The 57,671-nt window shown below is 61.0% G+C and carries 49 protein-coding genes (1 of these 49 running past the window's edge); 20 read left to right on the plus strand and 29 right to left on the minus strand.

Annotation, left to right across the window (positions count from 1 at the left end; genetic code table 11):
- On the minus strand, positions 1 to 627 hold a 627-nt coding region (gene elbB, locus PSTU_RS0112035), incomplete at its 3' end, for an isoprenoid biosynthesis glyoxalase ElbB (protein WP_019341280.1).
- Positions 628 to 942: 315 nt separating this feature from the next.
- Here elbB and hemB point away from each other — a divergent pair.
- Together hemB and ppk1 are read left to right on the plus strand one after the other, a co-directional pair.
- Positions 943 to 1,956: a porphobilinogen synthase gene (hemB, locus tag PSTU_RS0112040; RefSeq protein ID WP_019341281.1), complete on the plus strand. Its 1,014-nt coding sequence runs from the start codon at positions 943 to 945 to the stop codon at positions 1,954 to 1,956.
- Positions 1,957 to 1,975: 19 nt separating this feature from the next.
- Positions 1,976 to 4,180: a polyphosphate kinase 1 gene (ppk1, locus tag PSTU_RS0112045; RefSeq protein WP_019341282.1), complete on the plus strand. Its 2,205-nt coding sequence runs from the start codon at positions 1,976 to 1,978 to the stop codon at positions 4,178 to 4,180.
- Between the two features lie 51 nt (positions 4,181 to 4,231).
- Here ppk1 and ppx read toward each other — a convergent pair whose 3' ends face one another.
- Complete coding sequence (gene ppx / locus PSTU_RS0112050) at positions 4,232 to 5,734, minus strand: exopolyphosphatase (RefSeq protein ID WP_019341283.1); 1,503 nt, start codon at positions 5,732 to 5,734, stop codon at positions 4,232 to 4,234.
- 213 nt (positions 5,735 to 5,947) lie between these two features.
- On the opposite strand from ppx, the gene trxA reads away from it, so the two are divergent.
- The 4 genes from trxA (at position 5,948) to PSTU_RS0112070 (ending at position 10,359) form a co-directional block, all read left to right on the plus strand.
- Complete coding sequence (gene trxA, locus PSTU_RS0112055; protein ID WP_019341284.1) at positions 5,948 to 6,274, plus strand: thioredoxin TrxA; 327 nt, start codon at positions 5,948 to 5,950, stop codon at positions 6,272 to 6,274.
- A 229-nt stretch (positions 6,275 to 6,503) separates the two neighbouring features.
- The gene (gene rho, locus PSTU_RS0112060; RefSeq protein WP_019341285.1) at positions 6,504 to 7,763 is read left to right on the plus strand and encodes a transcription termination factor Rho; all 1,260 of its coding nucleotides are present in this window, start codon (positions 6,504 to 6,506) and stop codon (positions 7,761 to 7,763) included.
- Between the two features lie 123 nt (positions 7,764 to 7,886).
- On the plus strand, positions 7,887 to 9,353 hold the full coding sequence (gene ubiD, locus PSTU_RS0112065) for a 4-hydroxy-3-polyprenylbenzoate decarboxylase (RefSeq protein WP_019341286.1): 1,467 nt from the start codon (positions 7,887 to 7,889) through the stop codon (positions 9,351 to 9,353).
- A gap of 34 nt (positions 9,354 to 9,387) precedes the next feature.
- The gene (locus tag PSTU_RS0112070) at positions 9,388 to 10,359 is read left to right on the plus strand and encodes a CDP-6-deoxy-delta-3,4-glucoseen reductase (protein ID WP_019341287.1); all 972 of its coding nucleotides are present in this window, start codon (positions 9,388 to 9,390) and stop codon (positions 10,357 to 10,359) included.
- An 84-nt stretch (positions 10,360 to 10,443) separates the two neighbouring features.
- On the opposite strand, the gene PSTU_RS0112075 is transcribed toward PSTU_RS0112070, so the two are convergent.
- The 3 genes from PSTU_RS0112075 to PSTU_RS0112085 all read right to left on the minus strand — a co-directional run bounded on the left by PSTU_RS0112075 (position 10,444) and on the right by PSTU_RS0112085 (position 15,192).
- Entirely contained in the window at positions 10,444 to 11,109 is a 666-nt protein-coding gene (locus PSTU_RS0112075) for an SPOR domain-containing protein (protein WP_019341288.1), read from the minus strand.
- Complete coding sequence (gene argS, locus PSTU_RS0112080) at positions 11,110 to 12,852, minus strand: arginine--tRNA ligase (protein WP_019341289.1); 1,743 nt, start codon at positions 12,850 to 12,852, stop codon at positions 11,110 to 11,112. It abuts the gene before it with no gap.
- Between the two features lie 117 nt (positions 12,853 to 12,969).
- Entirely contained in the window at positions 12,970 to 15,192 is a 2,223-nt protein-coding gene (locus tag PSTU_RS0112085) for a primosomal protein N' (RefSeq protein WP_019341290.1), read from the minus strand.
- Positions 15,193 to 15,410: 218 nt separating this feature from the next.
- Here PSTU_RS0112085 and rpmE point away from each other — a divergent pair, with 218 nt between their 5' ends.
- The 3 genes from rpmE to PSTU_RS0112100 all read left to right on the plus strand — a co-directional run bounded on the left by rpmE (position 15,411) and on the right by PSTU_RS0112100 (position 17,868).
- Positions 15,411 to 15,623: a 50S ribosomal protein L31 gene (gene rpmE / locus PSTU_RS0112090; protein WP_019341291.1), complete on the plus strand. Its 213-nt coding sequence runs from the start codon at positions 15,411 to 15,413 to the stop codon at positions 15,621 to 15,623.
- A 26-nt stretch (positions 15,624 to 15,649) separates the two neighbouring features.
- On the plus strand, positions 15,650 to 16,441 hold the full coding sequence (locus tag PSTU_RS0112095) for a thermonuclease family protein (protein ID WP_019341292.1): 792 nt from the start codon (positions 15,650 to 15,652) through the stop codon (positions 16,439 to 16,441).
- Positions 16,442 to 16,599: 158 nt separating this feature from the next.
- Complete coding sequence (locus tag PSTU_RS0112100; protein ID WP_019341293.1) at positions 16,600 to 17,868, plus strand: malic enzyme-like NAD(P)-binding protein; 1,269 nt, start codon at positions 16,600 to 16,602, stop codon at positions 17,866 to 17,868.
- A gap of 123 nt (positions 17,869 to 17,991) precedes the next feature.
- Here PSTU_RS0112100 and PSTU_RS0112105 read toward each other — a convergent pair whose 3' ends face one another.
- Complete coding sequence (locus tag PSTU_RS0112105) at positions 17,992 to 20,442, minus strand: penicillin-binding protein 1A (RefSeq protein WP_019341294.1); 2,451 nt, start codon at positions 20,440 to 20,442, stop codon at positions 17,992 to 17,994.
- Between the two features lie 184 nt (positions 20,443 to 20,626).
- On the opposite strand from PSTU_RS0112105, the gene PSTU_RS0112110 reads away from it, so the two are divergent.
- From PSTU_RS0112110 to hemE, 11 genes are all read left to right on the plus strand, one after another.
- On the plus strand, positions 20,627 to 21,691 hold the full coding sequence (locus PSTU_RS0112110) for a pilus assembly protein PilM (protein ID WP_019341295.1): 1,065 nt from the start codon (positions 20,627 to 20,629) through the stop codon (positions 21,689 to 21,691).
- Complete coding sequence (gene pilN / locus PSTU_RS0112115; protein WP_019341296.1) at positions 21,691 to 22,263, plus strand: type 4a pilus biogenesis protein PilN; 573 nt, start codon at positions 21,691 to 21,693, stop codon at positions 22,261 to 22,263. Before PSTU_RS0112110 ends, pilN begins: the two co-directional genes overlap by 1 nt.
- Positions 22,260 to 22,883, plus strand: coding sequence for a type 4a pilus biogenesis protein PilO (pilO, locus tag PSTU_RS0112120; RefSeq protein WP_019341297.1), 624 nt, complete (start codon positions 22,260 to 22,262; stop codon positions 22,881 to 22,883). The genes pilN and pilO overlap by 4 nt, the downstream gene beginning before the upstream one ends.
- Entirely contained in the window at positions 22,880 to 23,407 is a 528-nt protein-coding gene (gene pilP / locus PSTU_RS0112125; RefSeq protein ID WP_019341298.1) for a type 4a pilus biogenesis lipoprotein PilP, read from the plus strand. Before pilO ends, pilP begins: the two co-directional genes overlap by 4 nt.
- Positions 23,408 to 23,458: 51 nt before the next feature.
- Positions 23,459 to 25,570, plus strand: a complete 2,112-nt coding sequence (gene pilQ, locus PSTU_RS0112130; RefSeq protein ID WP_019341299.1) for a type IV pilus secretin PilQ — start codon at positions 23,459 to 23,461, stop codon at positions 25,568 to 25,570.
- Positions 25,571 to 25,575: 5 nt separating this feature from the next.
- On the plus strand, positions 25,576 to 26,121 hold the full coding sequence (aroK, locus tag PSTU_RS0112135) for a shikimate kinase AroK (RefSeq protein ID WP_019341300.1): 546 nt from the start codon (positions 25,576 to 25,578) through the stop codon (positions 26,119 to 26,121).
- A gap of 24 nt (positions 26,122 to 26,145) precedes the next feature.
- Positions 26,146 to 27,237 (plus strand): 3-dehydroquinate synthase, encoded by a 1,092-nt coding sequence (gene aroB, locus PSTU_RS0112140; protein WP_019341301.1) that lies wholly within the window; start codon positions 26,146 to 26,148, stop codon positions 27,235 to 27,237.
- A gap of 20 nt (positions 27,238 to 27,257) precedes the next feature.
- Positions 27,258 to 28,763 (plus strand): SPOR domain-containing protein, encoded by a 1,506-nt coding sequence (locus tag PSTU_RS0112145; protein ID WP_019341302.1) that lies wholly within the window; start codon positions 27,258 to 27,260, stop codon positions 28,761 to 28,763.
- A gap of 173 nt (positions 28,764 to 28,936) precedes the next feature.
- Positions 28,937 to 33,385: a glutamate synthase large subunit gene (gltB, locus tag PSTU_RS0112150; protein WP_019341303.1), complete on the plus strand. Its 4,449-nt coding sequence runs from the start codon at positions 28,937 to 28,939 to the stop codon at positions 33,383 to 33,385.
- Between the two features lie 110 nt (positions 33,386 to 33,495).
- Positions 33,496 to 34,914: an FAD-dependent oxidoreductase gene (locus PSTU_RS0112155; RefSeq protein WP_029404748.1), complete on the plus strand. Its 1,419-nt coding sequence runs from the start codon at positions 33,496 to 33,498 to the stop codon at positions 34,912 to 34,914.
- 163 nt (positions 34,915 to 35,077) lie between these two features.
- Entirely contained in the window at positions 35,078 to 36,142 is a 1,065-nt protein-coding gene (gene hemE, locus PSTU_RS0112160; RefSeq protein ID WP_019341305.1) for a uroporphyrinogen decarboxylase, read from the plus strand.
- Between the two features lie 47 nt (positions 36,143 to 36,189).
- Here the strand turns inward: hemE and PSTU_RS0112165 are convergent, their stop codons facing one another.
- The 23 genes from PSTU_RS0112165 to PSTU_RS0112275 all read right to left on the minus strand — a co-directional run.
- Complete coding sequence (locus PSTU_RS0112165) at positions 36,190 to 36,483, minus strand: hypothetical protein (protein WP_019341306.1); 294 nt, start codon at positions 36,481 to 36,483, stop codon at positions 36,190 to 36,192.
- Between the two features lie 153 nt (positions 36,484 to 36,636).
- Entirely contained in the window at positions 36,637 to 37,077 is a 441-nt protein-coding gene (locus PSTU_RS0112170; protein ID WP_019341307.1) for a hypothetical protein, read from the minus strand.
- A 33-nt stretch (positions 37,078 to 37,110) separates the two neighbouring features.
- Positions 37,111 to 38,337, minus strand: coding sequence for a beta-ketoacyl-ACP synthase (locus PSTU_RS0112175; RefSeq protein ID WP_019341308.1), 1,227 nt, complete (start codon positions 38,335 to 38,337; stop codon positions 37,111 to 37,113).
- Positions 38,337 to 39,065, minus strand: coding sequence for a 3-oxoacyl-ACP reductase FabG (gene fabG / locus PSTU_RS0112180; protein ID WP_019341309.1), 729 nt, complete (start codon positions 39,063 to 39,065; stop codon positions 38,337 to 38,339). The genes PSTU_RS0112175 and fabG overlap by 1 nt, the downstream gene beginning before the upstream one ends.
- Positions 39,062 to 39,514 carry a hotdog family protein gene (locus PSTU_RS0112185; protein WP_019341310.1) on the minus strand — a complete coding sequence of 151 codons (453 nt, stop codon included), beginning with the start codon at positions 39,512 to 39,514 and terminating at the stop codon, positions 39,062 to 39,064. Before PSTU_RS0112185 ends, fabG begins: the two co-directional genes overlap by 4 nt.
- Positions 39,511 to 40,701: a beta-ketoacyl-[acyl-carrier-protein] synthase family protein gene (locus PSTU_RS0112190; protein ID WP_019341311.1), complete on the minus strand. Its 1,191-nt coding sequence runs from the start codon at positions 40,699 to 40,701 to the stop codon at positions 39,511 to 39,513. The genes PSTU_RS0112185 and PSTU_RS0112190 overlap by 4 nt, the downstream gene beginning before the upstream one ends.
- Entirely contained in the window at positions 40,698 to 41,225 is a 528-nt protein-coding gene (locus tag PSTU_RS0112195; protein WP_019341312.1) for a DUF3261 domain-containing protein, read from the minus strand. The genes PSTU_RS0112190 and PSTU_RS0112195 overlap by 4 nt, the downstream gene beginning before the upstream one ends.
- Positions 41,222 to 42,475 carry an NAD(P)/FAD-dependent oxidoreductase gene (locus tag PSTU_RS0112200; RefSeq protein WP_019341313.1) on the minus strand — a complete coding sequence of 418 codons (1,254 nt, stop codon included), beginning with the start codon at positions 42,473 to 42,475 and terminating at the stop codon, positions 41,222 to 41,224. Before PSTU_RS0112200 ends, PSTU_RS0112195 begins: the two co-directional genes overlap by 4 nt.
- A gap of 148 nt (positions 42,476 to 42,623) precedes the next feature.
- Complete coding sequence (locus PSTU_RS0112205; protein ID WP_019341314.1) at positions 42,624 to 44,963, minus strand: MMPL family transporter; 2,340 nt, start codon at positions 44,961 to 44,963, stop codon at positions 42,624 to 42,626.
- On the minus strand, positions 44,947 to 45,564 hold the full coding sequence (locus PSTU_RS0112210; protein ID WP_019341315.1) for an outer membrane lipoprotein carrier protein LolA: 618 nt from the start codon (positions 45,562 to 45,564) through the stop codon (positions 44,947 to 44,949). The genes PSTU_RS0112205 and PSTU_RS0112210 overlap by 17 nt, the downstream gene beginning before the upstream one ends.
- Positions 45,564 to 45,989, minus strand: coding sequence for an acyl-CoA thioesterase (locus PSTU_RS0112215; protein WP_019341316.1), 426 nt, complete (start codon positions 45,987 to 45,989; stop codon positions 45,564 to 45,566). Before PSTU_RS0112215 ends, PSTU_RS0112210 begins: the two co-directional genes overlap by 1 nt.
- Positions 45,982 to 47,661 carry an aromatic amino acid ammonia-lyase gene (locus tag PSTU_RS21080; RefSeq protein WP_019341317.1) on the minus strand — a complete coding sequence of 560 codons (1,680 nt, stop codon included), beginning with the start codon at positions 47,659 to 47,661 and terminating at the stop codon, positions 45,982 to 45,984. The genes PSTU_RS0112215 and PSTU_RS21080 overlap by 8 nt, the downstream gene beginning before the upstream one ends.
- Positions 47,648 to 48,589, minus strand: a complete 942-nt coding sequence (locus PSTU_RS0112225) for a hypothetical protein (protein ID WP_019341318.1) — start codon at positions 48,587 to 48,589, stop codon at positions 47,648 to 47,650. Before PSTU_RS0112225 ends, PSTU_RS21080 begins: the two co-directional genes overlap by 14 nt.
- Positions 48,586 to 49,410, minus strand: a complete 825-nt coding sequence (locus PSTU_RS0112230) for a glycosyltransferase family 2 protein (protein ID WP_019341319.1) — start codon at positions 49,408 to 49,410, stop codon at positions 48,586 to 48,588. The genes PSTU_RS0112225 and PSTU_RS0112230 overlap by 4 nt, the downstream gene beginning before the upstream one ends.
- Positions 49,407 to 51,086, minus strand: coding sequence for an acyl-CoA synthetase family protein (locus PSTU_RS0112235; protein ID WP_019341320.1), 1,680 nt, complete (start codon positions 51,084 to 51,086; stop codon positions 49,407 to 49,409). Before PSTU_RS0112235 ends, PSTU_RS0112230 begins: the two co-directional genes overlap by 4 nt.
- Positions 51,083 to 51,661 (minus strand): hypothetical protein, encoded by a 579-nt coding sequence (locus PSTU_RS0112240; RefSeq protein WP_019341321.1) that lies wholly within the window; start codon positions 51,659 to 51,661, stop codon positions 51,083 to 51,085. Before PSTU_RS0112240 ends, PSTU_RS0112235 begins: the two co-directional genes overlap by 4 nt.
- An 82-nt stretch (positions 51,662 to 51,743) precedes the next feature.
- Complete coding sequence (locus PSTU_RS0112245) at positions 51,744 to 52,001, minus strand: acyl carrier protein (RefSeq protein WP_019341322.1); 258 nt, start codon at positions 51,999 to 52,001, stop codon at positions 51,744 to 51,746.
- 1 nt (position 52,002) lies between these two features.
- Positions 52,003 to 52,275, minus strand: a complete 273-nt coding sequence (locus PSTU_RS0112250; RefSeq protein ID WP_019341323.1) for a phosphopantetheine-binding protein — start codon at positions 52,273 to 52,275, stop codon at positions 52,003 to 52,005.
- Entirely contained in the window at positions 52,256 to 53,065 is an 810-nt protein-coding gene (locus PSTU_RS0112255; protein WP_019341324.1) for a lysophospholipid acyltransferase family protein, read from the minus strand. Before PSTU_RS0112255 ends, PSTU_RS0112250 begins: the two co-directional genes overlap by 20 nt.
- On the minus strand, positions 53,041 to 53,760 hold the full coding sequence (locus PSTU_RS0112260; protein ID WP_019341325.1) for a beta-ketoacyl synthase chain length factor: 720 nt from the start codon (positions 53,758 to 53,760) through the stop codon (positions 53,041 to 53,043). Before PSTU_RS0112260 ends, PSTU_RS0112255 begins: the two co-directional genes overlap by 25 nt.
- A 304-nt stretch (positions 53,761 to 54,064) precedes the next feature.
- A complete protein-coding gene (gene trxC / locus PSTU_RS0112265) occupies positions 54,065 to 54,499 on the minus strand; it encodes a thioredoxin TrxC (RefSeq protein ID WP_019341326.1) in 435 nt (144 codons plus the stop codon).
- Positions 54,500 to 54,572: 73 nt separating this feature from the next.
- Positions 54,573 to 55,850 carry a bifunctional O-acetylhomoserine aminocarboxypropyltransferase/cysteine synthase gene (locus PSTU_RS0112270; protein ID WP_029404753.1) on the minus strand — a complete coding sequence of 426 codons (1,278 nt, stop codon included), beginning with the start codon at positions 55,848 to 55,850 and terminating at the stop codon, positions 54,573 to 54,575.
- Positions 55,851 to 55,941: 91 nt separating this feature from the next.
- Positions 55,942 to 57,671, minus strand: partial view of an SLC13 family permease gene (locus PSTU_RS0112275; RefSeq protein ID WP_019341328.1) — the 3' portion only. 61 nt of this gene lie beyond the right edge of the window; only the last 1,730 of its 1,791 coding nucleotides appear in the window; its start codon lies beyond the right edge, outside the window; it ends in the stop codon at positions 55,942 to 55,944.

A 57,671-nucleotide genomic window follows, 5' to 3' on the forward strand; every position in this document is an offset into this window, starting at 1 on the left:
CTTGTAGATTCCCGATGCCGCCTCGCTGATGGATTGCGCCAGCATGTAGGCGGGGGTTGTCACCAGGTTATGCCTGGAGTCCTCGACGATCTCGGTGACTTCGCACGCCTCATGTTCGATGCCCATCTCCCGCGCTGCGTCTGCCGCGGGATCGTCATCGTTGCCCAGCGTGCAGACCACGCCGCGGCCGAAGATCTGCGCCGCCATGGTCGGCGCGATGCACATCATGCCGACCGGTTTGCCGGCCTCGGCAAACGCCTTGGCCAGTGACAGCACCTCGGGGAGAACGGTACAACCGGCGCCCTGCGTGGCAAAGTCGGACAGGTTTTTTGCCGCGCCGAAGCCGCCCGGCATGATCAACGCATCGAACTCTTCGGCGCTGGCTTCGTGCAATGCCTTGATTTCCCCGCGGGCCAGGCGTGCGGACTCGGTTAGCACGTTGCGGCTTTCCTGCATCTCCTCGCCGGTGAGGTGGTTGATTACGTGCAGTTGCTCGATGTCCGGAGCAAAGCATTGCACCTTGGCGCCACGCTGGTCCAGGCGCAACAGCGTGATCACGCTCTCGTAGATTTCCGAGCCGTCGTATACACCACAGCCGGAAAGAATTACGGCGACTTTTTTGTTCATTGGGGTACTCCTGGTCAGGTTCAGCAGCCTGGCAACTACACCAGGCGAATGCCTTCGATGCTAGCCGTCGGCGCGGCTTAAGGTAAGTCCATCGAGATGATGATTGGATTGCTCATCGCGGCGGGCGTTCCACCGTCGGTGCGTCTGGCTCAGGCGCTGAGCTACGGATATTGACTGTTCAAAGCACTGGCAGAGCCCGCCCGTGGTGGCGACAATGAGGGCAATCGTCGGTCGAGCTGATGGCCTGTCATCAATCTGTCACGCTGTCGGCTTATAAACGTCATATTCGCCCGCCCTGCGGGCCAGGAGTTCGCTGTGAGTTTCGTTCCCGCCAATCGCTTGTTCCCCGCTACCCGGCTGCGTCGTAATCGTCGTGATGATTTTTCGCGCCGCCTGGTGCGCGAGAACCGGCTGAGCGTGGATGACCTGATCCTTCCCGTGTTTGTGCTCGATGGCGAAAATCGCCGAGAGCAGGTGCCATCGATGCCCGGCGTGGAGCGTCTTTCCATCGATCTGTTGCTGGAAGAGGCCGCAGAACTTGTCGCGCTGGGCATTCCGGCACTGGCGCTGTTCCCGGTAACCCCGCTGGAGAAGAAATCCCTCGATGCGGCAGAGGCCTGGAACCCCGACGGTATCGCTCAGCGTGCCACCCGTGCGTTGCGTGAGCGTTTCCCCGAACTCGGCATTATCACTGACGTTGCGCTGGATCCCTTCACCACGCACGGGCAGGACGGCATTCTTGACGAGCACGGCTACGTGCAAAACGACGTCACGGTCGACGCACTGGTCCGCCAGGCCCTATCCCATGCGGAGGCGGGCGCACAGGTCGTGGCGCCATCGGACATGATGGACGGACGCATCCAGGCCATTCGCGAAGCGCTGGAAGTGGCCGATCACCACAACGTACGGATCATGGCCTATTCGGCCAAATATGCCAGTGCCTACTACGGGCCGTTCCGCGATGCGGTGGGTTCGGCGGCGAATTTGGGCAAGGGCAGCAAGAATACCTATCAGATGGACCCTGCCAACGGTGATGAGGCGCTGCACGAAGTCGGCGCGGACCTTTCCGAAGGCGCCGATATGGTCATGGTCAAGCCGGGCATGCCTTATCTGGACATTCTTTGGCGAGTTAAAGATGCCTTTCGCGTGCCGACCTTCGTCTATCAGGTCAGCGGTGAGTATGCGATGCACATGGCGGCGATTCAGAACGGCTGGCTGAGCGAGGCGGTCATCCTCGAGTCGCTGACCGCCTTCAAACGCGCAGGTGCCGATGGCATCCTCACCTATTTCGCCAAACAGGCGGCACAACAATTAAAACAGGGGCAATGAGCCCTGCCGAGGCAAAGCGATGACGAATCAGGGACTCAGCGAAAGCGAATTGCAGGCTGCTGCCGTCGAGGCGCAGCCCCTCGAGGAGTTGGCGCCGCCAGCGCCTGAAGTGGAGAAAACAGAGGAGGCACCAGCGCCACCGGCACCGCCGCCGAATCTGGATGACAACAGCCTCTATATCCACCGTGAGCTGTCACAGCTGCAATTCAATATCCGCGTGCTGGAACAGGCGCTGGACGAGTCCTATCCGCTGCTGGAACGGCTCAAGTTCCTGTTGATCTTTTCCAGCAATCTGGATGAGTTTTTCGAGATTCGCGTCGCCGGGCTGAAGAAGCAGGTGACCTTCGCGCGTGAGCAGGCGGGTGCCGATGGCCTGCAGCCGCACCAGGCGCTGGCGCGTATTTCCGAACTGGTCCATGAGCAGGTCAACCGCCAGTATTCGATCCTCAACGAAGTTCTGCTACCAGAGCTGGCCGAGCATCAGGTGCGCTTCATCCGACGGCGCAACTGGACAACCAAGATCAAGGCCTGGGTACGCCGCTTTTTCCGCGACGAGATCGCGCCAATCGTCACGCCAATCGGTCTGGATCCCACCCACCCATTCCCGTTGCTGGTCAACAAGAGTCTGAACTTCATTGTCGAGCTTGAAGGTATCGATGCCTTCGGCCGCGATTCCGGGCTGGCGATCATTCCGGCGCCGCGGTTGTTGCCGCGGGTGATCCGGGTGCCGGAGGACGTAGGCGGGACGGGTGCCAACTATGTGTTCCTCTCTTCGATGATTCACGCCCATGCTGACGACCTGTTCCATGGGATGAAGGTCAATGGCTGCTACCAGTTCCGCCTGACACGCAATGCCGACCTGTCGGTCGATACCGAAGACGTCGAGGATCTCGCACGCGCATTGCGTGGAGAGCTGATTTCCCGGCGCTATGGCGATGCGGTGCGGCTGGAAGTGGCGGATACCTGCCCGAAGCATCTCGCCGACTTCCTGCTCAAGCAGTTCAGCCTGAGCGAGAGCGAACTGTATCGGGTCAACGGCCCGGTCAACCTGACCCGGCTGTTCGGCATCACTGGTTTGGATAGCCATCCGGAGCTGCAATACACGCCCTTTACGCCTGCGATCCCCAAGCTGTTGCAGAACAGCGAAAACATATTCAGCGTGGTCGGCAAGCAGGACATTCTGTTGCTGCACCCGTACGAATCCTTCACGCCGGTGATCGACCTGCTGCGCGAGGCGGCGAAGGACCCTTGCGTCCTGGCTGTCAAACAGACGCTTTATCGCTCCGGTGCCAATTCGGAGATCGTCGACGCGCTGGTTGAGGCGGCGCGCAATGGCAAGGAAGTCACTGCGGTCATCGAGCTGCGCGCGCGCTTCGATGAAGAATCCAACCTGCAACTGGCCAGCCGGCTGCAGCAGGCCGGTGCAGTGGTGATCTACGGTGTGGTGGGCTACAAGACCCACGCCAAGATGATGCTGATTCTGCGCCGCGAGAACGGTGAGCTGCGGCGCTACGCCCATCTCGGGACCGGTAACTACCACGCCGGTAACGCCCGGCTGTACACCGACTACAGCCTGCTGACCTCGGATGACGCGCTCTGTGAAGACGTGTCCAAACTGTTCAGCCAGCTGATCGGCATGGGCAAGACCATGCGCATGAAAAAGCTGCTGCATGCGCCGTTTACCTTGAAGAAAGCGCTGCTCGACATGATCGCCCAGGAGACGCAGCATGCCAGCGAAGGTAAGCCGGCGCATATCATCCTCAAGATCAATTCGCTGACCGACGCGAAGATGATCCGCGCCCTGTACAAGGCCAGCCAGACCGGCGTGCGTATCGACCTGATCGTGCGCGGCATGTGCTGCCTGCGCCCGGGGATTCTCGGGGTCTCGCACAACATCCAGGTGCGCTCGATCATCGGTCGCTTCCTCGAGCACAGCCGTGTGTTCTATTTCCTCAACGGCGGCGATGAAAAACTCTATCTGTCCAGTGCCGACTGGATGGAGCGCAACCTGGATCGGCGGGTCGAGACCTGTTTCCCGGTCGAGGGCAAGAAGCTGGTGACACGGGTGAAGAAGGAGCTCGAGGGCTTTCTGACCGACAACACCCAGAGCTGGGTACTACAGCCGGACGGCGGCTACTTGCGTAACAGCCCGAGCGGCAACCAGAACCCACGAAACGTACAGAACGCCTTGCTGGAGCGTCTGGGTAGCCCGACTGCGCGATAAGCAGTCGGCTTCTCGAGTGTACCTGGCGAGTTGGCCCGCCGCCCGCTGGACTCAGCGTACGCTGAGGGTGAAGTCGATCCGCTTGAGCCAGTCCGCCTCCAGCGCGAAATCGGCCTGCGTCAGCGGGTTGTTTGCCAGCCAGCCATCAGGAAAGGCTACGTCCAGGCTGTTGTCGCCGGCCTTGAGCTGAAACGCTGGCGCTTGCTGTGGGCCGCGGATGTGGTGGAAAAGGATCGCGAAGCGCAGCAGCACACAGAGCCTGGTCAGCTTCACACCGTCCTCGCTCATTTCTTCGAATTTCTGCCTGGGTATGTTGCGTCGATGGCCGCGAACCAGCAGCGCCAGCATCTGCTGATCTTGGCGCGAGAAGCCGGGCAGGTCGGAGTGCTCGATCAGGTAAGCACCATGCTTGTGGTAGTGGTAGTGGGCGATATCCAGGCCCACCTCATGCACGCGGGCGGCCCAGCCGAGCAGTTCCCGCAGCCATTCCTCGTCCAGGCCCCAGGCCGATGAAACCTGGTCGAACGCCTCCAGCGCCTTGCTTTCAACCCGTGCGGCCTGCTCGGTATCGACGTGGTAGCGTTCCATCAGGAAGCTCAGCGTACGGTCGCGGATATCTTCCTGATGATGCCGGCCGATCAGGTCGTAGAGCACGCCTTCGCGCAAGGCGCCTTCAGAGTGCGCCATGCTGGTCAATCCCAGGGCATCGAAGATCGCTTCGAGAATGGCCAGGCCAGCGGGGAAGATGCCTTTGCGGTCCGGTTTGATGCCGTCCAGATCGAGCTTTTCCACATCGCCCAGCTTGAACAGCTTGCGCTTGAGCCAGCCGATGCCATCAGCTGTGACTTCACCATTGCCAAGCCCGGCGCTCTTGATTGCCAGGCCGACCGCGCGAATGGTTCCGGAGGCGCCAACTGCGTCCTGCCAGCCGAGCCGGCGCAGGCCGTGCTCGATGCTCATCAACTCCAGTCTTGCTGCTGTATATGCCTGCGCGTAACGGGCCGGTGTGATCTTGCCGTCCTGAAAAAACCGCTGCGTGAAACTCACGCAGCCCATCTGCAGGCTCTCACGTAACAGCGAATCGAAACCTTCGCCGATGATGAATTCGGTGCTGCCGCCGCCAATGTCGACCACCAGGCGCTTGCCGCTAGAGGCAGGAAAAGTATGCGAAACGCCCAGGTAGATGAGCCGTGCTTCCTCTCGGCCGGAAATCACCTCGACCTGATGCTGGATGATCGTCTCGGCCTGCCGAATGAATTGCGCCCGGTTACGTGCCTCGCGCAGGGCATTGGTACCTACCACCCGCACCGCCCCTTGGGGGAGATGATTGACCAGCTGAGCGAAGCGGCGAAGGCAGTCCAGGCCGCGCTGCATGGCAGCGTCGTCGAACTGTCTGTTTTCATCGATGCCGGCGGCCAACTGGACCTTTTCGCCGAGCCGCTCGAGAATGCGCATCTCGCCGTTGCTGGTGCGAGCCAGCACCATGTGAAAGCTGTTCGAGCCGAGATCGAGGGCGGCGATCAGCGGAAAGGGTTCGGCGGCTGTTGGGCGCATGGGGCAGTCTCTGTGCAAAACCCCGACATCCTGACATGATCGCCCTCATCCGCCAACGCGCAGCACTGCGTCAGGGTTACCCAGCGGCCGAGCCCAACGGCTGTTCCATGGCCTATCCAATGCCGATTGCCCGAGCGACAGGCTGCGACTTTCGATCCGCACCCAGCCGGGCTATGATGGCCTCACTTTTGATTTTGACCCTGGAGAAACTCCATGAGCGAATACATCAACAACGTCAGCGACAGCAGCTTCGAGCAGGACGTGCTCCAGGCCGATGGCCCTGTTCTGGTCGATTATTGGGCCGAGTGGTGTGGCCCGTGCAAGATGATTGCGCCGGTACTCGATGAGATCGCCAAGGAATACGAAGGCAAGCTCAAAGTCTGCAAATTGAACATCGACGAGAACCAGGAAACCCCGCCAAAGTACGGCGTACGCGGTATTCCGACCCTGATGCTGTTCAAGAACGGCAACGTCGAGGCGACCAAGGTAGGCGCGCTGTCGAAGTCGCAGCTGGCAGCGTTTCTGGATAGCAATATCTGATTCACGGTTGCTGCTTTCAAAAGCCCTCGCAAATGCGGGGGCTTTTTTATAACTGCAGGGTGGACGCTTCGCCTGCACGGTGCTAAATTCGGCCCTGCGACGCTTCTCCGTCGCCCTCTGCATGCCGTCGCCGACGCACTTCAGCCTCATAAAGCACAACGAACCTGTTCGTCTCTTGCTGCGCGGCTTCTCAAGCTAATCGCTTTCTTCACCCCTTCTGACTCTTTCTATGAATCTGACCGAACTTAAGCAAAAGCCCATCACCGAACTGCTGGAAATGGCCGAACAGATGGGCATCGACAACATGGCCCGTTCGCGCAAGCAGGACGTGATTTTCTCTCTGCTGAAAAAGCACGCGAAAAGCGGTGAGGAAATTTCCGGTGATGGCGTGCTGGAGATTCTCCAGGATGGCTTCGGCTTCCTGCGCTCCGCGGATTCTTCCTATCTCGCCGGGCCCGACGACATTTATGTCTCGCCGAGCCAGATTCGCCGCTTCAATCTGCGCACCGGCGACACCATCGTCGGCAAAATTCGTCCGCCGAAAGAAGGCGAGCGCTACTTCGCGCTGCTCAAAGTCGACACGATCAACTTCGATCGGCCGGAGAATGCCAAGAACAAGATTCTTTTCGAGAACCTGACGCCCTTGTTCGCCAATAAGCGTCTGACGATGGAAGCCGGCAACGGCTCTACCGAAGACCTGACTGGCCGGGTGATCGATCTCTGCGCACCAATCGGCAAGGGCCAGCGTGGCCTGATCGTCGCCCCGCCGAAAGCGGGCAAGACCATCATGCTGCAGAACATTGCCAGCAACATCACCCGCAACAACCCCGAGTGCCACCTGATCGTCCTGCTGATCGACGAGCGCCCGGAAGAAGTGACCGAAATGCAGCGCACAGTGCGCGGCGAAGTGGTCGCCTCCACTTTTGACGAGCCACCGACCCGCCACGTGCAGGTCGCCGAAATGGTGATCGAGAAGGCCAAACGTCTGGTCGAGCACAAGAAGGACGTGGTGATCCTGCTGGACTCCATCACCCGTCTGGCGCGTGCTTACAACACGGTGATTCCGAGCTCGGGCAAGGTGTTGACCGGTGGTGTTGATGCCCACGCGCTGGAGAAACCCAAGCGTTTCTTCGGTGCTGCGCGCAACATCGAGGAAGGCGGCAGCCTGACCATTCTCGCCACGGCGCTGGTGGAAACCGGTTCGAAGATGGACGAGGTGATTTACGAGGAATTCAAGGGCACCGGTAACCTCGAGTTGCAGCTCGATCGCCGTATCGCCGAGAAGCGAGTATTCCCGGCGATCAACATCAACCGTTCGGGCACCCGCCGCGAAGAGTTGTTGACCAGCGAGGAAGAGCTGCAGCGCATCTGGATTCTGCGCAAGCTGCTGCACCCAATGGATGAAAGCGCCGCGATCGAGTTCCTGCTCGACAAGCTCAAGGACACCAAGACCAACGAAGAATTCTTCATGTCAATGAAGCGCAAGTAAGCGTCTGGTCATGCCACTGAGGCCGGGGAAACCCGGCCTTTGTCTGTCTGCAGGTTTTGAATCGGCCGGCGCCAAGGCTAAACTCGTCGCCCCGACACCTGCCGGCCCATGCGAGGCTCAAGCATGCAGTATCGCGATCTGCGCGACTTTATCAGCGGCCTAGAACAGCGCGGTGAACTCAAGCGCGTTTCAACCGCCGTATCCCCCGTTCTGGAAATGACCGAGATCTGCGACCGGACGCTGCGCAAGCAAGGCCCGGCGCTGCTGTTCGAGAATCCGACCGGCTTTGATATGCCGGTACTCGGAAACCTCTTCGGCACGCCCAAGCGTGTTGCCCTGGGCATGGGTGCCGAGGACGTGTCCGAACTGCGCGAGATTGGCAAGCTCCTGGCCTTTCTCAAAGAGCCGGAGCCGCCGAAGGGCCTGAAGGATGCCTGGAGCAAGCTGCCGATCTACAAAAAGGTCATCAGCATGGCGCCCAAGGTCCTCAAGGACGCACCCTGTCAGGAAGTGGTCATCGAAGGTGATGATGTCGATCTGTCCAGGTTACCGGTGCAGACCTGCTGGCCAGGCGATGCTGGGCCACTGATCACTTGGGGGCTTACGATTACCAAGGGCCCTAACAAGGAACGGCAGAACCTGGGTATCTATCGTCAGCAGGTGATCGGTCGCAACAAGGTGATCATGCGTTGGCTCAGCCATCGGGGCGGCGCGCTGGACTTTCGTGAATGGTGTGAGAAGTATCCCGACCGACCCTATCCGGTGGCGGTGGCGCTCGGCGCCGATCCAGCCACGATTCTCGGTGCCGTCACGCCCGTTCCCGATTCGCTGTCCGAATATGCCTTTGCTGGCCTGCTGCGCGGCAGCCGTACCGAGCTAGTCAAATGCCGGGGTAGCGATCTGCAGGTGCCAGCCGGGGCTGAAATCGTTCTCGAAGGGTACATTCAGCCTGGCGAGATGGCGGACGAGGGGCCGTACGGTGATCACACCGGCTACTACAACGAAGTCGACCGCTTCCCGGTGTTCACTGTCGAGCGCATCACCAAGCGCCGCGATGCGATCTACCACAGCACCTATACCGGAAGGCCACCGGACGAGCCGGCAATTCTCGGCGTTGCGCTCAATGAGGTGTTCGTGCCGATCCTGCAGAAGCAATTCCCGGAAATTACTGATTTCTACCTACCACCGGAAGGCTGTTCCTATCGCATGGCGGTGGTCACCATGAAGAAACAATACCCCGGCCACGCCAAGCGTGTGATGTTGGGTGTCTGGAGCTTCCTGCGGCAGTTCATGTACACCAAGTTCGTGATCGTCACCGATGACGATATCAATGCCCGCGACTGGAACGATGTCATCTGGGCGATTACCACGCGCATGGACCCCAAGCGCGATACGGTGCTGATCGAGAATACGCCGATCGACTACCTCGACTTTGCCTCGCCGGTATCCGGTCTTGGCAGCAAGATGGGGCTCGATGCGACCCACAAGTGGCCCGGCGAGACCAGCCGTGAATGGGGGCGCGTCATCGTCCAGGATGAAGCCGTCAAACGGAGAGTCGACGAACTCTGGGCCGACCTGGGCATCGACTGATGACCAGTCGCGCATTTATTCAGGTTTTGAATTGATGAAAGTAACCCTGCAACCTTCCGGAGCAGTGCTCGACGTCGAACGTGGTGAGTTGATCCTCGACGCCGCGCGCCGGTTGGGCTACGACTGCCCGCAGGCATGCCGCAACGGTAACTGCCTGATCTGCGCCGCCTTGTTGGTGAACGGCCGGGTGCGCCAGCGCGGTGAAAGCCATGATCATGGCGAAGTCTTCGCCTGCCTGGCTGAGCCCGAAGAAGACTGTGTCCTGCTGTGGGATGGGGTGCTCGCGCCGGGCGAGCTCCCGGTGCGCACGCTCAGTTGCCAGCTCGTCAGCTGTGAAGAGGTAGGCGGCGACGTGTTTCGTCTGCTGCTCCGCGCGCCGGCCGGAAAACCGCCGCGCTATCACGCGGGGCAGTACTTGCTGCTCGAGCGTGAGGATGGCGAATACAGCGCCTTTTCGCTAGCGTCCGCACCAGCGCGCGGGCGTGAGCTCGAGCTTCATGTGCTGGCACGCGAATCGTCAGCCATCGACCTGTTGCAGTTGATCAGGCGCACCGGCACAGCACGCGTGCAGATGCCGTTCGGCGATACCCACCTTGCCGAGCTGCCGGAAGGGCCGCTGGTTCTGATTGCCGCAGGTACCGGGATGGCCCAGATGCACAGCCTGATCGAACATTGCCGAGCCGAGGGCTTCACCTATCCGGTACATCTGTACTGGGGCGTGCGTCGACCGGAGGATTTCTATCAGTTGCCGCATTGGCAGGAATGGCAGCAGATGCCCAATCTGTTTCTGCATCAGGTTGTCAGCGACGTTTGTGAGTGGACGGGGCGGTGCGGCATGCTGCACGAAGCGGTCTGCGAGGACTTCACCGATCTCGAACCGGTCCACGTTTACGCCAGCGGCTCTCCGGCCATGGTCTACGGCACGCTGGATGCGTTGGTGGAGGCGGGGATGGATGCAAAACAGATGCGTGCAGATGTGTTTGCCTATGCGCCACGGGACCGCTAGAGCCGGGTGCCGGGCTGATCCTGCGTGCGGCAGAGAAGCAGCGCCGTCCACGGCGCTGCTTCCAAGGCTTAGTTAGGGCTCGGCTCAGCGACCCTGGCGCTGCTGTAGCAGCAGGTTCTTGTAGCCGCTCGCTGACAGTGCCTTCTGGGCCTGATCAAGTCGCGCTCGGTCGGCAAACGGCCCGACCAGCACCCGATACCAGTCCTCGTCACGCACGGTCACGTTCTCTACCCGGACATCCTGGCCGAGCAGAATGATCTGCGCTCTGACCTTTTCCGCTTCGGGCTTTTTGCGAAACGAGCCGGCCTGCAGGAAGAACTGGGTCACTGGAGCCTTGGCCACTGTCGGCGGAGGCGGTGGGACCTGGCCGTTGAGAGCGGCTTCGGCACGCGCTGCGTCAATCTTCGCGGCCTCCTCCGGTGTAACCGGCTTGGCCGGCTCTGGCTCTGGCTTTGGTGCTTCTGGCGGCAGGATCACCTCAGACTCAGGCAGCAGCGTATAGAAGTCGTACTTCGGTTTCGCTGGCTGGCCCGCAGTAGAGGGCGAACGCTTCGGCTGCTCCTTGGGTTTGGCTGTGTCCTTGGCGCGCTTGATCTCATCGCCGCCAGGTTCGAGGTTCATCAGGAACACGATGAAACCGCCGATGACCAGGCCGCAAACCAGCCAGATCCAGCCGGGGACGGGCTTTTTGGCGGGCGCCTGGTAGCGGCTTGCGCCACGTTTCGGGGCGGGTTTTTTCCTGGCTGCCACTTACATCCGCTCCAGCGTTTCCAGGCCAAGCAGGGAGAGGCCCTGCTTCAGCGTCTTGCCGGTCAGGGCAGCCAGACGCAGACGGCTCTGCTTCACAGTCTCGCTTTCGGCGCCGAGTATCGGGCAGTGCTCGTAGAAGCTGGAGAACAGCCCCGCCAAGTCATATAGATAGCTGCACAGCAGGTGGGGTACGCCCTTTTCCCCCATACCGTTAAGCACTTCGGCGAACTGAGCCAGCTTCGCGCCAAGCGCTTGCTCTTGTTCGGCTTCGAGACTGATCTCGCCGTTGAGTCCGTCCATTCCAGTGCCGAGCTTGCGAAACACGCTGGCCACTCGGGTGTAGGCATAGAGGAGGTAGGGCGCGGTGTTGCCTTCAAAGCTGAGCATCTGCTCGAAGTTGAAGCTGTAATCGCTGGTGCGATGTTTGGACAGGTCTGCGTATTTCACTGCGCCGATACCGACAGCGCGGGCGATCTGCCGCAGCTCCCCTTCGTCCAGGTCCGGATTTTTGCCTTTGACCAGGCTATAGGCACGTTGCTCAGCTTCGTCGAGCAGGTCAACCAGCTTTACGGTGCCGCCATCACGGGTCTTGAAGGGCCTACCGTCCGCACCGTTCATGGTGCCGAAACCCATGTGTTCGAGTTGCATGTCGCTGTGGACGAAGCCGGCGCGCCGTGCCACCTCGAAAGTCATCTGGAAATGCAGCGCCTGGCGCTGATCGACGAAATACAGTGCGCGATCGGCCTTTAGCTGCTGGCTGCGGTAGCGCATGGAGGCCAGGTCGGTAGTCGCATACAGGTAGCCACCGCCCGCTTTCTGCACAATCACCGGAAGCGGGTTGCCTTCGGCGTTCTTGAATTCATCGAGAAAGACGCATTGGGCGCCGTTGCTTTCGCTCAACAGCCCTTTGGCCTTGAGCGATGCGACTATATCGGCAAGTTCCGCGTTGTAGGCACTTTCGCCCTTGACGTCGTCCGGGGTGAGCCGGACGTTGAGGCGGTCATAGACTTTTTGCGCATGGCTGAGTGAGAGCTCGTTGAACTGCTTCCACAGCCGCAGGCATTCGGCGTCGCCGGCCTGAAGCTCGACGACAAGCTGGCGCGCGCGCTCGGCAAACTCAGGCGATTCGTCAAACCGTTGTTTTGCCGCTCGGTAGAAACCTTCCAAATCGGCCAGCTCCGGAGAGTCGAAGCCCTTAGGTTGCTCCATCACGTAAGCCAACAACATGCCGAACTGCGTGCCCCAATCGCCCACGTGGTTCTGCCGGATTACCTCGTCACCGAGGAATTCAAGAACGCGGGCGACGGCATCGCCAATGATGGTCGAGCGCAGGTGGCCGACGTGCATTTCCTTCGCCAGGTTCGGTGAGGACAGGTCTACTACAACGCGCTGTGTGGCGCCTGTTTTGCTTACGCCGAGACGAGGATCGGCAAGGGCAGTGTCCAGGCGTTGAGCCAGCGCTGCGCTGTTCTGGAAGAAATTGAGAAAGCCGGGGCCGGCGACTTCAACCTTGCTGACGCTGGGGTCTGCCGGCAGGGCTTCGATAAGCTTCTGGGCCAGGTCGCGGGGCTTCATTCCGGCGGGCTTGGCCAGCATCATCGCGACATTACTGGCAAAGTCCCCGTGAGTCTTGTCGCGGGTGTTCTCCACCTGGATGGTCGGATTCGACCCCTCCGGCAGCACGCCTTCAGCGGTGAGACGGGCCAGGGCTTGCTGGATCAGATGGCGGATGCTGTCTTTCATTGTTTGCTCGGTCGGCCGTGGGCTTTGGTCGAAAACTGGGCATTATCGGTGCCCCGAGGGCGAACCTTCAAGGCTTAAGGTGCTTAGTTGCGCTGGAGCTTGCGTGATAGCTCGGCATCAGAACAAGTCGATCGGGTCAACATCCAGTGACCAGCGGACGGCCCGGCTGCCGGGCAGTGTCTCCACCCGCGGCAGCCAGGTGTTCATAAGGTTATGTAGAGGCGCGCGGGCGTTGGCTTGTAACAGCAGCTGCGCTCGAAAGCGTCCGGCCCGTCGTTCCATCGGAGCGGGCACCGGCCCGAGCAGTTCGACACCCGTTATGCCGAGCTGCGCCATCAGCTGTTCCGCCTGGCTGCAGGCCTCGTCGAGAAAGTCTTCGGCTTGGCCGGGTTTCGCCGCCTCGGCCCGCAGCAACGCAAGATGGCTGAAAGGCGGCAAGCCAGCAGCGCGACGCTCGCTTAGTGCCTGTTCAGCGAAGGCAAAGTAGCCCTGCTCCGTCAGTTGGACCAGCAGTGGGTGATCAGCCAAATGGGTCTGGATGATGACCTTGCCGGGTTCCTCGGCCCGCCCGGCGCGGCCGGCTACCTGCACGATCAGCTGAGCCATGCGTTCGCTGGCGCGGAAGTCTGCCGAGAACAATCCGCCGTCGGCATCAAGGATGGCGACCAGGGTTACACGGGGGAAATGGTGACCCTTCGCAAGCATCTGGGTGCCCACCAGCACGCACGGCTCGCCGCGGTTGATAGTGCTCAGCAGTTGCTCCATCGAACCCTTGCGAGAAGTGCTGTCACGATCGATGCGCAGCACTGGATAGTCAGGAAAGAGCGTTATGAGTCGCTCTTCGGCGCGCTCGGTGCCTGCGCCGACGGGTCTCAGGTCGAGCTTATTGCAGTCGGGGCAGTTGTGCGGTCGGCGTTCTGTATGGCCACAGTGGTGGCAGCGCAGCTCATTGTGGCGTTGATGCAAAGTCATTCTGGCGTCGCAGCGAGGACACTGGCCGATCCAGCCGCAGTCGTGGCACAGCAGCGAGGGAGCGAAGCCGCGCCGATTGAGGAAGACCAGTACCTGCTGGCCGGCAGCAAGCGTCTGCGCCATGGCCTGCTGCAGCGGGCCGGAAATGCCGGAATCGAGCGGGCGGCTCTTGACGTCTAGTCGGAGGAAGCGTGGCGCCTGTGCGCCGCCGGCGCGCTCGGTCAGCTTCAGCAGTCCGTAGCGTCCGCTATGCGCGTTATGCAGGCTTTCCAGCGACGGCGTTGCCGACCCCAGCAGTATCGGTACGTTTTCCTGGCGCGCCCTGACTACGGCCAGGTCGCGCGCGTGGTAGCGCAGGCCTTCCTGTTGCTTATAGGACGCGTCATGCTCTTCGTCGAGGATGATCAGGCCAGGATTCTTCATCGGGGTGAACAGAGCAGAGCGGGTGCCGATGATGATGTCTGCCTCTCCGTCTCGCGCCGCGAGCCAGGCATCCAGCCGCTCGCGATCGTTGACGTTGGAATGGAGCAGAGCGATGCGGGCATTAAAGCGCTTTTCGAAGCGGGCCAGGGTTTGGGGGCCGAGGTTAATCTCGGGAATCAATACCAACGCCTGCTTGCCCGTCTTCAGCACCTGATGAATCAGCTGCAGGTAGACCTCGGTCTTGCCGCTTCCGGTGACACCGGCGAGCAGGTATGCCTGGAAGCCTTCCAGGCCGGCGCGAATGGCTTCGAAGGCAGCTCGTTGCTGCTGATTCAGCGGTAGCTCCGGTTGCAAAAGCCAGCTGCCCTGGTGTCGCTGACTCTGGTGGCTGCGCCGGGGTTCGACTCGCAGCAAACCTTTCTGCAACAGTAGATCAACGCTGTCCCTGCTCAACTGAAGTTGGGAAAGCAAGGCATGCGCCACACCATGTGGATGCTGGGCGATGGTCTTGAGAGCTTCGCGTTGGCGGGGGGCCCTGCTCAGTCGAGGGTCGTCCGGTCGCGCGCCGTTGGCGGCATGCCAGAACCGCTCCTGCCTCGCCTCGGCGGGTTCGCCCTGACGCAGCAGGACTGGCAGCGCCCAGCTGAAGGTGTCGCCAAGGCTGTGTTGGTAATACTGGGCGGTCCATAGGCATAGCTTGAACAGCGGTGACGGCAGAGGAGGTCGCGCATCGAGCAGCTCCAGAGCCGGTTTGAGCTTCGCCTCGGGAACTTCGCTGTGGCTGACGACTTCCACCAGTATCCCAATGACCTCGCGTCGGCCAAAGGGCACGCGCAGGCGCACTCCAGGCTGCAACCCGGCGTGCGGAATGCCAGCGGGCGGGAGGTAATCGAAGAGTCTGCGCAATGGTGAGGGCAGCGCGAGGCGGAGTATGGATAGCGGCACGCGAAAGTCCTTGGCGGCGAATGCCGATCTTAAACGATCCGGCGGAGCGGCAGGCTCGTCTGTAATCTCGGCCTGTTGGGTTGCCTGCGACCGGATGTGTGCGCATCGGCCCGATCAGCTGCCCTTGCATCACCTCCTTGCTCTGGTATCATTCGCGCCCTTCCGTGCGGTACTCGACATAGGGTCGGGTGGCGGCACAAGTCCTAGAGGATTTTTCCATGAAAGCCGATATCCATCCTAATTACGTAGAAATCGATGCCACTTGCAGCTGCGGCAACGTCATCAAGACTCGCTCCACGCTGGCCAAGAACCTGAGCATCGACGTTTGCTCTGAGTGCCACCCGTTCTATACCGGCAAGCAGAAAGTGCTGGATACCGGCGGCCGTATCGACCGCTTCAAGCAGCGCTTCGGTGTGTTTGGCGCCAAGTAATAAGCTGTCGCCGCTACGGGAGTCCGATGAGATTCTCCGAGCTGAAAAAGGCGTCCCTGGTGGGCGCCTTTTTCGTTTCTGTGCTTTTCAGTTTGCAGGCTGCAGCGCTTTGCTCGGTGAGCGAACCGCTTTCCCGAGTCGAGGTGGCCACGGTCATCGACGGCGATACGTTGCGGCTAGTCGATGGGCGCAGCGTGCGGCTCATTGGCCTGAATGCGACCGAGCTGGGGCGCAATGGGCGCAGCGCCGAGCCGTTCGCCGAGGCTGCGAGGAATCGGCTGCAGTCGTTGGTGAGCGCCAATGATGGTTATGTGGCTATACGCCCTGGCCAGCAGTCCAAAGACCATTACGGCCGTGTGCTTGCTCATGCCTTCGACGAGCACGGTGAGAACCTAGAAACGCTAATGCTTGCCGAGGGCTTGGGCTTCTTTGTCGCTATCGCGCCGAACCTTTCCCTGGCGGAGTGCCAACGGGCTGCAGAACGGCAGGCGCGCTCGGCCGGCAGAGGCGTTTGGCGGCGACCTCCCATAATTGCGGCGGAGCGCGTGCGTCGCGGTGGGTTTGCGATTGTCCGAGCGCATGTCGAGCGCGTGGATACCAACCGGGGTGGTGTCTGGTTGGAACTGGGTGGCTCGCTTGCCGTGCAAATCCCACGTGAAGCCGCTGCGGCGTTCGATGACGCACTGGCCGCCCTGCCTGGTAAGCATATTGAGGCACGGGGGTGGATCATCGACCGCAAGGGGCGAGGCGATTTGTCGCGGCGGGCGCGTTGGCTGCTGAAGATAAGTCACCCATCGATGCTCGCGCTGCTGCCCTGAAGCCGTAGCCGCTCGGACCTAGCGCACCAATTCATCTGCGCTGAAAGTCGTAGGGCCAAGCCTTGACAGTCAGGTTTTCCGTTCCCTTGTGACGGCGCTCGGTCTTGGCGTATGCTCGACCACCTGTCTGTCCCAGTAAAAATAAGCGGAAATGCCCCATGACTGACCTGAAAACTGCCGCTCTCGACTACCATTCCCAACCTCGTCCGGGAAAGTTGAGCGTCGAGCTGACCAAGCCCACGTCCACTGCTCGCGATCTCTCGCTGGCCTACAGTCCTGGCGTGGCGGAGCCGGTCCGGGAAATCGCCCGAGATCCTGAATTGGCCTATCGATACACCGGCAAAGGCAATCTGGTCGCTGTGATTTCCGACGGCACCGCCATTCTTGGTCTCGGAAATCTTGGGCCACTGGCATCCAAGCCGGTCATGGAAGGCAAGGGCGTGCTGTTCAAGCGATTCGCCGGCGTCGATGTATTCGATATCGAAGTCGATGCGGAGAGCCCTCAGGCCTTTATCGATACCGTCAAGCGCATCTCCATCACCTTTGGCGGGATCAATCTGGAAGATATCAAGGCCCCTGAGTGCTTCGAAATCGAGCGGACCTTGATCGAGCAATGCGACATCCCGGTTTTTCATGATGACCAGCACGGCACGGCTATCGTCACCGCAGCCGGTATGCTCAATGCATTGGAAATCGCCGGCAAGACGTTGGAGCAGGCCAAGATCGTCTGCCTCGGTGCCGGTGCCGCGGCGACATCTTGCATGAAGTTGCTGGTTAGCATGGGCGCGAAGATCGAGAACATCTTCATGATCGATCGCAAGGGTGTTATCCATGCGGGTCGTGACGATCTGAATCAGTACAAGGCGGTTTTTGCGCATGAGACGGACAAGCGCACCCTGGAAGACGCGCTAGACGGCGCCGACGTCTTCGTAGGTCTGTCGGGTGCCAATTTGCTGAGTGCCGAAGGCCTCAAGCGCATGGCAGCCAACCCGGTAGTATTTGCCTGTTCCAACCCTGACCCAGAGATCAGTCCCGAGCTGGCGCATGCGACCCGCTCCGATGTGATCATGGCGACCGGTCGTTCCGACTATCCGAACCAGGTCAACAATGTACTGGGCTTCCCGTTCATCTTCCGCGGCGCGCTAGACGTACGGGCCAAGCGCATCAACGAGGAAATGAAAATAGCCGCCGCACTGGCATTGCGTGACCTTGCCAAGCTACCGGTGCCAGCCGAAGTGGCAGCTGCCTATGGTGTTGACAGCCTGGAGTTCGGCCGTGAGTACATCATTCCGAAACCCATGGACCCGCGCCTGATTACGCTGGTTTCCGATGCGGTTGCCAAGGCGGCCATTGAAAGCGGTGTGGCGACCCTGCCATATCCGTCGCACTACCCGCTAACGTCGGTCAACGACGTATTCGGTGCCTGATTAGGCTACGCGTGGCCCCGTCCAGGCGGGGAGCGCATAAAAAAACCGGCCAAGGGCCGGTTTTTTCATTGTTGAGCAGTGCAGAACCTAGCGGAGCTGCATCCCTTAGCTAACAACCGACCTTCAGAACAGATCCATGGGTGCTGTTTCGCTGGCCGGCAGCGGGCTGCCGGGAATGGTCGTGCCTGGAATCAGCTCGTCGTCCATGTTCGGTGGTGAATCTTCGATGCGGAATATTTCGAAGTAAGCATCTGGCGTCCCAGGCGCCGCTGCACGACCACTGTCTGGGTCGATGCGCAAAGTCAGAATGCCTTCGGGTTCGGCCGGGGCATGTTCGGGTTCGCCCTCCAGCACCGTGCTCATGTATTTCATCCAGATGGGGAGGGCCACCGTGCCCCCGTATTCACGGCGACCTAGGCTCTGTGGTTGATCGAATCCGGCCCAGACGGTGGTGACGATGTCGGCGTTATAGCCGGAGAACCAGCTGTCTTTCGACTCGTTGGTGGTCCCGGTTTTCCCCGCGATATCGCCGCGGCCCATCGCCAAAGCTCGTCTGCCTGTGCCTCGCTTGATCACATCCTGCAGCATGCTGGTCATGATGTAAGCAGTTCGTTCATCAATGATCTGCTCGGCATGCTTGGGTGGTTGAGTTGGTTCAGAGCTACTTTCGTCAATGAACGAGCCGCTCTGCGCGTAAGAGATGGCTGTCGCCTCGTTATCTTGTGAAGGAGATGGGGCCGCCATGTCGCGCTTCGGCACGCGCACTGGGTCGGCGCTGAATATGACCTTCCCGTCTCGGTCCTCAATTCGTTCTATCAGATAGGGCTCGATCTTGTAGCCGCCATTAGCGAACGCCGTCCAACCGGTAGCGATTTCCATCGGAGTCAGCGTTGCCGTACCAAGCGCAAGCGACAGGTTCGCTGGCAGGTCTTCGGGCTTGAAGCCAAAGCGCTCGATGTAATTAATAGTTTGCGGAATGCCCAGGGTTTGCAGCAGGCGAATCGACACCAGGTTCCGTGATTTATAAAGCGCCTCACGCAGGCGGATCGGGCCGAGGAAGGTGTTGTTATCGTTCTTGGGTCGCCAGACGCGATCCAGGCCTTCCTCGACAAAAACGATAGGCGAGTCATTGACAAGCGTGGCAGGGGTAAATCCTGCATCCAGCGCAGCGCTATAGACAAAGGGTTTGAAGCTCGAGCCGGGTTGGCGCTTGGCCTGGATGGCACGGTTGTAATTGCTTTGGCCAAAGGAAAACCCTCCGGTCAACGCTTCAATGGATCCGTCAAGCGGATCGAGCGATACCAATGCGCCCTGCGCCTGAGGTATCTGGCTGAACAGCGCTTCGCCTTCTGCGAAACGAACACGAATGACATCTCCCGGCTTTACCACGTCGGAAGGTGCGTTGGGTTTGGGGCCGAGACTGTTGGTATTAATGTATGGGCGAGCCCACTTCATGCTTTCCCAGCTGATGCTGTGTTGACTGCCGTCCCGAAGCAGGGCTTGGACGGAGTCCTTTGACACACGACTGACGACCGCTGGCTGCAGCCCGGACTGGCTGCGATAGTCGCCGAGCTGTTTTAGCCAGTCTGCTGGATCCGTGCCGGTTAGATGGGCTTCCGGACCACGGAAGCCGTGGCGCTGGTCATATTCGATCAGTCCTTGAACAAGGGCCTGGTTGGCAGCGATCTGACGCTCGCTGCTCGTGGTGGTATAGACGCGGAAGCCGTCGGTGTAGGCGGTGCTGCCGAAGCGGCCAACCATTTCGGCACGGGCCATTTCGGCGATGTAGGGTGCGTTAAGCTCAGGCGAGGAACCGTGATAGGACGCATCGACAACTTCAGCCAATGCTTGCTGATAGCGGGTCTCGTCTATCTTCCCGAGTCGGTACATCCGGCCGAGGATCCAGTCCCGTCGTTCCTTGGCGCGCTCCTTGTTGGCGAGCGGATTAAACGCTGAGGGCGCCTTGGGCAGGCCGGCGATCATGGCCAGTTGCGCCAGGCTTAGTTCGCCGATTGATTTGCCATAGTAGACCTGCGCTGCCGCTTCTATTCCGTAGGAGCGGTTGCCCAGATAGATCTTGTTGACGTATAGCTCGAGGATTTCATCCTTGCTGAGCTCTCGCTCAATCTGAAGAGCGAGGAGAATCTCGTTGATCTTGCGTGAAAAGCTGCGCTCGCTGCTCAGGAAGTAATTCTTCGCAACCTGCATGGTGATGGTGCTGCCGCCGGTCTGAATATGGCCGGTTTTCAATAATTGCGTGGCAGCGCGCATCAAGCTGGAAACATCGACGCCATAATGATTCGCGAAGTTATCGTCTTCTGCAGACAGTAATGCGGCGATGAAATCCTTGGGGATCTGATCGAAGCTGATAGGGGAGCGGCGCATTTCGCCATATTCGGCGATCAGCTTGTCGTCGCGGCTATAAACACGCAGCGGTATCTGGAGCTGTATGCTGCGTAGCGAGTCGACCGACGGCAGGTTGGGGCTGAGGTAGAGAAACGCGCCGCTGAGACTGAGCAACAGTCCGCAGAAAGTAGCCAAGCACGACCATAGGAAAAACTTCAGAAAACGCATCGGGGTTCGTTGGATCCAGGATGGGGAATGAGGTGTATGCCGCAGACGGTGCTGAAAGGAAAAACCGTTCACATTATAAGCGGTTTTTCTGTGGGGGAGCCATTTGCGCTTCTGTCAAGGCTGTTATCTAATGCTGACAAACATAATTAATCCGTAAGTAGCGGATAGAGATAGGAAATCGGCCGTGCTAGGGCTCTTCACTAAGAAAGCGAATACGCTGCTCGGGATCGACATCAGTTCGACGTCAGTCAAGCTGTTGGAATTAAGCCGCTCAGGTTCCCGGTACCGGGTTGAGTCTTATGCGGTCGAGCCACTTCCGCCAAACGCTGTGGTTGAAAAGAATATTGCTGAATTGGAGGGCGTTGGGCAGGCGCTTTCCCGATTACTGGCAAAGGCAAAAACAGGCGTCAAGTCTGCTGCGGTAGCGGTATCCGGTTCGGCAGTCATCACCAAGAGCATCGAGATGGAAGCGGGGCTCAGCGATGACGAGCTGGAAAACCAGCTGAAAATTGAAGCGGACCAGTACATTCCTTACCCCCTCGAAGAAGTCGCGATCGACTTCGAGGTGCAAGGCCCTGCACCTCGTTCACCCGGCAGGGTTGAGGTGTTGCTCGCGGCGTGTCGCAAGGAAAACGTGGAAATCCGTGAGGCGGCGCTCGCCATGGCAGGGTTGACGGCGAAAGTTGTCGACGTCGAAGCCTATGCGCTGGAGCGCTCTTATGGCTTGCTGGCACCTCAATTGGGCGCTGGACATGATGAGCTGACCGTCGCGCTCGTTGACATCGGTGCGACCATGACCACGCTAAGCGTGTTGCACAACGGCCGTACTATCTATACGCGTGAGCAGTTGTTCGGTGGTCGTCAGCTCACCGAAGAGATTCAGCGGCGCTATGGCCTGTCAATGGAAGAGGCTGGTCTGGCCAAGAAGCAGGGAGGCCTGCCGGATGACTTCGATAGCGAGGTGTTGCAGCCGTTCAAAGAAGCGGTCGTGCAGCAGGTATCGCGGTCCTTGCAGTTCTTCTTCGCTGCCGGGCAGTTCCACGATGTGGATTACATTCTGCTGGCTGGTGGTACGGCATCGATCCCGGGCTTGGATCGGCTGATCCAGCAAAAGATCGGAACTCAGACTCTAGTCGCCAATCCGTTCGCCGATATGGCCTTGAGCAGCAAGGTCAACGCTGGCGCCCTCGCCAGCGATGCGCCGTCCTTGATGATTGCCTGTGGGTTGGCCTTGAGGAGTTTCGACTAATGGCCCGGATTAACCTTTTACCTTGGCGCGAGCAGCTACGCGAAGAGCGTAAACAGCGCTTCCTGGTCTCGCTAGCCGGAGTCGCCGTAGTGGCCGTGGGATTGTTGTTTCTCGCAGACCAGTACTTCACCCATGCCATCGAGCGACAGAACGCGCGGAATGACTTCATCCGCAAGGAAATTGCCGCGCTGGATACCCGAATCGCAGAAATCAAGGAATTGCGAGAGCGTCGGCAGCAACTGCTTGAGCGGATGAAGATCATTCAGGACCTGCAGGGCAATCGGCCGATCATCGGTCGAGTATTCGACCAACTGGTTCGCACGCTTCCCGATGGCGTTTACTTCACCGAGCTGAAGATGACCGGGAAAAACATCGCCATCGTCGGCGCTGCTGAATCAAACAACCGGGTCTCTAACCTGATGCGTAACTTGGATGGCTCTGATTGGCTGGATGCACCGAACCTGAACGAAGTGAAGGCTGTTACCGCAGGGGCGGTCGATCAGGAAAACGTGTTCCAGCTGACGGTGCAACAGACACAACCGGCCGCCGCTGCCGAAGGAGATAAGCCATGAGTCTGGCGAGCTCGATGGAGAGCCTCCGTAGCGTCGATCTGTCTGATCTGGACATGAACAACCTGGGGTCCTGGCCCGCAGCGGTCAAGGTCATCGCTGCAATATTACTGATGGCCTTGATGCTCGGAGGTGGGTACTACTTTTACCTCAGCGATTTACAGGCCAGCCTTGATCAACAGGTGGCAGAGGAAGATAGCCTCAAACAACAGTTCTCCTCTAAGGCATTCCAGGCAGCGAATCTTGATGCGTACAAGGCGCAGATGGTCGAGATGGAGGCGTCATTCGGTGCGTTGCTGCGGCAGTTGCCCAGCGATACCGAGGTGCCGGGTTTGCTTGAAGATATCACCCGTACTGGCCTGGGCAGCGGGCTCGAATTCGAAGAAATCAAACTGCAGCCGGAAGTGACCCAGCAGTTCTATATCGAGTTGCCGATACAGATCAAGGTTGTCGGTGGTTATCACGACCTCGCGACCTTCGTCAGTGGTGTATCGAGCTTGCCACGCATCGTTACCTTGCACGATTTCGAGATAAAGCCGAACAGTAAGGATTCGTCTTCCAAGCTGCACATGAGCATCCTGGCAAAGACCTATCGCTATAACGACAAGGGGCTGCAGAAATGAGAGGAGCCCGACTTGTAGCAATGGGCCTGGGCATGGTGTTGTTGGCCGGGTGCGGTGTCAGCGGAGATTTCGATGATCTGCGCAGCTATATGGATGAAGTGCGGGCCAAGCCGAAAGGTTCGATCGAGCCGCTTCCAGCGTTCCTGCCGTACGAGGCGTTTACCTATAGTGCGGCGTCGTTGCGCCATCCTTTCCAGCCGCCAATGAAGATCGATCTGACTCAGCGGCAGAAAGGAACCAAGGACATACGGCCCGACGAGACCCGCGTCAAACAGTTCCTTGAGGAATTCAATATCGAAAACTTCGTCATGGTCGGGACGCTGGCCAACGGCGAGGGTAACTACGCCTTGATCAAAGGTGGTGATGGGGTTCACCGAGTCAAGGTCGGTGACTATCTGGGGCGCAACCATGGCCGTATCGTTGAGATCAGCGAAGCCGAGGTGGATGTGCTCGAAATCGTTCCGGACGGAGAGGGTGGGTGGCTTGAGCGCCCGCGTAGCCTGACCTTGAAAGAGCGTTCTTGAGTCATGGCAAAAATGGAAAACCTATACCGGTCTGCACAACGGAAGCCTTTTATGAATACCACTCTCACTCGTCTCGGTTTGTCGTTGCTGGCAGCATTCATTTCGCCTGCATTGCTGGCGGCAAATCTGAACTCGCTTGATGTCGCATCGTTGCCCGGTGACCGCGTTGAGCTGAAGCTGGCTTTCGATGAGCCGGTTCCGACCCCGCGTGGCTATACGCTTGATCAGCCTGCTCGAATTGCTCTAGATCTGCCTGGCGTGTCCAGTAAGCTTGGATCGAAAAACCATGAGCTCGGCGTCGGTAATGCGCGAAGTGTTACGGTGGTCGAGGCTCAAGGACGCACGCGGCTTATCGTGAACCTCACGTCGCTGGTTCCGTACTCGACCCGTATTGACGGTAACAACCTATTTGTTGTGCTGGGCGAGAGCGCTGCAGGCTCTGTCGCTGCACCAGCCTCTCCTGTGGCTTCGACGAAACCGGCCGCACCGGAGCTATCCAAAGCCGCAGGTAAGTCGATCAGCAATATCGATTTTCGCCGCGGGGAAGACGGGGCTGGCAACGTAGTGATCACCTTGTCTGATCCTTCGATCAGCCCGAGTATCGAGGAGCAAGGCGGTAAAATCCGCGTTTCCTTTGCCAATACTCAATTGCCTGAATCTCTGCGTGTTCGTCTGGATGTCCAGGACTTTGCGACGCCAGTCAAATTCGTCGATTCGAGCAGCAAGGCCGATGGTGCCAGTATTGCGATTGAGCCGAGCGGTCGATACGACTACTTGGCGTACCAGACCGACGACAAGCTGACCATTAGCGTCAAGCCACTTAGCGAGGCAGACGCCGAGCAACGCAAGGCTGAGCATTTCACCTATTCCGGCGAAAAGCTTTCGCTTAACTTCCAAGACATTGATGTTCGCTCGGTTCTGCAGCTTATTGCCGATTTCACCGACCTCAACTTGGTAGCCAGCGACACCGTTCAGGGCAACATCACATTGCGTCTGCAGAACGTACCCTGGGATCAGGCGCTGGATCTGGTGTTGAAGACCAAGGGCCTCGACAAGCGCCAGGTTGGAAATGTTCTGCTGGTGGCTCCAGCGGACGAGATTGCGGCGCGCGAGCGTCAGGAGCTGGAATCGAAGCGGCAGATTGCCGAGTTGGCTCCCCTCCGTCGCGAAGTCGTGCAGGTGAACTACGCCAAGGCAGCGGATATCGCGCAGCTCTTTCAGTCGGTGACTACGGTTGACGGACAGGCTGACGAGCGGGGTTCCATCGCAGTTGATGATCGAACAAACAATATCATCGCCTATCAAACTCAAGAGCGGCTGGATGAGCTGCGGCGTATCGTAACTCAACTGGATATCCCGGTTCGCCAGGTCATGATTGAGGCTCGGATTGTTGAGGCCAACGTCGGATACGATAAGGCGCTTGGGGTTCGTTGGGGTGGTAGCGTCGTTAACGACCAATGGAGTGCCTACGGTAAGGACGGCAGTCGGTCTATCGATGATGATGGGCGTCTGCTGCTGCCCGGTACAGATAAAGTTGGGAGCTTCACCCTCGAGGAGGGCACGGCTCCGGTTCCTTTCGTCGACATGGGGGTGCTAAACAGCACTTCGGGCGTGGGCATCGGCTTTATTTCGGACCATCTTCTATTGGATCTTCAGCTCTCTGCCATGGAGAAAACCGGAAACGGGGAAGTCGTATCCCAGCCGAAAGTCATGACGGCAGACAAAGAAACAGCGAAGATTCTGAAAGGCACGGAAGTGCCCTATCAGGAGGCCAGTTCCAGCGGTGCCACTAGCACTTCTTTTAAAGAGGCAGCTTTGTCCCTGGAAGTAACCCCGCAGATTACGCCGGATAACCGCATTATCATGGAGGTCAAGGTGACGAAAGATGCGCCAGATTTCCGTAATGCGGTGAACGGTGTCCCTCCGATCGATAAGAACGAAGTCAACGCGAAGGTTCTGGTGAACGATGGGGAAACCGTTGTGATTGGTGGTGTATTCTCCAACAGCCAGTCGAAAAGCGTCGACAAGGTTCCGTTTTTAGGCGATGTCCCTTATCTTGGCCGCTTGTTTCGTCGTGATGTCGTAACGGATGCCAAGTCTGAGCTTTTGGTGTTCCTTACCCCTAGAATCCTGAATCACCAGGCCATCGCAGTGAATCGTTGAGATCCTTGAAAAACATCATTCTCGTGGGTCCGATGGGTGCTGGTAAAAGCACCATCGGGCGCCTGCTTGCCAAGGAGCTTCGTCTCCCCTTTCGGGATTCTGATAAGGAGATCGAGCAGCGCACCGGTGCCAGCATTCCGCTGATATTCGATGTCGAAGGCGAGCAAGGTTTTCGCGAGAGGGAACACATCGCCATTCGGGATTTATGTCAGATGCGCGGCGTCGTGCTGGCAACGGGCGGTGGTGCGGTGCTCAGGGAGGACAATCGCGAGGTGTTGCGTACAGGCGGTCAGGTGATCTATCTGTGCACTTCGGTCGATCAGCAGCTTGACCGTACCTCTCGTGATCGCAATCGGCCGTTGCTGCAAGCGCCTAATCCCCGCGAGGTGCTGACCGGTTTGATGGCCGTGCGTGATCCCCTGTATCGCGAAATCGCTCACATCATCATCCAGACCGACGAGCGTCCACCACGCCTCGTGGTGCAGGAAATTCTCGGTCAGCTTCAGTGTTCCGAGCCCCGTGAAAGCTTGGGTCGATCTGCGTTATCCTAGCTCCCTTTTAATTGTGGGGGCCCTATGCAGACTCTACAGGTCGATCTCGGTGAGCGTAGCTATCCGATCCTCATTGGCGAGCAGCTCATCGATCGCGGCGGGCTGTTGGCCGGTCATGTTCGCGGTAAGCAGGTTGCGATTGTCACCAACGACACCGTCGCGCCACTCTACCTTGAGCGCCTGTTGCAGAGTCTCGGCGAATTCAAGGTAACTCCGATCGTGCTTCCCGATGGAGAAGCACACAAGAACTGGCAGACCCTGCAGTTAATATTCGATGCGTTGCTTGCGGCTAGGCATGACCGCAATACCACTATCATTGCGCTGGGTGGCGGTGTGATTGGTGATATGGCTGGTTTCGCAGCTGCGAGCTATCAGCGAGGCGTTGACTTCATTCAGGTTCCGACAACGCTCCTGTCTCAGGTCGACTCCTCCGTTGGCGGCAAGACGGGTATCAACCATCCCCTCGGCAAGAACATGATCGGTGCGTTCTACCAGCCGCAGGCGGTGCTGATCGACACACTGACGTTGGCAACGCTGCCTGCACGCGAGTTGTCAGCAGGTCTCGCCGAAGTCATTAAATACGGCTTGATCTGTGATGAGCCGTTCCTCGGCTGGCTCGAAGACCATATCGACAGGCTTCGTGCGTTGGATCAGGTCGCGCTTACCGAAGCGATACGCCGCTCCTGTGATGCTAAGGCTCGGGTGGTAGGTGCGGATGAGCGCGAGTCAGGTATTCGCGCCACGCTGAATCTCGGCCACACGTTCGGTCATGCGATCGAGACCCATCAGGGCTACGGGGTGTGGCTGCATGGCGAGGCGGTGTCGGCGGGCACTGTTATGGCGCTGGAGATGTCGAGTCAGCTCGGCTGGATCAGCGCCGCGGATAGAGATCGAGCGGTGCGCTTGCTCTCACGTGCAGGTCTACCGGTTGTGCCACCGGCCGACATGCGTGCCGAGGATTTTCTCAAGCACATGGCAGTCGACAAGAAAGTGCTGAACGGCCAGTTGCGATTGGTGCTGCTCAAGCGTCTGGGTGAGGCTGTGGTGACCAGTGACTTCCCCCGGGAAGTGCTTGAGGCCACATTGAACGCCAATTACGACGCGCTTACGCAATAGTCAGAACCTAAGAGATTTCCATGTCCAGTTTGTCTGCCGACGATTCGTACCTGAACCATTATGGGTTCAGCCATGATCCCTTTGCTGCACGCGTACCCGGCTTCAAGTTCTTCCCGGCTCAGCGCAAGCCAGTGCTTGGGCAGTTGCATCATCTCGCGCGTTACAGCCAGTTGCTGCTGGTGGTGACGGGGCCGGAAGGCAGCGGCAAAACGCTGGTGCGTCAGGCACTAGTTGCCAGCAGTAACAAACAGACTGTTCAGAGCGTGGTCATCTCGCCATCGGAAACGCTCGATTCGAATATTCTTTTGCAGCAGATCGCACAATCGGTCGGTTGCCAGCGCGCTGACTTCGAGTCGATCATGGCGCAGATCATTCAACTGGCACTGACCGGTCAGGAAGTGTATCTGCTGGTTGACGATGCCGAGCGACTTACAGGGGCGGCCGTCGAAACGTTGCTGCGGTTGGCTCAGGGCAGTCCTGAAGGGCGACCGCACGTCTTTCTCTTCGGCGAGCATGCGCTGGTCGCGCGCCTGGAGGCGTTGGTAGACGGTGAAGAACGCTTCCATGTGATTGCGCTTCAACCTTACGAGCAAGATGAAACCCGGGAGTATCTGGCGCAGCGTCTTGAAGGTGCCGGATCTGGACTTGACTGTTTAACAGATGAGCAGGTCGCGCGCATCCATGACGATTCTGGCGGCTGGCCGGGTGCCATAAATCAGGTGGCCAGAGACGAGCTTCTGGAAACGATGCAACAGTCCAAGGGGCGTCGGAAATCGGCTGGATGGAATTTGCCGCTGCCGATGAAGCATTTGCTGGCTCTGGCTGTCGTCGTTTTCATTGTCCTGCTCACCTTGCTAATGCGCGATTCGGACGACTCCTCGACGACGCCTGTTACCACGGCATTGCCGCTGGGTGAGCAGCCCGTGACCGAGACGCTGGTCGCCGAAGGCGATTCTGCGCCCGAGATCGTCTCGGCCCAGCCTGCCCAGCCGGTTATTCGTGAGCCGCTTGCCGCTGCTGGAAGTACCGAATCGGATGATCTGTCGACGCAGGCTGCCGAGGCGGAGGCGCCTGTTGAGGAATTGGCTGACGAAAGTGCCCAGGCGCCTGAAAGTATCCAGGCGCCTGAAGGGATCGCCGCCCCGGTTGTAGTGCAACCGCCGGCTGCTCAGCCCAATCGCGTAGCCGAGGTGCCGCTCGAGCCCGTGCGACAAGTAGTCGCAGATTCGCCTGCATCTGCAGCGGGCTGGTACGCCGGCCAGTCAAAAACCAACTATCTGGTGCAGGTGCTGGGTACGCGGACTCAGGCGAACGCCGAGGCGCTGGTCAAAGCGCAAGGTAAGGATTTCCGTTATTTCGTAAAGCAACATGACGGTAAGCCCTTATATGTCGTGACATACGGCAACTTTTCTACCCGCAAGGCTGCACTGGAAGCCATTCAGAAGTTGCCGGCGTCGCTGCGGGCAGGCAAGCCTTGGCCGCGTACATTTGCAAGCGTCCAACAGGAGATAGTTCAGGCGCGCTAAAAATTGCCCTAAAAAGGTGCGATGCGCACCGTTTTGGGGCTTGCAAAAATAAATTGTGTCGTTCTACCTGGCTTTGTAAACTGCTCCCCCTTTTGCCCACGTGTATGACGGGGCGGTTCCGTGCGCCGTCAATAAGGGGTTGATTTACAACGTATTTAGCTGGTGGAGTGCCTATGAGAGCAGGTCTGTTTCGTCCTGAAGAGTTCAAGGATAACTGCGGCTTCGGTCTGATCGCCCACATGCAGGGCGAGGCAAGCCATCACCTGCTTCAGACCGCTATTCAATCCCTTACCTGCATGACTCACCGAGGCGGGATCAACGCCGACGGTAAAACCGGCGACGGTTGCGGGCTGTTGATGCAGAAGCCCGATGGGTTTATGCGCGCCATGGCCAAGCAGCACTTCAACGCTGATCTGCCGGCGCTATATGCCGTTGGCATGATCTTTCTCAGCCAGGATGCGGCCAAAGCCGAGGCGGCGCGCGCTAGCCTCAACGAGCAGATTGCCGCTCAGGGGCTGACTCTGGTTGGCTGGCGCGAGGTGCCGGTCGACACGACGGTGCTCGGTCGCCTAGCGCTGGAGCGCCTGCCGCGCATCGAGCAGGTGTTCGTCTCGGCCGGAGGTCTGTCCGAACGGGATTTCGGCATCAAGCTGTTCTTCGCTCGCCGCCGCGCCGAAGTCGAGCTGGCCTCGGACAAAGAATTCTATGTGTGCAGCTTCTCCGACAAGGACATCATCTATAAAGGCTTGATGATGCCGGCGGATTTGGCGCAGTTCTATCCCGATCTTGGCGACGAGCGTCTGGCCACTGCCATTTGCGTATTTCACCAGCGCTTCTCCACCAACACCATGCCGCAATGGCCGCTTGCCCAGCCGTTCCGCTTCCTTGCCCATAACGGCGAGATCAATACCATCACCGGCAACCGCAACTGGGCACAGGCGCGCCGCCTGAAGTTTGCCAACGAGCTGCTACCCGATCTGGAAAGCTTGAATCCGCTGGTCAACCGGACCGGCTCCGACTCCTCTAGCATGGACAATATGCTGGAGCTGCTGGTCACCGGCGGCATGGATCTGTTCCGCGGCTTGCGCATGATCATTCCGCCGGCCTGGCAGAACGTCGAAACCATGGACCCGGATCTGCGGGCGTTCTATGAATTCAACTCCATGCATATGGAGCCGTGGGACGGTCCCGCCGGTGTGGTGCTCACCGATGGTCGCCACGCGATCTGCCTGCTTGACCGCAACGGCCTGCGTCCGGCGCGTTGGGTGACCACCACGAATGGTTACATCACCCTGGCATCGGAAGTCGGCGTGTGGGATTACAAACCCGAGGATGTCATCGCCAAAGGCCGCGTGGGGCCGGGCCAGATCCTGGCGGTGGATACCGAAACGGGGCAGGTGCTGCATACCGATGACATCGACAACCGTCTGAAATCCCAGCACCCCTACAAGAAGTGGTTGCGCCAGAATGCGCTGCGCATCCAGTCGACCCTGGACGATAACGACCATGGCTCGGCCTTTTACGATGCCGACCAGCTCAAGCAATACATGAAGATGTTCCAGGTCACCTTCGAGGAGCGTGACCAGGTGCTGCGGCCTCTCGCCGAGCAGGGTCAGGAAGCGGTCGGCTCCATGGGCGACGATACGCCAATGGCCGTGCTGTCGCGTCGCGTACGTTCACCGTTCGACTACTTCCGCCAGCAGTTCGCTCAGGTAACCAATCCGCCGATCGACCCGCTGCGCGAGTCCATCGTGATGTCGCTGGAAACCTGCCTGGGTGCCGAGCGCAATGTCTTCGAGGAAACCGCCGATCACGCCAATCGGGCGATTCTGACCACGCCGGTTATCTCCCCGGCCAAGTGGCGCACCATCATGGAGCTCGACCGTCCAGGCTTCGAGCGCCAGCTGATCGACCTCAACTACGACGAATCGATTGGCCTCGAAGCTGCGGTGCGAAACATCGCCGACCAGGCCGAAGAAGCCGTGCGCGGCGGCAAGGTCATGCTGATCCTTAGCGACCGCAACATCCAGCCGGGCAAGCTCCCGGTGCATGCGTCGCTGGCCGTTGGTGCGGTGCATCACCGCCTGATCGAGACCGGCTTGCGCTGCGACTGCAACATTCTGGTGGAAACCGCCACCGCACGCGATCCGCATCACTTCGCCGTGTTGATCGGTTTCGGGGCTACGGCGGTGTACCCGTTCCTCGCCTTCGAGGTTCTCGGTGACCTGATTCGTACCGGTGAAGTGCTGGGTGACCTGTACGAAGTGTTCAAGCACTACCGGAAGGGCATCTCCAAAGGGTTGCTCAAAATCATCTCGAAGATGGGCATCTCGACGATCACGTCGTACCGTGGCGCTCAGTTGTTCGAGGCGGTTGGTCTGGCTGACGAAGTGGTTGATGTCAGCTTCCGCGGTGTTGCCAGCCGTATCAAGGGCGCCCGCTTCGTCGATCTTGAAGCCGAACAGAAAGCCCTTGCTGCAGAGGCCTGGACCGCGCGCAAGCCGATCCAGCAGGGTGGGCTATTGAAGTTCGTTTACGGTGGGGAATACCACGCCTATAACCCCGATGTCGTGGCGGCGCTGCAGGTTGCTGTACAGCAGGGCGACTATCACCGCTTCAAGGAATACACCGCCCTGGTCGACCAGCGCCCGGCGGCGATGCTACGGGATTTGCTGAAGCTCAAAGTGGCGGAACAACCGCTGGCGCTCGAGGAAGTCGAGCCGCTGGACAGGATTCTCAAGCGCTTTGACTCGGCCGGCATTTCGCTCGGCGCGCTGTCGCCGGAGGCACATGAGGCTATCGCCGCGGCAATGAACCGTATCGGCGCGCGTTCCAACTCCGGTGAAGGTGGTGAAGATCCGGCGCGCTACCGCACCGAGCGCAGCTCGAAGATCAAACAGGTGGCCACCGGTCGTTTCGGCGTCACGCCTGAGTATCTGGTCAACGCTGAAGTGCTACAGATCAAGGTCGCCCAGGGCGCCAAGCCGGGCGAAGGTGGGCAGTTGCCTGGCGGCAAGGTCAACGGACTGATCGCCAAACTGCGTTATGCAGTGCCGGGCGTCACCCTGATTTCACCGCCACCGCACCATGACATCTATTCGATCGAAGATCTGGCGCAGCTGATCTTTGACCTCAAGCAGGTCAATCCCAAGGCGCTGGTGTCGGTCAAGCTGGTGGCTGAGCCTGGCGTTGGCACCATTGCGGCTGGCGTAGCAAAGGCCTATGCGGATCTGATCACCATTTCCGGCTACGATGGCGGCACCGGCGCGTCGCCACTAAGCTCGATTCGCTACGCTGGCTCGCCATGGGAGCTTGGCTTGGCCGAAACTCATCAGACGCTGCGTGGCAACGATCTACGGGGCAAGGTCCGTGTGCAGACCGATGGTGGCTTGAAGACTGGCCTGGATGTCGTGAAGGCGGCCATCCTTGGTGCCGAAAGCTTCGGCTTCGGCACTGCACCGATGATCGCGCTGGGCTGCAAATACCTGCGCATCTGCCACCTGAACAACTGCGCTACTGGTATCGCTACGCAGAACGATCAACTGCGTAAAGATCATTTCATTGGCACCGTCGACATGGTGGTGAACTTCTTTACCTTCATTGCCGAAGAAACGCGTGAGTGGCTGGCTCGCCTGGGTGTACGCAGCCTGCAGGAGTTGATCGGGCGTACCGATCTGCTCGAGTTGCTGCCGGGGGAGACGGCCAAGCAGAACCATCTCGACCTGTCGCCGCTACTCGGCAGCGATCATATTCCGGCTGACAAGCCGCAGTTCTGTGAAGTCGAGAAGAACCCGCCTTTCGATCAGGGCCTGCTGGCCGAGGAAATGGTCAAGCTCGCACGCTCTGCTATCGACTCAAAGAGCGGTGGCGAATTCGAGCTGGATATCTGCAACTGCGACCGGTCTATCGGCGCGCGCGTATCTGGCGAAATCGCTCAAGTGCACGGCAACCAGGGCATGAAGGATGCGCCAATCACCTTCCGCTTCAAGGGTACGGCCGGTCAGAGCTTTGGTGTCTGGAATGCTGGTGGCCTCCATCTGTATCTCGAAGGGGATGCCAACGACTACGTCGGCAAAGGCATGACTGGCGGCAAGCTGGTGATCACCCAGCCGAAGAACAGTGGCTTCGAGTCGCAGCACTCGGCCATCGTGGGTAACACCTGTCTGTACGGCGCGACCGGCGGGAAGTTGTTCGCCAGTGGTACCGCGGGTGAGCGATTCGCTGTGCGTAACTCCGGCGCGCATGCGGTCGTGGAAGGCACGGGCGATCATTGCTGCGAATACATGACGGGCGGTTTTGTCTGCGTCCTCGGCAAGACCGGCTACAACTTCGGTTCCGGCATGACCGGCGGTTTCGCCTATGTGCTCGACATGGACAATAGCTTCATCGATCGGGTGAACAACGAGCTGGTCAACCTGCAGCGCATCACGGGTGAGGCGATGGAAGCACACCGTAGCCATCTACAGGACGTGCTGCGCGAGTACGTCGCCGAAACCGGCAGCGCATGGGGCGAAAACCTCTTTGAGAACCTCGATGACTACTTGCGTCGCTTCTGGCTGGTCAAGCCGAAGGCGGCCAACCTGGCAACGTTGCTGTCGACCACTCGGGCCAACCCCCAATAAAAAGCAGGTTCAGCGGTGAGTCTCGACCATGATGTCGAGTCTCGCCCCGCTCCGTGATTGTCATGCAGCTTGCAGCCTTGGGCTTGCAGCTGCCGCTAAGAGGTTTTGAAATGACTGAACGTCTGAATAACGACTTCCAGTTCATAGAAGTCGGGCGCAAGGATCCGAAGAAAAAGCTGCTGCGCCAGCGTAAGAAAGAGTTCGTCGAAATCTATGAACCCTTCAAGCCACAGCAGGCTTGCGAGCAGGCCCACCGCTGTCTGGGCTGCGGCAACCCATACTGCGAGTGGAAGTGCCCGGTTCATAACTACATTCCGAACTGGCTCAAGCTGGTGTCCGAGGGCAATATCCTCGCTGCCGCCGAGCTGGCGCACCAAACGAACACACTGCCAGAGGTCTGTGGACGTGTTTGCCCACAGGATCGTCTGTGCGAGGGTGCCTGCACCCTGAATGACGGCTTCGGCGCAGTCACCATCGGATCGGTGGAGAAGTACATTGCCGACACCGCCTTCGCCATGGGCTGGCGTCCTGACATGTCCAAGGTGAAGCCGACTGGCAAGAAGGTCGCCATTATCGGTGCTGGTCCAGCGGGTCTCGGCTGCGCCGACGTACTGGTGCGTAGCGGGGTTACCCCGGTGGTCTTCGACAAGAACCCGGAAATCGGCGGCTTGCTGACTTTCGGTATTCCTGAGTTCAAGCTGGAGAAAAGCGTACTCACCCGTCGTCGCGAAATCTTCACCGGCATGGGCATCGAGTTCCGCCTGAATACCGAAGTGGGCAAGGACGTGACCATCGACCAGCTGCTCGCCGATTACGACGCGGTGTTCATGGGCATGGGCACCTACACCTACATGAAGGGCGGTTTTCCTGGTGAAGATCTGCCGGGCGTGCACGACGCACTGGATTTCCTGATTGCCAACGTCAACCGCAATCTCGGTTTCGAGAAGTCGGCCGAAGACTTCGTCGACATGAAGGGCAAGAAGGTCGTGGTGCTCGGTGGTGGTGACACCGCGATGGACTGCAACCGCACCTCCATCCGCCAGGGCGCCAAGAGCGTGAGCTGCGCTTACCGGCGTGACGCGGCAAACATGCCCGGTTCGCGCAAGGAAGTGAAGAATGCCAAGGAAGAGGGCGTCAAATTCCTCTTCAACCGCCAGCCCATCGCGATCGTCGGCGAAGGCAAAGTCGAAGGCGTCAAGGTGGTCGAGACGCGTCTTGGCGCACCGGATGCCCGCGGCCGTCGCAGCCCCGAGCCGATTCCCGGTTCCGAAGAAGTGCTGCCAGCCGATGCCGTGATTATTGCGTTCGGTTTCCGTCCGAGCCCGGCCGACTGGTTCGAAGGGCAGAATATCCAGACCGACAACCAGGGCCGTGTCGTGGCGCCGGAGATGGGGCAGTTCAAGCACCAGACCAGCAATCCGAAGATCTTCGCAGGTGGCGACATGGTGCGTGGTTCGGATCTGGTGGTGACCGCGATCTTCGAAGGTCGTCAGGCCGCCGAAGGCATCCTGGACTACCTGGAGATCTGATTTCGAGGGTAGGGGACGCTTCCCCGACGCACCGATTGGGCTCGCCGCTGACGTGGCGAAAGTCTGACCAGAATCAAGCCCAGAGATAAAAGGCACGGCACTCGCCGTGCCTTTTGTTTTGCGCTTTGCGACAATGCCGCCACTCTTTTGCTGGAACCCAGACATGACTGCCTTGAAGAACGATCGCTTTCTCCGCGCCCTGCTCAAGCAACCTGTCGACGTCACCCCTGTGTGGATGATGCGTCAGGCCGGCCGCTACCTGCCGGAATACCGGGCTAGCCGCAGCAAGGCGGGCGATTTCATGAGCTTGTGCATGAACCCCGAACTGGCCTGCGAGGTTACGCTTCAGCCACTGGAGCGTTATCCGCTGGATGCCGCGATCCTGTTCTCGGACATCCTCACCGTGCCTGACGCCATGGGTCTTGGCCTCTACTTCGAGACCGGCGAAGGGCCGCGTTTCAAGAAGGTCGTCAGCAACATGGCCGATATCGAAGCGCTGCCGATCCCGGACCCGGAGAAAGACCTGGGTTACGTGATGGACGCCGTACGCACCATTCGCCGCGAGCTCAATGGCCGCGTTCCACTGATCGGCTTTTCCGGCAGCCCGTGGACGCTCGCGACCTATATGGTCGAAGGCGGCTCATCCAAGGACTTCCGCAAGTCCAAGGCGATGCTTTACGAAAACCCGCAAGCGATGCACGCGCTGCTCGACAAGCTGGCACAGTCGGTGACCAGCTACCTCAACGGGCAGATTCTGGCAGGTGCGCAAGCCGTGCAGATTTTCGATTCCTGGGGCGGCAGCCTTTCCGCCGCGGCCTATCAGGAGTTCTCCCTGGCCTACATGCAGAAGATCGTCGATGGTCTGATTCGCGAGCACGACGGGCGCCGCGTACCGGTGATCCTGTTCACCAAGGGCGGCGGCTTGTGGCTGGAATCCATGGCCGATACCGGAGCCGAAGCGCTGGGCCTCGACTGGACCTGCGATATTGGCAACGCGCGGGCGCGGGTCGGTGACAAGGTTGCGTTGCAGGGCAACATGGACCCCAGTGTGCTTTTTGCCAAGCCGGAGGCGATCCGTGCCGAGGTCGACCGCATTCTTGCGAGTTTCGGTCATGGCGAAGGTCACGTCTTCAACCTGGGCCACGGCATCACGCCAGAAGTCGATCCGGCCCATGCCGGTGCCTTCATCGAGTCGGTGCACGAGCTGTCGGCCAAGTATCACGGCTGAGTTAAACGCCCGGAAAAGAAAGAGCCGCTTACCGCGGCTCTTTTGGTTTATGGCTGCTGGTAATGGCCGGGTGTCGTGCCGGGCTCATGTTCGTGGACCAGCTTGGTCACGCGGATATCGGTGATGCCGATAACTTCGGCCTGCTCCAGCAGTTTGGCTTCGTCGGCGTTCGCATCCGGCATTACCAGGCTGTTTTCGGCATCGCCGTTGTGCAGTTCGATCAGATGCCGAGCGGCACTGGCTTGCGACATGCGCTCTTCTTCCGAATCGATGAGATGGTTACGGGGTTCGTTCTGGAAGAGGTAGTTGACTTCGAACTTGTGCATTGACTTGCCGAACATGGGGCAGCTCCTTGAAGTGAAAGGGTCTGCTTCTGTTGACTCGCCGGTCCAGTTATTTGTTCGGCAGCGCTCGGTGCCGAGGCGACAACTGGGTCGCCACGGCGCCGAAACGATGCACCCGCACCCGCCCTGGCGGATGCGAGCGCTCGCGTTCTACTTGACCTTCGCCAAGTTACCCTTGAGCGCAACCCCGGCCATGATCGCGCCGGCATGGCACTCATACTTCTGGCTGTCTTTATATTCGACGTGCTTGTAGTTGCTGGCGATGTCCACCACGGCGTTGGCGCCGGCCGCCTTGGCGGCCTGCTGCATGCTGATCAGCGCCGACTGCAACGCCCAGCTGCAGGCGCGCTCGTCGGTCTTGTTGAAGGCGTTGGTTTTCTTGCTGGTGGTTACGCCGCTGCGAATGATCTGCGCGCCTTTGGGGGTCGTGCCCGCAAGGTGGAACTTGACGCTGCCGTCCAGCTTGCCGGAAGCGGTGGCTTCAGCCACTACCTGATCGAATGGCAGGTAATGCGTGGTATCGCGGGCGTGGCTGATTCCAGGTAGCACGCAAAGCAGCAGTGCTGCGCCGATCCATGTGTTTTTCTTCATTGCCTTCTCCTTGCGGTGTTTTGGGTTAATGGATCAAGCCCAGCGGCGGAAGATCAAGGAGGTATTGATCCCGCCAAAGGCGAAATTGTTGTTCATCACGAATCCGTGCTGCATCACTCGCGGTGCGCCGACGAGGTAGTCCAGTTCGCCACAGCGCGGATCGATGCTGTCCAGATTGAGCGTATGGATGTAGCGGTCGTTGTTCAGCATCTCGATGCTGAACCAGGACTCCAGCGCGCCGCAGGCGCCCAGCGTATGGCCAAGGAAGCTCTTCTGCGAGCTGATCGGCATACCGCTGCCAAACAACGATTGGGTCGCCAGGGTTTCGGCGATATCGCCCTGCTCGGTGGCGGTGCCATGACCGTTTACGTAGCCAATGGCGCCGGGTTGCAGGCCGGCGTCTTCCAGCGCCAGCTCCATGGCACGGCGCATGGTCAGCTGTTCGGGTTTGGTGGCGTGCTGGCCGTCGGCATTGCTGCCAAAGCCGACCAGCTCGGCATGGATCGTAGCGCCGCGGGCCCGAGCATGCTCCAGCTCTTCGAGCACCAGCATGCCGGCACCTTCGCCAATCACCAGCCCATCGCGGCCAGCATCGTAGGGGCGCGGTGTGGTGTGCGGCGCGTCGTTCTTCAGGCTGGTCGCATACAGGGCGTCGAACACCATGGCTTCGGTGGCGCAGAGTTCCTCGGCGCCCCCGGCGAGCATCATCGGCAGGCGGCCGAACTTGATCGCCTCGTACGCGTAGCCGATCCCCTGACTGCCGCTGGTGCAGGCGCTGGATGTTGGAATGACCCGGCCAGTCAGGCCGAAGAAGATGCTGATATTCGCCGCCGTGGTGTGCGGCATCATGCGGATGTAGGAGTTGGCATTCAGCCCGTCAGCGACGGAGTTGAGCAGCATATTGCCGAAGGCTTTGATGTCCTCGGTGCTGCCGGTGGATGAGCCGCAGGCGACGCCCATGCGACCGTCGCGGATCGACGGATCGTCGAGCAGGCCCGCGTGATTGAGAGCCTGTTCTGCAGCCTTTACCGACAACCGTGATACCCGGCCCATGCTGCGCAGTTGCTTGCGCGTCCAGTGCTTGGGGACGGCGAAGTCATCCACCGGTCCCGCCAGCCGGGTGTTGAGTTCGCTGAACCGATCCCACTCCTGCATGTAGCGAATGCCGCTACGATTGGCGCTGAAGTTGGCTTCGATAGACGCCCAGTCGCTGCCCAGGGACGTAATGCCGGCCATGCCGGTGACGACGACACGCTTCATCAGCACAACCCGCCGTTGACCGCCAGAACCTGACGGGTGATGTAGCTCGCCTCTTCCGACATCAGGAAATTGACCGCGCCGGCGACTTCCTCCGGCGTGCCCATGCGCTGTGCGGGGATCATCTTGAGCATTTCCTCGATGGGCAGGTTGTCGTCGAGCATGTCGGTGTCGATCAGGCCGGGCGCCACGCAGTTGACGGTAATCCGCCGTTTACCGAGTTCGACGGCCAAGGCCTTGGCCGCGCCGATCACACCAGCTTTGGAGGCGCTGTAGTTGACCTGGCCGCGGTTGCCGATCAATCCCGAAACAGAGGTGATACAAACGATTCGCCCCGGCTGGCGGCGCCGGATCATCGGCATGGTCAACGGCTGCAGCACATTGTAGAAACCGTCCAGGTTGGTGCGCATGACCAGATCCCAGTCGTCCTCGGTCAAGGCCGGAAAAGCGCCGTCGCGGGTCAGTCCGGCGTTGCAGACAACCCCGTAGTAGGCGCCATGGGTTTCGACATCCGCTTCCAGCTGTTCACGGCATTGCGCGCGGTCAGCTACATCGAATTGCAGGATTCGCGCTGTGCGACCCATCTTCTGAATCTGCGCCTGGACGGTTTCCGCCTCGTCCCGCCGCGCGCGACAATGCAGAACGATGTCGTGGCCACTTTGCGCCAGGCGCAAGGCAATGGCGCGGCCGATGCCACGGCTGGAACCAGTGACGAGGATGCTTTTACTCATGGTGAAGGCTCTTGCAGATAATTCGCCACTTCGGGCGGGCGGAACACGTTGAGACGCGCCTCGGCATGGATGTCGGGCCCGTCGAGATGGCATTCGAACACGCCCATGCCGTTGTCATCCTGCAGCGAACGTATCGCATGGATACGTAACCGGCTGCCGGCCGGGATGTGCTCGACGTTGCATTGGAAGCTGCGCGTACCCAGCAGAAAGCCCAGTTCCACCGGTTGCCCGACCAGCCGTGCCTGACAGCCGGCAAAGGCGGCGACCGTCTGCGCCATGATCTCGATGCCGGCCCAGGCCGGCAGACTGCCGTCGGGCAGATTGAGCAAGCCGGCGCTTTTGACCTGCAGATGGGCGGTGATGCTTTCGGCATCGAATGACTCGACCGCATCGAGCAGGATCATGTCTCCCGCATGAGGTAGCAGTTCGGCGACTGGCCAATCGATCATGGTGCATCCCCGAGGATCAGGCTGATGTTATTACCGCCAAAGGCGAATGAGTTGCTCATCATGCGTCGCGGTGCGGCAGTCGCTGCCGCTACGGTGCCGGCTACGACGAGGTCAAGGCGAGGCAATTCGGCGTCTTGCTCGCCATCCCATCGATGCGGCGGTAGCAATTGGGTGGGGTTGTTTTTCGACAACAGCAGCCAGCAGAACGCCGCTTCCAGGGCGCCGGCGGCACCGAGGGTGTGGCCGGTAAGCGGCTTGGTGGACGAGCAAGGCACGCCAGCCGGAAATACCGTGGCCACAGCCAGGCTTTCCATCGCATCGTTGTGCCGAGTGGCCGTGCCGTGCAGGTTCAGATAACCGATCTGTTCGGGCAGGATTCCGGCGCTGCTCAATGCGTTGCCCATCGACTCTATCGCACCCAACCCCTGCGGGTCAGGGGCGGAGATGTGGTGGGCATCGGAGCTGGCGCCGCCGCCTAGCAGGGCAATCGACGCGCGCTCACGCGTCATCAGGAAAACTGCTGCTGCTTCGCCAATATTGATGCCGTCGCGGTTGGCCGAGAACGGATTGCAGACGCGAAGGCTGGTAGCCTCGAGGGCGCTGAAGCCGCGCAGTGTCAGATCGCACAGGGTATCCACGCCGCCACAGATCACTGCATCGCAAATGCCTGCATCCAGCAACCGTTTGGCACTGAGCAGTGCTCGCGCGCTGGAGGTACAGGCCGTGGATATCGAGTAGCTCGGGCCGCTGAGCTGCAGCCGCTCGCTGATGAAGCTGGCTGGTGCGCCAAGCTCCTGATGAGCGTAGTGATAGCTGGATGGTAGGTGCCCATCACGCACCAGGCGCGCGATTCCTTGGGTTGCCTCCTGGATGCCAGAGGTGCTGGTCCCCATGACCACCCCGACACGGCCTGGACCGAAGCGCGAGATCGCCTCATGCAATTCGGGTTCGATTTCCTCCAGCGCAGCCAACAGCAGCTGATTGTTGCGAGTGACATGCTGCAGCGGCGCATTGCCAAGTGAGGGTAGCTCGCTGGTGACGGCGCCGACCGGCAGGCTGCGCCCGGCAATCGCCTGAGGATGCGGCTGCATACCTGAGCCGTCGCCGGCCAGCAGCCGCTGGGCAACTTCAGCCTTGCCGCGCCCCAGGGCGCAAATCAGCCCGAGTGCATTGAGGTAGGCGGTCATGGTTGGCGGGCTCCGGCTGGCGCGATAGGCGCGACACCATAGGTCAGCGTCGGCCCGACGTCGAGTTCGAAGCCGCCATTATCCTGATAGCGAACGTGCCAGGCCGAGGTGCCGTCTGCCAGAGAGCGGCTACTCCCCTGCAGCGTCCAGGGCTGGCCCGCATAGAGTTCGTCTAGCTGCTCGGCGGGGCTGAGTGCGAATAGCAGCGCGGCAAACAGCGCACGCGCTTCGGCATTGGGCGGCAGCAACCCATCGGCTTGCCAACTTCCATCAAGAAGTAGCTGGCGCGCCAGGGGCACGCCCAGCGGATTGAACAGTGACCAGCGCAAGGCAGCGCCTTCCTGCTGGATCACCAATAGCCAGCTATCCGTGCTGCCGTGCTCGTGACGTTGGACATGCAACTGCATCGGCAACGACAGCAATGGCGTCTGGCTCGGCAAAGGCTGTTGCTGGGCGCAGGCACCGAGCAACAGCAGCAGTGACAGCCAGATCAGACGTGGCAGGCAGTGTTTCAACGCGATCATGCGGGCGTTGGAGTGGCACAGAGCTCGGCCAATACGCGCAAGCGGCGTTGAGGCTCGGCGACATAGGGGTTGCGGTCGTCCCAGGCGTAACCAGCGAGAATCGAGCAGATCATCCGGCGAATCTCCGGCTGGGCCCGTTCGTAGTAAATGACGTCCTGGAAGCTGCCGTCGTACCAGCCCTCGACATAGGTGCGGAAAGTATCCACGCCCCGTTTAAGCGGCGCTGCGAATTCGCTTTCCCAGTCCACTGCCTCGCCGCTCAGCTGTCGGTGCAATACTGCGGCCGCCATGCTCGCCGAGCGCATCGCGATGGTGACGCCGGATGAGAACACCGGGTCGAGAAACTCGGCGGCATTACCTAGAAGTGCGAAACCGGGGCCGTGCAGTGTTTTGACGCTTGCCGAATAGCCGTTGATCGGGCGCGCTGGGATGTCCCATTCCGCATGCTTGAGGATGCGCTTGAGGTTGGGGGCCTCCATGACGAATTCCTTGAGACAGGCGTCCAGATCCACCGGACGGCCTTCGTAGCGTTCGGCGCCGGCCACCACGCCCAGCGAGCAGCGGCCATCGCTGAACGGGATGGTCCAGAACCAGACGTCGCGCAGTTCCGGGTGGGTGGTGATGAGGATCTTGTTGCGGTCAAAGTGCGGGTCGTCAATGTTGTCCCTGATGTGGGTGAACACCGCACGGCGCAGCGGAAAGCTCGACGGCGCTTCCAGATCGAGCAAGCGCGGCAGCACCCGGCCGTAGCCGCTGGCGTCGAGGACGAAGTCGGCCTGGAGCGCGTATTCGCTACCGTCGAGGCGGCACACCTGCAAACTCGGGCGCGGGCCGTCGAAATCTGCGGCGGTAATTTCCTCTTCGTAGCGAATCTCTACGCCTTGCAGCGCGGCCTGATCGGCCAGCAGCTTGTCGAAATCCGCCCGCTGAACCTGATAGGTGCTGCCGTGGCCTTCAGTGAATTTGTCGCGGAAATCGAACTCGGTGTAGCGTTCACCGCAGCCAAAGGCCGCGCCATGCTTGGTCTGAAAGCCGGCCGCCTGTACCGCCTCGAGCATGCCGGCTTCCTCGATGAAATCCAGGCAATGCGAGAGCAGGCTTTCGCCAATCGAAAAGCGCGGAAACCGTTGTCGCTCAATGACCAGCACGTCGTGCCCCTGGCGCTTGAGCAGGGCAGCAGCGATGGCCCCGGAAGGCCCTGCGCCAATAACGACAACGCTACGGTTTTCAGAATGCGAGGAAGCCTTCATGTGTTCGACTCGGTAAGGAGGACAGAGGCCGGTTGCTGCCGGCGGGTTGGGTAAAACGATTCGCTATTCAGCCGGACGTCGTAGCCAGGCCTTGCTGGAATGCCAGCCCAGGCCCTCCGAGGCCATAACGCGGTGCCACGCCGGAGGATCAAGATGCTGGGTTTCCGGTGGTTTCTGCAGCCCAGGGCGCGAGCAGAAATGCGAATACCAGGCCGATGCCCACCGCCAGGCCAAAGTTGCTCACAGCCGGCGTGCTCGACAAGGCTAGCAGGCCGAACGACAGCCAGGTGGTGACGGCCGCGAGAAGCGTGCCGACCAGGCTCACCGCGGCGCCACCGATTTGCTCACGCATGAGAATGGCGTAATCCACACCGATCGCCGTGACCAACAGCAGGCCGAACAGGCCAAACAGGGTCAATGGCTGGCCCAGCCAGCCGAGGCAGGCAAGGCTGCCAAGCGCGGCCAGCAGCGGAACAGCCAAACAACGCAGGGCACCGCGCCAGCCGAATGGCAGGCACAGCAGCGCCAGAATGACGACAGCGGCAAGCAGCTTGAGCAGCGCGGCCTGGCGCTGGGTCTCGGCAAACAGACGATTCAGCTCGGCGGGCCGGTCGATGAGGCTGACCCCGCCGATACCGTCAGCCAGGCCGTGCAGCGCCGAACTGTCGCGGAGCCCCTGCAGGCTGATCAGGCCAGCAACTGTGCCGTCGCTTCGCGTACCCAGCCAGAGCGGGCGCCAAAGTTCGGCAAGCGGCCCGGCCAACACCTGATCGAGGCCGGTTACGGATAGCGCTTCGAGGTCGGCGAGTTCCTTTTCGAGCACCTCTGTAGTGATGCCAAGCGCCAGCAGTGGCTGGCTGTATTGCAGCAGGCGAGGCAGCGCGAGATGCAGGCGCTCCTGGGCAACGGTTGGGGCGGCCAATTGGCTCAGGGCAAGATAGCCGTGCAGCTTCTGCTCTGCGACCAGCTCATCGAGGCGAGTGCCAAGCGCTTCCTGACGCTCCAGCAACTCGTCGGGCGTCTGTGCGCGAACCAGGAAATACTGGCTGGTCGGCTCGAAGCCGGTGATCTGGCCGATGCGCTCGGCCTGCTGCTGCAGCGCCGGTGCGCGGCTGACCCATTGGCGCAGGTCATCCTTGAACGACACCTGGCTGATACCGGCCAGGCAGAACACCACGAAGCCGGCCAGTAGCCAGCGCGAGGAAAGGTGCCCGAGCAGGCGCCGACGCACATTCAAGGCGCGTTCAGCCCAGCTCAGCGGGGCGGCCCATGGCTGTAACGGAACGTTCACCAACGCCGGTAGCAGGCAGGTGGCGCAGGCGAAGGCCCCGAGCAGTCCGGCCGCAGAAAACACCGCGACCTGGCTCAGTGCCGGAAACGGCGTAAACGCCATGGCCATATAGCCGATGACGTTGGTCGCCAGCGCCAGCGCGAGGCCGGGCAGCGTTAGGCGTAAGGCACGAAAGGCCTGCCATGGTTGCAACGTCCAGCTCTTGGACAGGTAGTGCAGCGGAAAATCGATGCTGACACCGACCAGGCTGGCTCCCAGCACCAGCGTCAGTACATGGATCTGACCGAACAGCGCAACACAGGCCGCGGCGCCACTGAGCGCGCCGACCAGCACTGGCAAGGCGACCAGCAGCACACGTGGCGTACGGAACAACAGATGCAGCAGGGCCAGGGTGGCGACGAGCGAAACGCTGCCGATCAGGCCCGCTTCCTCGCGTGCCTGGCGCTGCCCATATGCGGCATGCAGCACGCCGCCAGCAGCGAGCAGCTGGCCCTGCTGAGCCTCAACCAATCGGCGAGCGGCACGAACCTGATCGTCCACCTGCAGCGGCAGCTTGTCATCGAAGGCATCGCCGTCGATCTGTGCATGGATAACCGCCCAGCGCTGGCCGTCATGTTCGGCCAGCAGCGCGCCATCGAGGCGCGGGTGGATATTGCCCGATTGTGGCAGTCGCCGCTGCGCCAGGTCGGCCAGGCCGAACCAGTCTTCTTCGGCCGGCACCAGGCTGGTGCTTTCAAACGGGCTGAACAGGCGCTGCAGGCGTTGCTGAATGAACGCCTCGGGTGAGGCGATCAAGGCTTCGCGGCTGGTCCGGTCGAGCAATACCAGACGTTGATCCAGTAATTGCTGGCGTACGGCCGGCAAATCGGCCTGCACGGAGCGACGAATCTGCGTAAATAGGCCGCTGGCCTTGAGATTGCCGGCCACATCCTTAGCCAGCGCAACTGCAGTGTCTTCGTCGGCATGCTCAACCAGCAGCATCAGATCGCGATTCAGCGGTTCCTGCACGCGCTGCTCGGCGAGTTGCTCCAGTTCTCCAGGCGCACCGCTGGGCAACAACTGCAGCAAATTGGCGCTGACTGGCGCGCCATCGCGCCATTGCCATGCGGTCAACGCGACCAGCCCGAGCAGTGCCAGGAGGAACAGCGAGGAAAGCCAGTCCGGCAGCCTGAGCGCGTGATCAGTCGGTGAGGTCATGGTGCTCGCTGGGGCTCAACTGATCGTCGATCTGGATGTCGGTCAGCAACAGCAGTGTGCTGTCGCCCTGGGCTTCACGCAGCTCGATACGCTCGGCGGTGGCGCTTCCCTGGATCAGGATGCTGGAGAAGATCTGTGCCAGCAGCCGGGAGCGCGGCGTCAGCGTCAGCGCCCAGGCTTGCGCAGTGCCAGTCAATTGCAATTCGAAATCACGCTGCAAGGCTTCGGTATCGCCCTGCAGTACGGCGAGAAACAGCTCGTTCTGTCGCGCGGCGGGCCCTTGCTGGCGGGTCTGCTGCCAGCCGCTGGGCGTGCGTCGGGCGATCCCGGCGGCGCTGATGCGGTAATCCTGTTGCACCGGGTCTTCCAGAAACCAGAGCAGACCCCTGTCGCGCGCCAGGACGAAGGTGCCCGCGCTAACCAGTGGCTGGGGCAGGGCGCGCAGGTATTTTTCCTGGGTGAAGGCGCCGCGAACAACCGTGGGTTCGCGCAGTTGCAAGCTGAGTTGGAGCAGGTCGAACGCGTTGGCGCGGGCGGTCACCGCCAGCAGCAGACACAGGGCAATCAGCGCGCGCGAAGAGGGGCGGTTGACTAGGCGCATCACAGCAGTGCGCGCTCCACGGCATCGACCAGCACCTTTGGCGAGGCCAGCAGCATTTCACGGCTGGCGATCTCCACGGCGACCTGAACGGTGCTGCCACGAGTCATGCGCTCGCCGGTCTCGGCGTCGCTGATCAGGTAATTGATCTTCAGGCGGTTCTCCCACTCGACCAGATCGGCACGGACAATGATGCGTTGATTGAAACGGGCACCGCGGATGTAGCGCAGCTGCACGTCGATGATCGGCCAGCCATAGCCGGCGTCCCTCATCTGCACATAGTTGTGACCGATGCGGTCGAGCAGGGCGCAGCGCGCCATCTCGAAATATTTGACGTAGTGGCCGTGCCAGACGATGTCCATGGAATCGACATCGAAAAAGGGCACCAGCACTTCGATTTCTGCCTGCAGTACGCCGCCCTTACGCATACAACCCCCAGTGCTGCGCACGGATGCGCTGTAGGCACAGGCGCAGCTCGCCTTCCAGCGCACGGTCTTCGATCAGCGGTGGGAAGTCTTCGGCAAGCGCTTCGTGCATCACTGCGAGCGGTGCCGGGAGTGCCCGTGCCGCCGGCTGACGCTGGCGCAGCCAGACGCTCTGGTTCGCGGCAATCAGTGTGGCGGCAGCCACCTGTTCGGTCAGCTCCAGGCTGCGCAGCGCATCGCGGGCGGCGATGGTGCCCATGCTGACCTTGTCCTGGTTGTGGCACTCGGTGGACCGCGAGAAGACGCTGGCGGGCATGCTGTTCTTCAGCGCTTCGGCGGTCCAGGCGCTGGCGCCGATCTGCACCGCCTTGAAGCCGTGATTGATCATCGCGGTGGCGGCGGGCGCGCCGGACAGGTTGCTCGGCAAGCCGTGGTTGTAGCGGGTGTCGACCAGTAGCGCGAGCTGGCGGTCGAGCAGGTCGGCGACGTTGGCGACGAGATTCTTCAGGCTGTCCATGGCAAAGGCGATATGCCCGCCGTAGAAATGCCCGCCGTGCAGCACGCGCTCGTTGTCAGCGTCGATGATCGGGTTGTCATTGGCGCTGTTCAGTTCGGTTTCGATGAACTGCCGCAGCAGGCCCAGGCTATCGGCGAGCACGCCCAGCACGTGCGGTGCGCAGCGGATGGAATAGCGGTCCTGCAGACGATGCATACCAAGACCACTGGAAGCTACTGCGCTCGGTTCGGCGGCGTTGAGAGCCGGCTCGGCCTGCTCATTTACTGCTTGTAGACTCCGCGGCCTCGCCGTCTCTCGCCTTGCCGCTCCGTCGCTCGCGACGCTTCCAGCGGCCTTGGGTGCGGTCGGCGCCTCGATGGCAAGGTCCTGGCGAATCCAGGCGGCCACCTGCATCTGTCCCGGATGCGGCTTGGCAGCGAACAGGCGCTCATCGAAATGCTCGGGGTTGCCTTCCAGTGCGACGACATTGAGCGCCGTGATGCGGGTGGCCAGTTTCAGCAGGTAATCGGCACGGGCATAGGCGAGGCAGGCCAGGCCGGTCATCACCGCCGTGCCATTCATCAGCGCCAGCGCTTCCTTGGGCCGCAGAGTCAGCGGCGTCCAGCCAAGCTGGCGATGCACCTCGGCGGCGCTACGGCGCTCGCCGCGATACATCACCTCGCGCTCACCCGCCAGGGTTGCGGCGACATAGGACAGCGGCGTCAGGTCACCGCTGGCACCGACCGAGCCTTCTTCGGGAATCAGCGGCAAGACGTCATGTTCGAGGAACGCCTGCAAACGCTCGAGCAACTCGATGCGCACCCCGGACATGCCGTGCGTCAGCGAGCGCAGACGGGCAGCCAGCACTGCGCGAGTGGCTTCAGCGTCGAGCAGCTTGCCCAGGCCGCAGCCGTGGAAGGTGAACAGGTGCTGCGGCAGTGCCTCGACCTGATGCAGCGGCACCGCCACCACACACGAATCGCCATAACCGGTGGTCACGCCATAGATCACGCCTTCGCGGTCGAGCAGGGTGTCGAGGAACTGCGCGCCGCGGGCAATCCGCTCACGGAAGGCCGCATCGGACTGCAGCCGGGCGGGCGCATGGCCTTGGGCGACGGCCAGCAGGTCTTCGATACGCAGGTGGTTCTCACCAAAGATCACGGGCTCAGCGTTGTTCATGGGTGTTCCAGAAAGGGTAGAAGTTGAACCATTGCAAAGGGGCTTCCAGGCAGCGTGCCGCCAGTCGATCCGCGTAGCGCTGAACCCACGCCTGCACCACGGCATCGCGCTGGCCACGCCGCCACTCGATGCGATCGGCGAAGGGCTCCAGATGGACATGAAATTGCCCAGCATGTTTCAGACAGAACAGCAGATTCGCCGGGCATTGCAGCAGGCCGGCCAGTAGCCACGGCCCCTGTGGGAACGCGGCCGGCTGGCCAAGAAAGTCGGCCGTAGCGATGCGCGCGCCCTGCAGCGGCACCCGGTCACCGGCGATGGCCAGCCATTCGCCCTGATCCAGCCGCTGGGACAACTCCATCATGATCGCCGGGTCGAGTTCGCTGACCTGAATCAGCCGCATGTTGTTCGCCCCGGATTCATCCAGCAGGCGGTTGAACTGTTCGGCGTGACGGGTGTGCACCAGGACGTTCATCTTTACCTTGCGGCCCATTTCCGCCAGGGCCCGGCAGATCTCCAGATTGCCCAGGTGCGAGCCGACCAGCAGCTGGCCGCGCGGTGCCTTGAGGTCAGCGTGCAGGTCGGCGCTGTCGTACAGCACCAGTCGATCCAGCGCCAGGCGTCCGCCCCAGACATCGAGCTTGTCCAGCAAGGCATCGGCGAAGGCCATGAACTGGTGGTAGACCGAGCGCCAGCCGGGCGCCAGGTCGGCACGGCCGCTATAAGCCGCAAGGTTCTGCTGGTACTGCCAAGCACTCTGCCGCGCGCTGCGGTTGAACAGATAGAAATACAGCACGATCAGGTACAGCAGCGGCGCCATGGTGCGTCGGCCAAGCAGGCGCACGGCCCAGGCCGTCAATTTCATCAAGGCAAAATTGCCCCGTTCGCGATTCGCGGCCCAATGCGAGCCGGCTGCGGCTTTTTCGCTCATCGGCACAGCCGCCGCCAGAGCAACTTGGGCGCACGCATGAGCATGCCGCCAAACAGCCGTGCGTGCATCGACGAGATCAGCAGGTTGTCGCGCCACAGACGGAAATGCGAAACCCCATCGACCGGATAGTGCACCCGCGTCGGCAGCCAGACCATCGGCTGTTCACGCCAGTGAAGGCGCACCAGGATTTCGGTATCGAAGTCCATGCGCTGGCCCAGCGCTGTCGAATCGAGCAGTGCCAGGGTCGGCTGCAGCGGGTAGACACGAAAGCCGCACATGGAATCGCGGATCGACAATGACAGGGTGTTGATCCAAACCCAGACGTGGGTCAGGTAGCGCGCATAGAGGCGCCCCTTCGGCACACTCGAATCGTACTGCGGGTAGCCGCAGATCAGCGCATCCGGCGCCTGGCTGGCGCGGTCGAGGAACAGCGGCACGCCGCTCAGGTCATGTTGGCCGTCGGCATCAACTTGCAGTGCGTGGCTAAAACCCAGACGCGACGCCTCGCGCAAGCCGGAGATCACCGCAGCGCCCTTGCCCTGGTTGCGGCTGTGGCGGAGCAGGTGCACCAGTGGCTGCTCGGCCAATTCATCGATGATCTCCGCCGCAGCCGGGCTGGAACCGTCATCAACGAGTACGCACGGCAGGTGTTCGGCAAGCAACGCGCGGACGACATTGGGCAGGCTGGCCTCATGGTTGTACACCGGCACCACCGCGCATGGCTTGAACCAGTCATCGTCGATCGCCAGTGACAACTGCTGATGGTGGTTCGCAACGGGCACGGCCGTCATCGCAGGCTTGAGCGGGGTAAGCGTGGTCACAGAGGATCTCCCAGCAGAATGCGGCCGGACGAGCAGGGCGCGTCACCGTTGCGGTATGCGAAATACAGCTTGCTGCGCTCGCGGTCGAAACGCAGGGTCAGGCTCAGCTGATCACCCGGACGGGCGAGCTGTTGGAACTTGAGCACTTCCATGCCTTGAAAGCTCGGCGGCAGGTCAGCGATCAACTCGCGGGCGAGGCCAATGGCCCAGTCGATCTGCACCACACCGGGCAGAACCGGGGTTTGCGGAAAGTGCCCGGTGAAGTGCGCCAGGTCCGGCGGGACGGCCAGCAGAAGCTGCCATTGATCCTCATCCCGGGAGACGCTGAGGCGCTCGGGCAGCAATGGCCGTGGTGCCAGCAACAGCGCATCAAGTTGTGCCTGGGGCAGCTTGCCCTGGCTGTTGTAGGGCAGCTGAGTCAGCAGCCGCCAGCGGCGCGGCAAGGCCAGCGTTTCGCAGTGATTCGCCAGGTGCTTGCGCAGTGTCTCGGTCAATGCGCGGCGGCCGCCGTTGCGCAGGGCGTGCAGGCCGGCTTCGCTCAGCACCACCAGCGCCGCGAGGTAGGCGCGGTTGTCGCTGACCACGCCGAGGCGCGCTTCGCTGACAAAAGGGTGTGTGGCCAGGGCTGTTTCCAGCATCGGCAGTGAGATGCGCTTTTCTTCCAGCTTGACGATGCGATCCAGCCGGCCGAGCAATTCGAAGCGCCCATCGCGCTCGATTCGCGCCGCGTCGGCCGTCTGTTCGGTATGACCTGGCGGCAGGCAGGGCGAGGCGATGCGCAAAGCTCCGTTGTCGTCCTGGCCCAACTGGACGCCCGGGAAGGGTTGCCACAGATCGCCGCCTTGGCGCCAGGCGATACCACCGGTCTCCGAGCTGCCGTAGATTTCCGTGGGCAGCTGGCCCAGGCGCTCCTGCAGGCGCTGCGCGGCCTCGGCATCCAGCGCTCCGCCCGAGGAAAACACCCGTCGTACGCTGCGCAACGCCAGCCAGTCGAGGTTGTCGCCCATGCGCTTGAGCAACGCCGGGCTCGCTACCCAGCAGAAGCGCAAATGCTGGCGGCTGGCTAGCTGGATATCTTCAGGGAAGGGTTGTGCGCGGCGCAGAAACGGCCGGCCCGCGCACAGCGGCCAGAGCACACGGAACAGCAGCCCATAGATGTGCTGCGCCGCGACGCTGGCGATCACGCAGGCATCGCCGAGATCGGCGCCCCAGCAGGCTTCGAGGATTTCCACCTCGTTCGCCAGCTGGCGTAGGCGCTTGTCGATCAGCTTCGGTTCGCCACTGGAGCCGGACGTGCAGAGCAGCAGTCGGCACCCGTCCAGGTCCAGCTTGGCCGGCTCCAGCGGTTCGGCGAAGAGCTCCGAGAGACGCGCATCGCCGTCCTGGTCTGTCAGCCAGAGATCGGCCTGATGAGCCAGGCGCGCACGGCTCGCGGGCTGCAGATCGGCCGGCAGCAGCACCGTCACGCCGGCTCGCCAGGCGCCGAGCAGGGCAATCGCCAGCTCGCCGGCGTCCTCCAGATGTACCGCGAGTCGGGCGACGCCGCGGTTACGCAGCCCTGCGGCCAGACGCAGCGCTTGCTGTCGCAGTTCGGCATGCTCCAGCGCAGGATCGAGCGTGACCGGGCGCGACTTGGGCGCCTGGTCGAGCAGGTGTTCGAGGGCGATCCAGTTCATGTCGCTTTCCTGACTCGCTGGCGTACCAGCCACTCACCGGCGAATAACAGTCCCATCAGCAGATAGGCGATCAGCCCGGTGTACAGCGTCCACCAGCTCAGCGGCGCCCAGAGTGCGAGTCCGCTGGCGATGCCGGCGTTAATGATGAAATAGCCCAGCCATACCCAGGTCACCAGCCGCGTATAGCGCACCGCTGCGGGCGGGAGGTCGGGCTCGCTCAGCCGCGCAAGGCGCTCGATGATCGGCATGCCAGAGACGAGGCTGCCGGCAAACAGGCCGAACAGCGCCAGGCTGATCAGTACCGGATACCAGCGCAGCAGCGCCGGCTCGCCCGCCAGCCCGAGCAACAGGCAGAACAGCAGCGCGGTCGCTGCCATCGTGTAGCCCAGCGGCGTTTGCTTGCCGCTGCATAGGCGAGCCAACCAGAGCGTGCCGAGCAGCAGGGCGAACAGCCGGGGCGACAAGTGCTCCAGGCCAAAGTACACAACAAACGGGTAGGCGAGGCCTGCCAGCAGCAGGCCAAGGCCGATCAGCCGGTTGGCGTTCGCTTTGCCTGTTGGTGCGGGTGCATGCATCGTGCCTTCCGTTTGCGCATGGAGCCTGCTCCGGCTAACGCTGCGGCTACCCGGACAATGGCTGTTCTGTTGATCGGGCGGGTCAGGCCGGTTGCGGGTTGACCAGTCGATACACCGCTTCGACGACATCGCCGACCGTCCGTACCGACTTGAACTCCTCAGCGGCAATCTTTTTGCCGGTCTGGCGCTTGATGTGATCGATCAGGTCGACCGCGTCGATGCTGTCGATTTCCAGGTCCTGGTAGAGGTTGGCTTCCAGACTGATCCGCTCGGGTTCGAGCTCGAATAGCTCAACCAGTGCATCACGCAGGGTCTGGAAGATCTCGTCGCGGCTTTTCATTTCAGGCCTCCTCGGTGAGGGCGCGGTTGGCGCTGACGTAAGCGGCCAGGCTGTCGACACTGGCGAAATGCTTGCGGGTGTCCTTGGCATCAGCGTCGATCTTGATGCCGAAGCGCTTCTGGATTGCCAGGCCCAGCTCCAGCGCATCGACCGAATCCAGCCCGAGCCCTTCGCCAAATAGCGGCTGGTCGGCTGCGATATCGTCCGGGCCGAGGTCTTCCAGACCAAGGGCGTCGATGATCAGTTGCTTGATTTCAAGCTGCAGTTGGCTCATCGAATGCGAGCTCCTTTTTGAAGTGTCGATGCAGATGATCGTTGAGTTGCCGCGAGGCGATAGGTGCTGCGCCACGGGCGGCGAACAGCTGCGGGTCGATATCCTCACCGACGCGCAGATGAAAATGAAAACGTCTTGCCGGAATGCGATACCAGGGCTCGGCCTTGGTCAGGGTGGTGGGCGTCACGCTGATCACCACTGGCGTGACCATACGTGCGCCACGCAGCGCGATAGCCGCTGCGCCCCGATGAAACTGCGGCGCCTGGCCGGGCGTGGTGCGCGTGCCTTCGGGAAAGATGATCAGCGTCTGGCCTTCTCTCAGCGCGTCGGCTGCTTCGTCGAGCATCTCGGCGCTGCCGTTGTTACTGATGTACTGGGCCCCACGGATCGGTCCGCGGGTGAAGGGGTTGTCCCACAGGCTTTGCTTGACCACACAGTTGGCGTCGCGAATCAGCGCGATCAGCACCACCACGTCGATCAGCGACGGATGGTTGGCGATCACCAGTTGCCCAGGGCGACCGAGGCGTTCGGCGCCTTCGACCTCGTAGGTCAGTACGCCGCTGCGATACATGAACTGAACGAATAGCCAGAACAGCCGGCTTACGGTCTGACGCGCGCGGCGACGGTGCTCGGCTTTATCGCCTGGCAGCAGCGCAAGCAGAGGGAAAACGATCAGTCGCAGGCAGAGCCCGCCGACACCGAACAGCATGAATGACAGCCCGGTCGCGACCAGACGCCACAGCCACGGCGCGCTGTATCGACGGTTCAATGGGTCTGCTGCCAGTTCCATTGGCGGCTCCCCCAGCGGTTTTGCAAGGTTGGTTGGTCGTTGAGCAGCGTACGGACCAGTTTGATCGCATGCGGGTGCGTTACCTGCTGGGCGGCTGGCTCTGCGGCTTCGAGGCTCAATTGCCACGTCTTACCCAGCTTAAGCACCAGCGCCACGGCATAAGGAAAGCTGACGTCGCTGATCCAGGGCGCATAAACCGCGGGGGGTTGGTCTTCGGCGACCACCACCAATACCTCGGGAGCGCCTTCGCCGAGCAATAAGGCGGCTTCGAGCACGGCATGCTCCAGCCCATCGCCTTCGGCGGCCAATGCGGTCATCTCGCTGCTGTCCTGCTGATGAATGGACCAGAGACCGATGATCGCGTTGTGCACCGACAGACTGAACTGGGTAGGGGAAAGCGGCTCGTCGCTCGCCAGATCATTGAGGATGGCGAAGGTGCGCGCGGTCTCGCCATGACGGGAGGCATAAACCAGTGGCATCGGTGGTCGGCCAGTCGCCAGAGGAGTGGCCACGGCGAAGACCATGCGCGCCAGGTGACTCAGGCGGCGACGTTGCATGGCCGGCAGGAAACTGACGTCCGGTTGTGCGTCTTTGCTCTCGAGCTCGCACGGGTTCCGGACCCAATCGGCCCAGTCATCAGTACTCGCCAGGCCTGGAGCCCACGCCTGCCATTGATCGATTTCGAATTGAATCACGCTGAACTCACCGGCTCATCCTCGAGCCTTTGTTATTGGCGTGTCGACGTCCCTGTACAGCGACTATCGGTAAATGTCGGCCGCGAAAACGGCGGCATTATCCAATCGCGCTGAAGCCTAGGCAAACGTTGCGTGACATATCCGGATAAAAGGCAGGCCTGGTGCACGGAACTGAACGCCCGATTCAATGGTCTGTTCGAGGTTTGGCGGAGGTGGCTGGCACACTCGAGCACGCCGTGCTGATGCCAGTGTCGACCCACGTTGGCTTTTTCTTACACCCGCTCAGCAGCCGGGCAAGTCGCTGTCATATCCCATGCTGTTGGAGCCAGGCCAGCAGCTGCGGCAATGGCATCGCGCCGCTCTGACGCGCCACTTCTTTACCGCCCTTGAACAGGATCAGACTGGGAATCGAGCGGATGCCGAGTTGGCTAGACAGTTGCGGATTGACCTCGCTGTCCAGTTTGGCCAATCGGCAGCGGCCCTGCAGCTGAGCGGCGGCCTGAGCGAAGGTCGGGGCGAAACTGCGGCACGGGCCGCACCAGCTGGCCCAGACGTCCACCAGCAGCGGCAAATCGCCCTTGATCTGGTTGGCGAACTGGCTTTGCTGCAGCTCGAATGGCGTGTTTGGCAGTGCATCGGACTTGCAACGCCCGCAGCGTGGCGCGTCATGCAGCCGATCAGCGGGTATACGGTTGAGGCTGGCGCATTGTGCGCAGGGGATGATCAGCGAGTCGGTCATGGCGAGGCTCCACAGCGGTCTGTTGCAGTAATGTGGAGCCTCGCTGGCCGATATCAAGCAGGCGCTGTACGCCTTAGCCCTTGGCTGCGTCCAGGGCCTGGGTCAGGTCGGCGAGGATGTCATCGATGTGCTCGATGCCGATGGACAGACGGATCAGATCCTGGGAAACGCCTGCCCGGGCGAGTTCTTCGGCGTTTAGCTGCCGGTGCGTGGTGCTGGCCGGGTGGCAGGCCAGCGATTTGGCGTCGCCGATATTGACCAGCCGCACGATCAGCTTGAGCGCATCGATGAAGCGTGCGCCGGCCTCCATGCCGCCTTCGATGCCGAAGCAGAGAATCGACGCAGGTGTGCCACGCATATAGCGACGCGCCAATTCGTGCTCCGGATGATCGGCCAGCCCGGCATATTTCACCCACGCCACCTGCGGGTGTGCTCGCAGATACTCGGCGACCTTCAAGGCGTTCTCGCAGTGGCGCTCCATGCGCAGCGCCAGTGTCTCCATGCCCTGCAGGATCAGGAACGAATTGAACGGTGAAATCGCCGCGCCCATGTTGCGCAGCGGCACCACCCGGCAGCGGCCGATGAAGGCGGCGGGGCCGAACGCCTCGGTGTAGGTGACGCCGTGGTAGGACACGTCTGGCGTGTTGAGCAGCGCGAAGCGCTCCTTGTGCTGCGCCCATGGAAACTTGCCGGAGTCGACGACGATGCCACCGATGCTGGTGCCGTGGCCGCCCATGTACTTAGTCAGCGAATGCACTACTATATCTGCACCGTGCTCGATTGGCCGGCAGAGCATTGGCGTGGCGACCGTGTTATCGACGATCAGTGGAACACCATGACGGTGCGCAGCGTCTGCCAGGGCCTGAAGATCAATGACATTGCCGGCGGGGTTGCCAATCGACTCGCAGAAGACCGCCTTGGTGCGGTCGTCAATCAATGCCTCCAGCGCGTCGATGTCATCATGGGCGGCGAAACGCACCTCGATGCCTTGGCGCGGCAGCGTATGAGCGAACAGGTTGTAGGTCCCGCCGTAGAGTTTGGCGACCGAGACGATGTTGTCGCCCACTTCGGCGATGGTCTGGATGGCATAGGTGATTGCCGCCATTCCAGAGGCCACAGCCAGTGCCGCCACACCGCCTTCCAGTGCCGCGACGCGCTGCTCGAGCACGTCGGTGGTGGGGTTCATGATGCGTGTATAGATGTTGCCGGGAACCTTCAGATCGAACAGATCCGCGCCATGCTGGGTATCGTCGAACGCATACGAGGTGGTCTGGTAAATCGGTACTGCGACCGCGCGGGTCGTCGGGTCCGGGCTGTAGCCGGCATGGACGGCGAGGGTTTCCAGCTTCATGGGGCGCTCCTTGTTCTTGTTCATCGGGGCAAAGGCCCAGAGCATGAAACTGAACGCCAACTCGGTCAATGATCCAGAACAACGCCTCCTGTCAGAGCGGCGTGAGCGGCCAGAACAGTGGAATCACCAGTGTCGCGACGACCCACAGCAAGAGGTTCAGCGGAATGCCGACTTTGAGAAAGTCGACGAAGCGATAGCCACCGGCGTTGTAGACAAAGGTGTTGGTTTGATAACCAATGGGCGTGGCGAAGCTGGCGCTGGCGGCGAACATCACCGCGACCACGAAGGCGCGAGGGTCGATGCCGAGCTGCTGGGCAAGGCCGATCGCGATCGGGGTGACGAGCACGGCGACGGCATTGTTGGACAGGATTTCGGTGAGCACCGAGGTGAACAGGTAGATGAACCCCAGCATGAACAGCGGCCCAGCCCAAGGCGTCAGGTCGACGACGCTGGAGACGATCAGTTCGACCAGTCCGACCTTGTTCATCGCGATGCTAATGGCGAGCATGCCGAAGATCAGGCTGAGAATCTTCCAGTCCACCGCCTTGTAGGCATCTTCGACATCCAGGCAGCGGGTCGCGAGTACGGCTGCGGCGCCGATGATCGCCAGACCTTCGATCGGCATCACGCCAAACGCCGCCAGCAGCATCACCATCAGCGTGGTGCCAATGGCGATCGGTGCCTTGTCGCGGCGAAACGCGCGCTCTTGCACGGCGTTGAGGCTGATCAGCTCACCGTTGTCGGCGAAGCGCTTGATCTGTGCCGGCGTGCCCTCGACCAGCATCACGTCGCCGAACTGCAGCTGGAAGTCGTCCAGATTCCCCTGGATGTTCTCGTCCTGGCGGTGCACGGCGAGCACGTTGATGCCGTAGCGGGCGCGGAGATCGAGGTCGCGCATCGGTCGGTGGCTATAACGCGAATTGCGGCCGACGATGGCTTCTGCGAGCACTTCATCCTCGCTGCTGATGGTCTCGAAGGCATTACCGCGGTTGAAAGTCAGATGTCCGCTGCCCCGAAGCTCGACCACATCCTTCACCTGTCCGTGGATCACCAGCACATCGCCAGCCAACAGGCGAAAGTCCTGTTCAGGCCGGCTGTTCAGGTGAGCGCCGCGGTTGACCTGCAGCACCTGCAGACCGCTGCCCCCATTGAGGTTGGCCTCGGCAATGCTCTTGCCAATCACCGGGGAACCCTGCGGGACCCGCAGTTCGCTCATAAAAGTACGATCGAGCCTTGCCCCAAGCAGCTTGGACAGTGTGTCTCGCTCCGGCAGCAGCCGCTTGCCGATAGTCATCATGTAGAGCATGCCGGCTGCTGCGAGCACCAGCGCGGCGCCAGTGATCTCGAACATGCCAAACGGCGCGAGACCCGCCTTGCGCGCCACGCCATCGACCAGAATGTTGGTCGAGGTCCCGATCATCGTCAGCGTGCCGCCGAGAATGGTGGCGTAGGAAAGCGGAATCAGCAGCTTCGAAGGCGTGGTGCCGGCGCGCGTGGCCAGCGAAATCGCCACCGGTGTCAGGATTGCGACCACCGGGGTGTTGTTGAGAAAGGCCGAAATGACCAGCGCAGTAATCGTCAGCCCGCCGAGCACACGGGTCGGGCTGGTGCCGACCAGTCCGCCCAGCCAGTTGCCCAGCGCATCGATGCAGCCGGTACGCTCCAGCGCGGCGGATATCACGAACATGCAAGCAATGGTGACGGGCGCGGAGTTCGACAGCACGCCAAGCACCTCCGCCGGCGTCAGCAACTGGACGGCGATCAACACCGCCACCGCAATCGCCACAACGATATCCGGGCTCCAGGTCTCCCGCACGAAAG

Source organism: Stutzerimonas stutzeri SDM-LAC (genome assembly GCF_000235745.1).
In the GTDB taxonomy this organism is placed as follows: Bacteria; Pseudomonadota; Gammaproteobacteria; order Pseudomonadales; family Pseudomonadaceae; genus Stutzerimonas; species Stutzerimonas stutzeri_H.

Excerpts from the sequence above, each read along its gene's own strand:
- ppk1 (WP_019341282.1), top strand. The coding sequence starts at position 1,976 with ATGACGAATCAGGGACTCAGCGAAAGCGAATTGCAGGCTGCTGCCGTC.
- ppx (WP_019341283.1), bottom strand. The coding sequence starts at position 5,734 with ATGCGCCCAACAGCCGCCGAACCCTTTCCGCTGATCGCCGCCCTCGAT.
- trxA (WP_019341284.1), top strand. The coding sequence starts at position 5,948 with ATGAGCGAATACATCAACAACGTCAGCGACAGCAGCTTCGAGCAGGAC.
- rho (WP_019341285.1), top strand. The coding sequence starts at position 6,504 with ATGAATCTGACCGAACTTAAGCAAAAGCCCATCACCGAACTGCTGGAA.
- ubiD (WP_019341286.1), top strand. The coding sequence starts at position 7,887 with ATGCAGTATCGCGATCTGCGCGACTTTATCAGCGGCCTAGAACAGCGC.
- PSTU_RS0112070 (WP_019341287.1), top strand. The coding sequence starts at position 9,388 with ATGAAAGTAACCCTGCAACCTTCCGGAGCAGTGCTCGACGTCGAACGT.
- argS (WP_019341289.1), bottom strand. The coding sequence starts at position 12,852 with ATGAAAGACAGCATCCGCCATCTGATCCAGCAAGCCCTGGCCCGTCTC.
- rpmE (WP_019341291.1), top strand. The coding sequence starts at position 15,411 with ATGAAAGCCGATATCCATCCTAATTACGTAGAAATCGATGCCACTTGC.
- PSTU_RS0112095 (WP_019341292.1), top strand. The coding sequence starts at position 15,650 with ATGAGATTCTCCGAGCTGAAAAAGGCGTCCCTGGTGGGCGCCTTTTTC.
- PSTU_RS0112100 (WP_019341293.1), top strand. The coding sequence starts at position 16,600 with ATGACTGACCTGAAAACTGCCGCTCTCGACTACCATTCCCAACCTCGT.
- PSTU_RS0112105 (WP_019341294.1), bottom strand. The coding sequence starts at position 20,442 with ATGCGTTTTCTGAAGTTTTTCCTATGGTCGTGCTTGGCTACTTTCTGC.
- pilN (WP_019341296.1), top strand. The coding sequence starts at position 21,691 with ATGGCCCGGATTAACCTTTTACCTTGGCGCGAGCAGCTACGCGAAGAG.
- pilO (WP_019341297.1), top strand. The coding sequence starts at position 22,260 with ATGAGTCTGGCGAGCTCGATGGAGAGCCTCCGTAGCGTCGATCTGTCT.
- pilP (WP_019341298.1), top strand. The coding sequence starts at position 22,880 with ATGAGAGGAGCCCGACTTGTAGCAATGGGCCTGGGCATGGTGTTGTTG.
- pilQ (WP_019341299.1), top strand. The coding sequence starts at position 23,459 with ATGAATACCACTCTCACTCGTCTCGGTTTGTCGTTGCTGGCAGCATTC.
- aroB (WP_019341301.1), top strand. The coding sequence starts at position 26,146 with ATGCAGACTCTACAGGTCGATCTCGGTGAGCGTAGCTATCCGATCCTC.
- PSTU_RS0112145 (WP_019341302.1), top strand. The coding sequence starts at position 27,258 with ATGTCCAGTTTGTCTGCCGACGATTCGTACCTGAACCATTATGGGTTC.
- gltB (WP_019341303.1), top strand. The coding sequence starts at position 28,937 with ATGAGAGCAGGTCTGTTTCGTCCTGAAGAGTTCAAGGATAACTGCGGC.
- PSTU_RS0112155 (WP_029404748.1), top strand. The coding sequence starts at position 33,496 with ATGACTGAACGTCTGAATAACGACTTCCAGTTCATAGAAGTCGGGCGC.
- hemE (WP_019341305.1), top strand. The coding sequence starts at position 35,078 with ATGACTGCCTTGAAGAACGATCGCTTTCTCCGCGCCCTGCTCAAGCAA.
- PSTU_RS0112165 (WP_019341306.1), bottom strand. The coding sequence starts at position 36,483 with ATGTTCGGCAAGTCAATGCACAAGTTCGAAGTCAACTACCTCTTCCAG.
- PSTU_RS0112170 (WP_019341307.1), bottom strand. The coding sequence starts at position 37,077 with ATGAAGAAAAACACATGGATCGGCGCAGCACTGCTGCTTTGCGTGCTA.
- PSTU_RS0112175 (WP_019341308.1), bottom strand. The coding sequence starts at position 38,337 with ATGAAGCGTGTCGTCGTCACCGGCATGGCCGGCATTACGTCCCTGGGC.
- fabG (WP_019341309.1), bottom strand. The coding sequence starts at position 39,065 with ATGAGTAAAAGCATCCTCGTCACTGGTTCCAGCCGTGGCATCGGCCGC.
- PSTU_RS0112185 (WP_019341310.1), bottom strand. The coding sequence starts at position 39,514 with ATGATCGATTGGCCAGTCGCCGAACTGCTACCTCATGCGGGAGACATG.
- PSTU_RS0112190 (WP_019341311.1), bottom strand. The coding sequence starts at position 40,701 with ATGACCGCCTACCTCAATGCACTCGGGCTGATTTGCGCCCTGGGGCGC.
- PSTU_RS0112195 (WP_019341312.1), bottom strand. The coding sequence starts at position 41,225 with ATGATCGCGTTGAAACACTGCCTGCCACGTCTGATCTGGCTGTCACTG.
- PSTU_RS0112200 (WP_019341313.1), bottom strand. The coding sequence starts at position 42,475 with ATGAAGGCTTCCTCGCATTCTGAAAACCGTAGCGTTGTCGTTATTGGC.
- PSTU_RS0112205 (WP_019341314.1), bottom strand. The coding sequence starts at position 44,963 with ATGACCTCACCGACTGATCACGCGCTCAGGCTGCCGGACTGGCTTTCC.
- PSTU_RS0112210 (WP_019341315.1), bottom strand. The coding sequence starts at position 45,564 with ATGCGCCTAGTCAACCGCCCCTCTTCGCGCGCGCTGATTGCCCTGTGT.
- PSTU_RS0112215 (WP_019341316.1), bottom strand. The coding sequence starts at position 45,989 with ATGCGTAAGGGCGGCGTACTGCAGGCAGAAATCGAAGTGCTGGTGCCC.
- PSTU_RS21080 (WP_019341317.1), bottom strand. The coding sequence starts at position 47,661 with ATGAACAACGCTGAGCCCGTGATCTTTGGTGAGAACCACCTGCGTATC.
- PSTU_RS0112225 (WP_019341318.1), bottom strand. The coding sequence starts at position 48,589 with ATGAGCGAAAAAGCCGCAGCCGGCTCGCATTGGGCCGCGAATCGCGAA.
- PSTU_RS0112235 (WP_019341320.1), bottom strand. The coding sequence starts at position 51,086 with ATGAACTGGATCGCCCTCGAACACCTGCTCGACCAGGCGCCCAAGTCG.
- PSTU_RS0112240 (WP_019341321.1), bottom strand. The coding sequence starts at position 51,661 with ATGCATGCACCCGCACCAACAGGCAAAGCGAACGCCAACCGGCTGATC.
- PSTU_RS0112245 (WP_019341322.1), bottom strand. The coding sequence starts at position 52,001 with ATGAAAAGCCGCGACGAGATCTTCCAGACCCTGCGTGATGCACTGGTT.
- PSTU_RS0112250 (WP_019341323.1), bottom strand. The coding sequence starts at position 52,275 with ATGAGCCAACTGCAGCTTGAAATCAAGCAACTGATCATCGACGCCCTT.
- PSTU_RS0112255 (WP_019341324.1), bottom strand. The coding sequence starts at position 53,065 with ATGGAACTGGCAGCAGACCCATTGAACCGTCGATACAGCGCGCCGTGG.
- trxC (WP_019341326.1), bottom strand. The coding sequence starts at position 54,499 with ATGACCGACTCGCTGATCATCCCCTGCGCACAATGCGCCAGCCTCAAC.
- PSTU_RS0112270 (WP_029404753.1), bottom strand. The coding sequence starts at position 55,850 with ATGAAGCTGGAAACCCTCGCCGTCCATGCCGGCTACAGCCCGGACCCG.